The organism is Aeromonas piscicola (genome assembly GCF_000820005.1).
GTDB lineage: Bacteria > Pseudomonadota > Gammaproteobacteria > Enterobacterales > Aeromonadaceae > Aeromonas > Aeromonas piscicola.
Map to the genome: position 1 here is coordinate 113446 of NZ_CDBL01000052.1, position 55111 is coordinate 168556.

The window sequence follows — 55111 nt, forward strand, 5'->3', positions numbered from 1 at the left end:
TGACCATAGCCGACCATGAATTTTCGTCCCGCCTCTTTACCGGCACCGGCAAGTTTGCCCGCCCGGATCTGATGGCGGCCGCCATCGAAGCAAGCGGCTCCCGGCTGGTGACCATGGCCATCAAGCGCCTCGACCCCGGCAAGCGCCACGACGATATCCTCACCCCGCTGCTGGCACTCGGGGTCAAGCTGCTGCCCAACACCTCGGGCGCCAAGACGGCCGCCGAGGCGGTGTTTGCCGCCCATCTGGCCCGGGAGGCGCTCGGCACAAACTGGCTGAAACTCGAGATCCACCCCGATCCCAAATACCTGCTGCCCGATCCCATAGAGACGCTCAAGGCGGCCGAGCAGCTGGTGAAAGAGGGTTTCGTGGTGCTGCCCTACTGCGGGGCCGATCCCGTGCTCTGCAAGCGGCTCGAAGAGGTGGGCTGCGCCGCCGTCATGCCGCTCGGCGCGCCGATTGGCTCGAATCAGGGGCTGGTGACCCGGGATTTCCTCGCCATCATCATCGAACAGGCGCGGGTGCCCGTGGTGGTGGATGCGGGGATAGGTGCGCCGAGCCACGCCGCCGCGGCCTTTGAGCTGGGTGCCGACGCCGTGCTGGTGAACACAGCCATCGCCGTGAGCCGGGATCCGGTCGCCATGGGCCGCGCCTTCGCGCTGGCCTGTGAGGCTGGCCGCAGCGCCTATGAGGCGGGCCTCGGCGCGCGCGGGCTGCAAGCCAGCGCCTCCAGCCCGCTCACCGACTTTCTGGAGGCCTTATGAGCCTGAGCACAGGGCAAGACTCGGTGGCGATGGCCTCTCTCGTCCCAATTCCCGAGATGGATGGGGTCCGCTCCCCTCTCCCTCTGGGAGAGGGGCTGGGGGTGAGGGCATCAGAGGCGAGGGCTGGGGCCGCGTCTTTCGTAGACCGCTGGCGCGAGCTGGAGTGGGACGATATCGGCATGCAGATCCGCGCCAAGACGACCCGGGATGTGGAGCTGGCGCTGGCCAGTCCACGCCGCACCCTGGCCGACTTTATGGCGCTGATCTCCCCGGCCGCCGAGGCATACCTGCCTCAGATAGCGGCCGAGGCCGAGCGCCTCACCCGCCAGCGTTTCGGCAATACGGTGGGCTTCTATGTGCCCCTCTATCTGTCGAACCTTTGCGCTAACGACTGCTCCTACTGCGGCTTTTCCATGAGCAATCGCTTGAAGCGCAAGACGCTGGATGCAGAGGAAATTGAGCGCGAATGTCTGGCTATCAAGGCGCGCGGTTTCGACAGCGTGTTGCTGGTGACCGGCGAGCACGAGAGCAAGGTGGGCATGGCCTATTTTCGTGAGCACCTGCCGCAGATCCGCCGCCATTTCAGCGCCTTGGCGATGGAGGTGCAGCCACTGTCGCAGGCCGATTACGCCGAGCTTAAAACCCTGGGACTGGATGCCGTCATGGTCTATCAGGAGACCTATCACGCCCCCAGTTACGCTCGCCATCACCTGCGCGGCAACAAGCAGGATATCGACTGGCGGCTCGCCACCCCGGAGCGGTTGGGGCGGGCCGGCATCGACAAGATAGGGCTGGGGGCGCTGATTGGCCTCTCTTCGGATTGGCGCGCCGACAGCTATTTCGTAGCCGAGCACCTGAGCTGGCTCGAGCGCCATCACTGGCAGAGCCGCTATTCGCTCTCCTTCCCGCGCCTGCGTCCCTGCACCGGCGGCCTGCAGCCTTCCGTGGTCATGTCGGACAGGCAGCTGGTGCAGCTCATCTGCGCCTGGCGCCTCTTCTCGCCGACCCTGGAGTTGTCGCTCTCCACCCGGGAATCCCCTGTGTTTCGCAACGGCGCCCTGCGCCTCGGCATCACCCAGATGTCGGCGGAATCGCGCACCCAGCCGGGCGGCTATGCCGAAGGGGACAAGGAGGAGCTGGAGCAGTTTGCCATCCATGACGCTCGCCCGCTGGGTGAGGTCGCCGATGTCGTCAGGCAGGCGGGGTTGCAGCCGGTGTTCAAGGACTGGGAATCGTTTTTGGGCCGATAGGGGCGGCCACGCCCCCTTTGCCGGTGGCATCCGGGCGTCCAGCCAGACGCTGTGCCTGTGGCAAGCAGGCACGGCTGCGCCGTGCAATCGTAGGGTCGATTGGCCGTCAGGCGTAATCGTCCGTTCTATGTGATGGGAGGAATGGCACGGCCTTGCCGTGCAGGACACGAGGCCGCTGGCCTCGAAGGGGTTTCGCCCGCCCTTCGGGCCGGGGCGAGTGACTTTGGAAAGACCCAAAGTCACCAAAGGTCTTCTCCCCCACTTATTCGCCCGACTTCGTCGGGTGCCTTCGGCTCACCCGCTTGTCCGACGGCACGCGCCGCTCGCTCGACATCCTGTCTCGCGGCCTGGACAAGCGGGTTCGCTTCAGCGAATAAGAGGGGGAACCAAGAGCGTGTCCGCCCCTTAGATCGTGGTGGGTGCAGTTGATATGCGAGATGGTTCTTAGGGTAATTGCTTGAGGTAATTGGTTAGCGAGAAGGGGTGAGCAAATTCCTTCATGCCTGCCAACCTGTCCAGCTCTGCCTGCCCAATCTGCTGCAACTGGTTTTTTTGGGCAGGAGTTAGGGTGGTGGCGCTGGCCTTGATTAATACGTTGAGAAAGGAACTGTCTCCCTCTACTGCTTGATGGAACGCCTTGAGCGCCAGTGCATCAACCTCTGCTGCGGTGCAGCGCTCCATGCTTTTTTCATGCAGATAGATAAGCACGGTCGCCTGTTGTTCCCTCCCCAGTGACCAGAAGTGGTCGCCTTTCGCTGGCAGCGTGGGTGTGTGCTGCGACTTGATCGCCTCACACCGCTCAAACGCTGGATCCAGATCATGCAGTGACAGGGCCATGGTGCCCTGACAGACAAAGAGCAGCAGGAACGTGAGTTTACTTGTTATATGAGGCATGGACGCACTTCCAGAATTGAGATTCTTTACCTGTTGAGGACCATGCCATGGGTTCGACAACCTGATTCAATTTATGGCGAAGCATATTGGGGATACCTTCCATTGCTTGGCCATACAACTCCCAGTCGTGGTCATGGATGTTGTAGACCACATCTTTGGCACTTCTTGGGTCACTGAAAATGGTATATAGCGGCGTGGCGGAAACGGCGAAGGCCAATTGATTCGCACTATCCACAAGTTGGTCGATCTGCTCAAGAGCATCTATTGAGCGAGAACTCAGAGTCAACTCCTTGATCGGACAAGTGGCTATCCCCATGATACTCTCCTGTTGCTATCAGACATGAATGAGGCCAAATGGATATCATTTATCCCGCTGACGGTCAAATTAAAGGGTTTGAAAATGGAAGATGTATCGTACTGTTCTGAGGTGAGCAGGAATCCGAGAGGTAGATATTTATTATGATGTTGCTGGTCGTTTTTCTCATCGCGGGAATCTACCTTTTTTCGGGTTTTGGTCGGCTTGAAGATAAACGGTTTTTATCCGGTTCATTCTTGATGTTGTTCTATCTTGCCCTTTATTACTTCTTTCCTGTCACCACATCTGGCGCTTCCATTTATATTGGGCGGTTAACCCAATATCTGCCCATATTCTCATATGGTGTGATATTATTTGGTCATGCCATTCTCCCATCCCATAAAGAGACATATGTTAATTGGGCCGGATTTTTGGGATTGGCATTTGCCATCATCTCTCATTCTGCAATGTAATACTCATTAATTTCATTGTTAGCATCAAAGTGGGCTTGGCAAGCAAAGTTGCAATCGTAGGGTGCAATTCACTTCGTTCATTGCACCCAACGGTATTGATTGTATCGTATAGGATCCTGTATCTAGGCTTCCATCTCTGCAGTCAGAATTTCTGCCTCTACATTAACCGGTAAAGTTTCTAAAATATGTTCAAGCTTCGCTTGATCTAGGATGGGTGCCGATCTCATCTTTTCTTTTGAATTAGCATCGGCAACATCAATTTCGTTAAATCGGCCCTCCAGTTTTCTTAAGTTTGCATAGCATCCTATATCAACGGCGAAAGCTTGGAATGTACCTTCTGATGACTTATGAGTGAGCGCTGAAGCACAACTATGAATGATTCGATAATCAAGTAGTCTATATATGAGAGCTCGTAAAGCATCATTTTGCTGAAGGAGTTTTTCCTCAATAACGAAGATGTTTACTTTCTTGTCTAGACAAAAGCGCTTAATAATATAAATGCCTTTTATGAGATCTCCTTGCTCATCATCTTTTGAATCCTGCTTAAGTTCTTCAATTTTTCTTTCAAAGTTGTTTCTTGAAAGAAGTCTAACCTCATCTTTACCTATTCTTCCGCCTGAATCTTGTACGCAATCGCTAAGAAGGTGCAAAAACAGAGATAATATGTCACGTGGAACACCACCACCAGCCATGACTAATCTCTCAAACCCTTCTCCTTTGAATAGGCTCATCACTTCACTTTCAGTCATGCCAACTTGTTTGCCAAATTGAACTAAGATAGCTCTGTTTTGTTGAAGTGTTTTTGTAAAGTTGCTGAATGTATAATCTATATCTATAGGTTGATAGTCATGCCGCTCTTGTGCACCTATGGGTTGACCATCTCTATCAACATACAGTGTCGAAGAATGTCGAAGAATGTCGAAGCGTGGCTATCTTGAAATAAATAGGAATGTCTTTGCAAAGACGGTGTACATAATCAACGACAAAAGCTTGATCAGTTCGTTTTAAGTGATAAAGGTCATCAATTTGTAGAATAATACCTTTCACTGTACTGGATGCCTCAAATAAATCGCGTAGGTTCTCTTTCAACCTTGGAAGCCATAGATCAAGTTCCTGCAATTTTTCACGATGGATTTTAAAGGATCGTTCAATCTCTTGACTATTTTTTCCTGATGATCTGTGTGAAAGTGAGATTTGGTCTATTTTTAACCCGACATCATACCCAGTAAGTGTTTCAGCAGATTTTTTACTTTTAATATCCTCATCGCGAAGATCTGCTTCAACATGAAGAGTCTCAAGTTTCCCCAAGATATCCTTGAGTATTATTTTTAGCTTTCGTTTCTTCCCAAACCATCCTGATATATTTTTATCAAGCTCGCGAAATATAGAAGATAGTATTTCCACTAAGACGTTAGGGAATGAGTGTCTTTTGAAATCTTCACAGTTTAGATAGATACTTTTCAGTTCAGGCCTTAAGTGTCGAGAAGAATGATGTAGCAGTAGGGTTTTTCCACATCCACGGCGAGCAAAGATAGCATGATTCTGTTTTGCTTTGGCATCCTGCAGGGCCGTACCAACACTTATGTAATCTACAGGGTCACTATCTCTTTGGACTCGTAGATTCTCAGAGATAACTTCCCTAAGTTTTTCTAATTTCATTGCATCAGCCATTTTCTCTTGCCTTCCCCTTTTGAACCACAATGTTCGATGCTATATGAATCCCACCTGGCTTGCTAGGTCTTAATACTACGGTGTAATTTTGGGGGCCCCACTATTTTGGCCGATGTGTGACGGCGGATTGATTAAGGTAGTGCAGAGAGAAGGTGCCACAACCATTACTAGTTCACGTCTGAATAAGCCCGCGGGACGTACCTTGCTACAGAAATCAGTCTGTTGGAACAAGAGCGTAGATATGCGCATCAAGAGGCTGGTCATGAAGGAAGATGCGATTTCTTGCCCGACACTCAAAGGTGGCTCCTGTGGCGATGGCGACGGCTTCGCTGGCGGTGTTGCCAACTCCCATCACGATTTCCAGCCGAAATAGACCTAGCTGCTCAAAACCGAAGTCACGCAGCAGGGCGACTGCCTGACCGGCTATGCCTTGGCCTTGTCGGGATTGCCGCACCCAATAGCCGATATTGCCGTAGCGATGATGAGCTGCCAGCTGGTTGATACCGGCGCCACCCAATAGCTGGCCGGTAGCGGCGCAAAAGAGGCCCATATCATAGGCACGCCCCGCTTCACGATCCTGATCGCAGGTGGCAAACCACCCCAGCGCCTTGTCCCGATTGAATGAGGGAGTGCACCAGCTCATCCATTTGCCGACCCTCTCGATTGATTCGTGCGCCGCGCGGACAAACTCATCGGCATCAGCCGGTTGGAAGGGGCGAATAACGAGATTGGCATTGGCAAGTGGTTGGAATGTCATGGGTTGTCCTGCGTTTTCATTTGGATGAATGGTTAGGCCTTTTCGACGGCAACCCGCTTAAGCCCCATGCCAACACTAGCAGGAGCCGTGAGCGAGAAACCGAATTGTTGATAGAGTCGCTGAGCCTGCCCATCTGCCAGCAAGCTGACATAGCCTGACTCCGGCACTTCGCGGGCAATATAGTCCGCGATCTCCGCCATGATCTTTTTGCCTACACCTTGACCCTGATATTCAGGCAGGACTGCAATATCAACGACTTGATAAAATGTCCCGCCATCTCCGATAACGCGGCCCATGCCGATTGTGGTCTGACCGCAAAATATCTGGACGGCAAACAGCGTATTGGGCAGGCCACGTTCTGCGGCCTCAATAGTCTTCGAGCTAAGTCCCGCTGCTGTTCGAAGATAGCGATAGGTTTCGACGGGCGGCGTTGAGTGGACGACAGTGAAAGCGGGTGTTGGTAAGGTCATTCGGGTAACTCCATGTAGAGCCTGAATTAAGTTCGCATATATCACAATGGTCTGGGGGATTGATGTGTTCTCCCCAAGGTTGTATTGCGATCGGATGGGGAGGCTCTCCTCGACGCCTCCAGATGGACTGCTATAAACCCACCTTCTCCAATTCCGTAATATCGCCGGCGCTGATCAACGGCAAATTCCGGCTGATTTGCTCCACCGGCCAGTTCCACCAGGCGATGGCATTGAGGCGGGCTATGGTGTCATCGTCAAAGCGGTAGCGGATCACCCGGGCTGGGTTGCCGCCGACCACGGCGTAGGCGGGCACGTCGCCGGTGACCACGGAGCGGGCGGCGATAATGGCGCCGTTGCCGACATTCACGCCCGGCATGAGCAGAGCTTCATAGCCAATCCAGACGTCGTTGCCAATCACCGTATCCCCCTTGTAAGGCAGCGTGCCCGGTGCGGGGACGGCGCTCTCCCAGCCATTGCCGAAGATAAAGAAGGGGTAGGTGGAGAAGCCGGAGCTCTGGTGGTTGGCACCGTTCATGATGAACTTGACCCCGCGGGCGATGGCGCAGAACTTGCCGATGATGAGCCGGTCGCCGATGAAGGGGAAGTGATAGAGGACGTTGCGCTCAAAGCCTGCCGAGTCTTCCGGGTCGTCGTAGTAGCTATAGTCGCCCACCTCGATATTGGGCCCCTTGATGGTGTTCTTGATAAAGCACACCTGGGGGAAGCCCTTCATGGGATGGGGATTGGCGGGATCGGGTCCGTGCAAGGTGCTCTCCTTTCGAATCTGTCAGCACACTACCGTAAAGGAAGTTGATGACGGTCTGCCACCTTTTTGTGGTGCAGCACCGGCCGGGTGCGGGTTGGCCAGGCTCTGTCGTCCCGTGTCATCTGGCGTATCGACCCGGGGCGGGTTTGTCTCTAGCATTGAGCAGATGCGGGGCAAGGGCTCCGCCACGGGCTTTTGGCAAGGTCCGTCCTACGGACTTTTGGCGGAGAGAACAAGATGAAGATGCGTCACCTGCTTATGCTGAGCGCCCTGCTGCTGGGCGGCTGTGCGGTCAATCCCTATGGCGGCAACCAGGCCCCGGTCAGTGAACCGGACCAGCCTGTGATTCAGCCAGAAAAACCGGTGACCAAGCCGGATGCCGGGGCGCCCCTGCCCAAGCCGGTGGCCCCAACCGGGCTGGCGCTTTCCATGGCAGATGCCTTCGTGCAGGCCCCCGAGGTGCGGGAGCTGGTGAAGAGCGGCAATGCCGTGCTGTTGCTCACCCCGCCCCGAGACGGCACCAATGACGAGCTCGATACTCGCACCATGGCGGCGGCCATGAGCAAGCGGATCCAGTCCAAGAGCGGTTTTCGCTTCGTTGATCCCGGTCAGGTGGCCGCCATCACGGGGCAGCTCGAGTATCAGCAGGGGGGCATGAACCCGGCATCCCTGGTGCGGCTTGGCCGCCAGACAGGGGCCGGTTACATGCTCTATGGGGATCTGGTGTCTGAGGGGAGTCGCTATCGGCTCACCATGAGCCTGATGGAGCTACGCAGTGGCGAGCTGCTCTGGAACGGCAGCCGCTCCGCCAGCCACTAAACATGTCAAGGAGGGTTGATTGCCATTGCATTCAACCCTCTTGTTACCATGACTGCGACTGTTACTGCCCCATCTTCTTCAGAAAATAGGTGATATGCCCCGGCGGCATATCCGGCAGTTCGCCAAAGACGGTGTAGCCCTGTTTCTGGTAGAAGGGCAGCGCCTGGAAGCTGGTGGTTTCCAGATGAAAGTGGGTGATGCCCTGGTCGCGGGCATATTGCTCCATGGCGCCGAGCAGGCGGGCGCCCCAGCCATCCTGGCGGATGCGCTCGTCGATCCAGAGCCAGTCCACGTGCAGCCAGCCCCACTTGATATCGGCGACTATGCCGCCGAGCACCTTGCCTTGTGCATCCTTGATAAAGCTGGCGATCCGCTCGCGCGGATGTGTGCCCGCCTTGTCCGTGTTGTAGCCAGACAGGCCGATCCGCAGGGCATCGAGCTCCTCATCCTGCGGCGGTAGGGGTGGGGTCAGTCGCATATTGGCTCCAAATAAAGGGCTTCCATCAATAACGGCATTGCGGCCGGCGAATCGGAGATCCTCTCTTTCCCGATTATCCGCTTCGACGATTGGGCAAGCGCCTTGCCATCGGGCATGGCCTCAAATCTCTGGAAAATAGCAGGCGGCGATATCGACGGGCTGATCGGGGCAACCGGGCAGGTAGAATTGCCAGCCGGCGTCGGCGAAGGCTCGCAGCTCATTTTCGACGAATTTCAGGGCCAGGCTCAGGGCCTGCAGGGCATCGACACCATAGATGAAGGTCTTGTCGCTCAGCCCCTCCAGTTTTACCTTGCAGCGCCAGTCGCCACTGGCGGATTTGGGATCCGGCTCCGGCGCCTTGATCGCAATTTTCAGGGTCACTTGCTCGCCTTCGATGCTCACGGCCTCGAACTTGGCGGTCACTATGCTCTTCTTCATCTGGATATCCTTTCTCTGCTTGCCCACAATCCCGTTTCGCCAAGGCGATGAGCATGAAATGGTGAGTCTGGACAGACAGCAAAGACCGACTCAGGAAGGCCAGCCTAATGGAACCCGCCTGGGGAGACAATGGCTGGCTGGTACGCAGTGTGAGCGGGATCGGCTTATCCGATCACAGGATCCACGGGGGCCGGTTCTGACGGGGCGGGTGAGCGGGGCTCGACAGAATAATGAAGGGGGCTGGCGGTATCCATATCCGGCGATGCCGCCTATTGGCGAGCGAGTCAATTAGCCGACATTATGACCCGCTGATTCCGCTGATATTCCCGGCTTGATGGTGTTAATATTATCGGCCTGATTGCTAATTTTATTCATGTTGTTGGACAACGGGCAGAGGTTTTGTCTTATGTTATCAGCCGGGAATGAACTGGTCATATTGAGACCAAAATGATACATCTCATTGTCTTTTGAAACAATTCTATTCAAACAGTCATGAATTATTAACCTTGACCTTTATGGCGATTTCAACGATGGTAGCGTGACATTCCCGTTTCATATTGGCTGTCTTATTGACCGCTGGCGGGTTTGCTTTTTCTACAATCTGGTTGATGTGCACAGACATATCACCCGCCTATTACACGGGCTAATAAAATAACAAAGATGACAGACAAATAAGGTGTATATCGCAATGAGTATTGCTATTGCTGAAAAGAAGAACCCAGCTTCAAAGTTGAAATGGGAGAAAAGTGATTCGGTATGGACCATGGGCTTATATGCCACTGCAGTCGGTGCCGGTACACTCTTTCTCCCTATTACTGTGGGCAGTAATTCCCCGGTTATTTTGCTGTTTATATTATTGATGGCATTCCCACTCTCTTATTATTCCCACCGAGCGCTGAGTCGCCTGGTATTATCCAGCTCCCATCGGGAAGGGGATATTACCCATGTGGTGGAGGAGCACTTCGGTGCCAAGGCGGGCAAGCTGCTGATGCTGGTCTATCTGATGGCCTTCTACCCCATCATTCTGGTCTACAGCATCTCCATCACCAATGCCATCGAGAGCTTCATGGTGCATCAGTTGGGGGGCACAGTGCTGAGCCGTGGTTGGCTGGTGCTGGCGGTGATGCTGGGTCTGCATCTGATCCTGCTGACCGGCAAACAGGTGGTGGTGTCGGCCATCAGCGTGCTGGCGCTGCCGATGGTCGCCTTCCTGCTCGGCATCTCCGTTTATCTGCTGCCCCAGTGGAGCCTCTCCTATTTCACCGAGAGTCAGGCGGTGGAGTGGCGCGATCCCGCCTTCTGGAAATCCCTCTGGCTGATAGTGCCCGTGATGGTTTTCTCGTTCAGCCATGCCCCCATCATCTCCTCCTTTACTGCCGCCCAGAAGAAGCGCTGCCATGTGAGCGCCGACGTGCGCAGCAAGCGCATCATCAAGTGCAGCAGTCTGCTGATCTGCGGCAGCGTGCTGTTTTTTGTCATCAGCTGCGTGATGAGCCTGAGTCAGGCGGAAATGGCGCTGGCCCGCACCGACAATATTTCCGTGCTGTCGGCGCTGGCGAACAAGTTTTCCAATCCGCTGATCGCCTATGTGGGTCCGCTCATCGCCATTCTGGCCATGTCCAAATCCTTCCTCGGCACCTCCATGGGGGTGAGCGAGGGAACTGTGAGCATGGTGAGCGGCGCCTGTCAGGGGCTGGGGCTCTCCCTCAGGGAGGTCACCATAGCCCGGGTCTCATCCGTCATCCTGTTTGTCGTGACCGGGATCATCACCTATCTGAACCCCAATGTGCTGGACATCATAGAGAAGGTGAGCGGACCCCTGATCGCAGTGATCCTGTTCCTGCTGCCGGCCTACTCCATCTATCGCCTGCCGGCGCTCGCGCGCTATCGCGGGCCCAGCACACTGTTCGTGATGGTGGTGGGGCTGCTCGCCATCTCGGCCCTCATCTACGATCTGCTCTGACGAGCGAGAGACGGCGCAAAACAACAGGGGCGACCATTTGGTCGCCCCTTTTTCATGCCTGCGCCGTCAGCTCAGCAGGGTCGAGACGCTCTGCCCCGCCATCAGCAGGCCTATGGCCAGCGCGCTGAACCAGACCAGGGTCGCACTGACCAGCAGGTAGCCGCTGGCGACGAACAGGCCATCCCGCTGCAGCATGCCGATGGCCAGCAGCAAGATGGCCCAGGCGGGCATGGCATTGGTGAAGGGAATGGCCCCGAGCGGCAGCATCAGCAGCAGAGCCGCCAGCATGAGCAGCAGGCCGTTGCAGCGGTTGATGGTGCCGCTGCCGGTCAGCAGCAGGAGGCGCGGGCGAATGAAGCGATCGATGCGGGCCAGCAGGTCGGCGCCCTTGTGCAGGGTCGGCTTGAGCTGATCGGCGGCGAAGCGGCGCTCCATCAGGATGGCGGGCAGCCAGGGCACCCGGTTGAGGGTGATGCCGATGCCGATAAACAGGATCAGCAGGCCAAACGGGGTACTGACGCCCGGGATGGAAACAGGCAGCAGGAAGGGCACAGTGAGCAGCACGCAAAACAGCAGCATGCCCTGCTCACCCACCAGGGCCAGCATCTGGCGTAGGCTGATATGGCTCTCCTCGATGGCGTGGGCGGTCGCCCGCAGGGTATCGGAGAGCTTGTGTTGTGGGTCTTTGAGTTGCGCGGCAACCATTCCCGTATGTCCTTCTGGTGAGTTGAACCGGCTCACCATGAGCCGGTTGCGCGCCAGCATACGTGGCAGAGGTTAATCCCTGATGAATAACGGCGGCGGCGATGAGTGGCGTGGTGGCGGGATATGGTCAGCGGCAGCTGAGTGTGATCCTCCCGGCGAAAATGGGCTGATACAGGCCTGGTTTAGGATGGGGGTCAGGGGGCTCTGATATGCTTGGTGGGCACTGGTGCACAAGCAGAGGAACTGTGATGAAACGAGCAGGGATCATGATGATGGGGCTCTTGCTGCCGCTGGGGCAGGCCTGGAGCGCCGACGGCGAGGCAGGACTTGGCTGGCAGGTGACGCCGTTTTTTGGCTACAGCTCGTCCATCGACTTCGAGGCGAACGATGACCCGCAACCCGCGCCTGTCTCCACCAAGCTGGAGTCATTGCAGGGGGATAGTTCCGGCAGCTGGGGCCTGTTCATCAGCAAGGAGGTGGATGACCCCGGCATGATAGAGCTGCTCTACAGCCACCAATCCACCCGCCTCTCCCCGGATCAGTCGGAGCGGCTGACGGTGGATACCCTGCACTTCGCCGGAGCCCTCACCCTGTCGGACAACCTGATGGCTCCCTACATAGGCGCCGGCATAGGGGCGACGCGCTTCGCCGCCTACGACAGCGAGGTGGCCCCTTCCATGTCGCTGGCACTCGGAGTGCAGCCGCGCCTGACCGAGCATCTGGCGCTGCGGGCCGAGGTACGCGGCTACGGCACCCTGGTCAACGACAACAGCCAGTTCCTCTGCAACCCGGATGACTGCGTGTTCAAGGTGCGCGGCGAGCTGGTGACCCAGTGGCAGGCCAATATCGGCCTGACCCTGAGGTTTTGATACCAGCCCTGTGACGTGCCATCTCAGGCAATGCCGCGGGTGATCCGGCTAAGGGACTCGTTGACGTCGAACAGCTTGTGTTGCACCGCGCTGGCGCCCATGGCGAGCACCCGCTGCTCGTGCATTTTCGCGTAGGCGAGGGCGCTCGGTTCAGATCTTGGAGGTAAAGCCAGGCTCCCGGCTGATGGACTCGGCCAGCGGCACGGCGCTGCTGCCCCTGCTCCAGCAGATGCACGAGTGACCTCTTGGTGCGGGCCTGGGATGGCCCGGCGAGCGAGCCACACTCAGCCGCCATCGAACGGCGTTAGTCTTGCGCCGACCAGACCATCACCCACTCGGCGCAGCCGGTGTGGGGATCCTGCTGTTCATCCTCGATCTGAAAGCCCTGAGATAGATAGAAGTCGCAGCTGGCCAGGTTCTGCCGGTACACCTGCAGGCGCAGCGCTGGCCGTTGCCGTTTGGCGTGGGCCAGCAGGGCCTTGCCATAGCCGCGTCCCTGCTGCGCTGGGGTAACAAAGATGGCGGCCAGGGTCTCTTCATACAGGGAATAAAACCCCAGCGCAGTGCCATCTTGCCAGAGCACATAAGAGTCGGCGGCGGGCAGGTAGGTCTCCCGCATCGGCGCCAGGTTGGCGTGCCAGTAGGCCGGGTCGATGAAGTGGTGGGCCTGCAGGGAGGCTTCCAGCCAGATGGTGAGGACGGCCTCGGTGTCGGCCGGGGTGAAGGGGAGGATCTGCATAGGTGTCTCGTCTGGATTCGTCACAAGAAGGGCATGGTAACAGCGCCAGCCTGGCCGTCACCCGGCGGCTGGCCAAAGTGGCGCCCCCATAACAAAAAAGGCGACCTGCGGGTCGCCTGTTGCCGCTTAACCGGCGTAGGGGAGGGAGGAGTGGTGCAGCACTATGCGCACCTTGCCGTCGTCCCCCTTCTTGAAGCCCCAGGTCTTGTCGACCGTGGTCTCCTTGTTGTCCCTGTCTATCAGGTGAACCTTGCCCATGGTGAGGGCCATGTCGCCGTTGATATAGACGGCGGCGTTGTCGTAGTTGTAACTTTTCCAGTTCTTGAGAGCGAAGCCGGTGTCGGCGGGATAGGCCTGATTGTTGCCGACGAAGTAGGCCAGCGCCCCTTCCTGATTGAGGCGGAAGGTCTGTTCGCCCCCGGCCAGAGTGGGCTTGAACAGGACCGGGCCGTTGTTGTAGCCGTAGGCGCCGTCGAGCACGGCAGTGGCCGTCGTTTTGGCCTTCTCGATACCACCGCTGCGGTAGTCATCGCTGATCTGGATCAGGGCCTTGCCCCAGGCATCCTGCGCGGCCTTGATTTCGGCCTCTGTGATGTTGTTGTTGGCGATCTCGGCGGCGCTGAGAGAACCGCTGGCGGTGAGCAGAACGAGAACAATGCCGGATTTCTTGGTGAACAGCGTTTTGGTGAACAACGTCATGGGATGATGACTCCTGGGTTCGCGTTTAAGGAGACCCGGAGTTTATCTATCCGTGATGAATAAAAATTGAACCAGCCGTTCAGTCGCGAGTGGGGAGGGATAGGCATTGCTCCCGTCTCCTCTTCCTCCGTCTCACATCTCTCTCGTCAGCGGGCGCGCAGCAAGCTGCGGTTGGCCGGTGTTGCCGCCAGCAGCCGGTAGGCGAGCAGGGAGAGGGCGAACAAGGCCGGTACCTTCAGCAATTCCCACCAGAGCAACTGCCCCTGCGGGCCAAAGATCATCAGCCACACCACCAGCATCATGTGCAGGCAGTAGAGACCCAGCACCTTGGGAGCCTGGCGTTCCAGCCAGCTGCCTTGGCCCCAGCCCGGGTTGGCCAGCAGCAGGCCGAACAGGCCCAGGCCGAACAGGCCCAGGCCCCAGAGCAGCGAGCCGAGCAGGAAGTCGTGGCGACTGAGGGGCACCGAGGCCCAGTGCAGCAGGCCCCGGGCCTCCAGGGAGTAGAGTGCCATCCCCACGATCAGCAGCAGGGCGCTGCGCCGGGCATCTGGCTGCCAGGCGCGAAAGCGCAGCTCGGTGCCCAGCGCCACGAACAGCAGCGAGAAGAAGGGGCCGTTGCGGGTCAGCAGGGCCCACTCGCCCCCCAGAAGCGGCTGGCCATAGGAGCCGCCGAGCAGGGCCAGCAGGTAGAGCAGCACGCCGAGCACCAGCGCCAGCCGGGGCAGCCCAATTCGATGACACAGTGCCTGCAGCAAGACGGCCAGCATCAGGGCCGGCAGGAACCAGAGATGGATCATGCCACCCACCCACCAGGCGTTGAGCGGATCCCCCAGCTGCATCTGCCACTGGCTCGCCATGGCCGGCAGATAGCCATCGTTCAGTGCCGCCTGCGGGTTGAAGGGGATCAGCAGATAGAGCAGGCTCCACACCAGCCAGAGCCCCAGCAGGGGGCGACAGTAGCGCAGCGCCACCGCCATGGGGTTGCCTGCGGCGAGGGCGGGTTGCAGAAAGTAGCCGGCGCACAGGAAGAAGAGTGGCACCGCGAAACGGCACAGCTGGTTGATGACGCCCCCCAGCCAGAAGTAGAGGGTGCCGTCCCACAGGGCGGGATCGAACGGATTGCTGAAGGGGGAGAGGTGAATGGTCATCACGGCCATGATGGCCACTACTCGCCCGCACTCTATGCTGGAGATGCGCATGATACCTCTTGGCGCCAGGAATTCTGGCCGCACCCTAACAGCCGCAAGCGGCCCCCATCCAGTCATGGCACCGACAAGTGTGACCCCCATCGGCACCCGCTTACCTTTTGTTACCTCGGGTGCGGCCTGGGTTACCGCCCGTGGGCGCAGGATCCCGTTTTGGTGTCGGTAAACGCGCTAGAGCAGGGCAATCAGCACAGTGGCGACGGCGCCTGTCAGCAGCAGGGCTATGCCCCTGCCGGCCGGGCCGTGCAGTTTGTTCCACATCAGCAAACTGGTGAGAGCCAGCAGCAACATGGCCAGCGCCGCCAGATCGCCAAACAGCTGCCAGGAGAGGCCTGTACCCATGCCGCGATGCAGCCGGTTCAGGCTGGCGGCAAAGTTGGCTTGCTGCCGCTCGGTGCGCACCAGCAGGGTGCCCGCCACATAGCTGGCGGCCACGCTCTGGCTGAGGGTGACGCCGCGCATCTCCCAGCGGGCCGGCAGTGTGAGGGGACCCGCCGGGGTGGGCAAGGTTTGCGCCGGGGTGATCATGGCGCGGCCTTCCTCGAAACTGTCCGGATAGTGCCGTTGCAATAGGGTTTTCAGCTCGTCCGGGCTGGCCAGCGGCGCGGTCAGGGCTATCTCCTCACTCGACTTGTCGGTGTGGGGGCCGGGAATGGGCAACACGGCCCTGTGTTGCAGCCACAGGCCGGTGATGCCGTAGAGCAGCATCAGGGTGAGGGTGGCAAAGCCGGCCCAGGCGTGGATGCGGCGCACCCACTTGTTGTTGTGAAGGGGGAGTCTTCTGCGTTTCATTGGTTGCGCTTCATAAAAATCTGGCCAGCGAGGGCTGGCCAGAGAGATCAGGGAAGAGGGTGGGATCAGAAGCGGTAGGCGGCGCTCAGATTCAGCTGACGGGGCGTGCCCGGCATGATCTGGGAGGCGCTGGTGGCGCTGACGAAGTAGTTGTGATCGGTCAGGTTCTCCACGCTCAACTGGGTTTCCCACTGTTGCCAGCGGTAGCCGGCGCGGGCATCGAAACGGGCATAGCCGGGCAGTGTGGTGGTGTTGGCGTTGTCGGCGAAGCGATCGCCCACCGCCGTGACCCCGGTCTCGCCGAACCAGCCCTGCGTGCCGCTCTGGTAGCCGGCGAACAGCTGGCCGTTCTGGCGGGAGACGTTCATCGGCCGCTTGCCCTGCAGATCCGCATCCGCCTTGACCTGCTCGGCATCCTGAATGGCGATGCCGCCGCGCAGGTAGAGCTCGTCGGTCAGCTGGGCGCGGGCGCTCAGCTCTATGCCCTCGGTGCGCTGCAGGCCGGTGAGGATCACCTTGGTGGGATCCAGCGGATCCTTGCTGCGCTTGTTGTACATCTCCAGCCGGTAGACGGAGAGGGTGGTCGCCAGCCTGCCATCCATCCAGTCGCTCTTCACGCCGCCCTCATACAGCCGGGTGTGCTGGGGATCCAGACTGTTGTTCTTGTCACCTGGAGTGATGCCGATCAGCTCCCCGCCCACCGGGGTGAAGGTCTTGCTGTAGGAGGTGTAGAAGGCGTGCTTCTCAAGCGGATTCCACACCAGCCCCAGCCGCGGGCTCAGGCTGGTGACCGAGACGGTCTCTTCTTTGTTGAGGTCGTTGCGGCGGCTGGTGACGGTGAAGTCGTCGCGGCGCAGGCCGCCCAGCAGATGCCAGTCGCCCAGGCTGAGCTGATCCTGCAGATAGAGGCCGTAGCCGCGCACCTTGTGGTTGGCGTCACTGGAGAGCTTCATGGCGCCATCATAGGTGGGCAGTGAGCCCGGATCATAAAGGTTGCCGGCCGGGATAGGGCTGGCGTTCTGGTAGAGCTTGGGGGTGCGCTCCTGCCAGTTCTGCTCGAAGCCGACCAGCAGGCGGTGCTCGATGGGGCCCGTCTGCAACTGGCCTTCGGCCTCCGTGTTGCTGATCAGGCTGTTGGCCTTGAGATCCTGCTGCCAGCGGGAGCGGGTCACCTGATCCCCTTTGACGCTGGTGACATAGGTGTTGTCGAACTGGCTGTCGAGGCTGGTGTAGCCCAGCTGCTGGCGCAGTTGCCACTGATCGTTGATGTCCCAGCTGAGGCGGGAGCGGGTGGACTGCGCCACGTCGTCGATAAAGTCGCGGCGGGTGTCGCTGTAGACATATTCCTTCGGCACGTCGGCCGGGCGGCCATTGACGCCGGGGATGCCGCGATCCGGGGTGCGGTCGTGCTCGTTGCGCTCGTATTGCACCAGCCAGTTCAGCCTGTCGCTGATCTCCCAGTTGACGGAGGGGGCCAGCAGGGTGCGCTTGCTGGTCACGCCGTCGCGGAAACTGTCCTTGTCTTCCTGAGCCAGGTTGAGGCGCAGCTGCACCCGTTCACTCGCCTCGCCGTTGAGGTCGGCGGCCAGCCGCCGGTTGTCGAAGCTGCCGACCAGGGCGCTGACGCTGGACTCCTGCCCCTTCTGCGGCTTCTTGCTGACCCGGTTGATGATGCCACCCGTGCTGCCACGGCCGTAGAGCACGGCGGCCGGGCCCTTGAGCACCTCGACCCTTTCTATGTTGCCAAGGTCGCGGGTGTACTGCATGTCATCGCGAAAACCGTCGAGATAGAAGTCGTTGCTGGCGCTGAAGCCGCGGATGTTGACGCCATCGAAGCGGGTGTCGCCGCTGGCGTTGACGCCCGGGATGCCGGTCAGGGCCTCGCTCAGGGTGGGCTGGCCGAAGGCGGTCAGTTCGCTGGCCTTGACGCTGTCGATGGCCTGCGGCACCAGTTTGGCCGGGGTGTTGGTGCGGGTCGCGGTGGCGACCTCTTCATGCTGGCTGCGTTTGCCGACGACCGTCATGGTCTCGTCTTCGGCGCGGGCGCCGGCGCTCAGGGCCAGCAGAGCCACGCCCAGCAGGGCGCGTGGGTGATTCGGTGTGTACATATTGCGAGTTGACTCTTGAGGAAGCGACCTGATGGCCTGAACTTATTGATTTATTTATAATTATTGGTTTCTCTCCTGTGAGAGGATGCTAATGATATTGATTTTCATTAGCTCTGCAACATAAAGATGTGATGAGCATTGGCAAGGGGATCGGATGGAACGCAGCGGCCGGCAGGGTCGTGCCACTGGGTGCCAGGGGCGGTTTGGGGCCCATGGGGGAGGCCGCGTGGTCACCGGCTCTGGGTGCCCTGTTTGCCGGTGGATGTCAGCTGCTTGCCCAGCACCAGCCGAGGGGCCGGATCCGTCTGCAGCGGAATGTCTTGCAACGGCGTGCCCAGCAGGTTGCGGTGGATGATGTTGGCCGCCATCCGGCCGAGGGCCTGATAATTGCTGATGGTACCGACGGTACAGCCGTGCTCGACAAACAGCTCGGCGCTGCAGATGGTGGGGATGCCTGCCTCGTTGAGGGCGGCCAGCAGCTCGGGGGCGATGGAGAGCAGATAGCTGTCGGCGGCGAGGAAGACGATGCGCTGGCGGGCATCCTGTTGCAGGCGTTTGAGCTCGCTGGCCAGTCGCCGCTTGTCAGGCGCTATGCGCCAGGTGGTGAGATCCCATTGATAGCGCTTGGCTTCGCGCAGCAGCAGTTCACCGGTCAGCAGAGTGTTCTGCTCGCGGGGGTTGAAGGGTAGCAGCAACCCCTTGTCGGTGGGCAGGTGCTGGCGGGCGTTGGCGAGCTGGAGCGCCATCGGCACCATGTTGCTGGTGCCGGCCACCATCCGGTTTTTCGCCTTGTCATCTGACAGGAAACCGGCCCCTACGGGATCGGACACAATACTGAAAATCAACGGCTTGCGATTGCCCACCAGGCTCTTGACCATGGCCGTGGCCGTGGTCCCGAAGCTGTAGATGTAGTCGTAGCGGGCGAGGGAGGGCAGCAGCTGCTGGCGCAGCAGGGGGGCGAGGACGGTTCTGTCCTGGTTGGCATTGAAGGTGACGAAGGTGGGTTGATGGCCTAGCCGGATCAATTCGGCGCGAAAGCCGCGCTCGGCATCCGTTTCGCCGCGCCACAGCACCATGGCGATGGTCAGCGCCTGGGCGGGAAGAGCGAGCAGCAGGCAGCAGCAGATGAGCAGGCGTAACGGCATGATGATCTCCTCTTCGTGGTTCTGTTGAGCCTAGATCATGAGCCGGACGGCGGCTGGCCTGCTCCTCCTCACGGGCCAACAAAAAAACGCGCCGGCATAAGCCGGCGCGCTCTGTTTCTGGCTGAGAGCCGAGATTAAAAGTCGTAACGGGCCGCCAGCTGGAAGTCATCCTTGACGTTGAGCTTGCCGCTCTCCTTGCTGTCCAGGTTGTTGATGCGGTAATCGCCGATGACGCGCAAGTTCTTGTTGAACTTGTACTGGGCGCCCAGGGTGTAGTAGTCGATGGAGTCGTAATCGCTCTTGCCGTCCTGCTCCACCTTCTGCTTGTTCCACAGCGCCATCAGGCCGAAGCCGTTCTCGAAGTTGTAACCGAGCGCCCCTTCCCAGCCCGTGTGATCCTTGCCGGTAGCCAGGAAGTCGGTACCGTCGGCATAGCTCAGGGCAGCATAGACGGCCTTGTTGTCGTACTTGGCGGAGAGCAGCCACAACTTGGCATCCTCTTCCCCGTTCTTGTCGCGGATACCCACGTTGTAGGCGGTACCCAATGCCAGGTTGAACGGGAAGGTGTAGGCCACGGCGGCGCCGTAGGCAGCATCGCTGTCCTTGCTGGTGGTCTCTTCGGTGTCACCGCCATCGAACTTGTAGCTGGTGTCTACCTGGAAGCCGTTGAACAGACCCGAGTATTTCAGCACTGAACCGGCGCGGTTGGTGGCGAAGGTGTCAGTCTTGGCGCCGAGGGCGTCGTTGCCGTAGCCATCGGAGAGGGAGACATCAGTCCAGTCGGCCAGGAAGCCGGGGGCCCCTTTCTGGCGACCGAAGGTGATGTTGCCCCAGTCGGCACCGACACCGGCGAACGCCAGACGGGTGCGCAGGTTGTCGGAGTTCTCGCTGATGGTCTTCTCGCTGTCGTTGATGTACATCTGCACTTCGTACTGGGCCAGCGCCTTCAGTTTGCTGTTGATCTGGCTATCCACCTTGGCGCCGAAGCGGACAAACTGGTTGGCACCCTGCTTGTCGCTGTACTCCTGAGTGCCGTTCGGATGGGTAGTGTCGACCCCTTCCTTCTTGTCACCGAAGAACTGGCCGGCATAGATGCGGCCGTACAGATCCAGGGTGGTGGTGTCATTTTTGTAAACTTCAACGGCTTGCGCCTGGAAGGCCGCGGTGAGAGCCAGTGCCACTACAGTCAGCTTTTTCATCTTAATCCCTTGTGTTGCAAGCTTTTGTTTTAAAGACGGGGCCATGCTAGGTGAGGGGGATGACAGCGGGGTGACACTCAAGTGACGTGTCAGTGGCGATTTGATGTCAGTTTGGTGAAGGGCCGTGATTTGTGTGGCGATCCGCCACTTTTGCGCGCAAAGGTTTGCCCTTGTGATAGAATGCCGCCCGTTTTCGAGCTCCAAAGGTTGGATATGCGATGAGACGTGAACTGGCAATCGAGTTTTCCCGAGTGACGGAAGCGGCTGCACTGGCTGGCTACAAGTGGCTCGGACGTGGTGACAAGAATATCGCCGATGGGGCAGCCGTAGCGGCCATGCGCCATATCCTTAATCAGATCCAGATCGATGGTGAGATTGTGATCGGCGAAGGTGAAATTGACGAAGCCCCCATGCTCTACATAGGCGAGAAGGTGGGCACGGGTCTGGGCGATGCCGTGGATATCGCGGTCGATCCGATCGAAGGTACTCGCATGACCGCCATGGGCCAGGCCAACGCCTTGGCCGTGCTGGCCGTCGGCGACAAGGGCTCCTTCCTCAAGGCGCCCGACATGTACATGGAAAAACTGATCGTGGGTCCCAAGGCCAAGGGTGCCATCGACCTGGATCAGGCCCTCGAGCTGAACCTCAAGGCCGTGGCCAAGGCGCTGGGCAAGCCGCTCTCCCGCCTGACCGTGATCACCCTGGCCAAGCCGCGTCACGACAAGGCTATCAAGGAGATGCAGGGACTGGGCGTGCGGGTGTTTGCCATTCCCGATGGCGACGTGGCGGCCTCCATCCTCACCTGTCTGCCGGACAGCGAAGTCGACATGCTGTATGGCATCGGCGGCGCGCCGGAAGGGGTGATCTCGGCGGCGGTGATCCGTGCGCTGGATGGTGACATGCAGGCTCGCCTGATGCCCCGTCACAAGGTCAAGGGCGACAGCCCGGAAGTGCGTGCGTTGGGCGAACAGGAAATTGCCCGCTGCGAGGCGCTCGGCATAGACGTGAACAAGGTGCTTAAGCTGGAAGACCTGGCCAAGAATGACAACGTCATCTTCTCGGCCACCGGCATCACCAAGGGTGATCTGCTGGATGGCATCACCAGCGATGGCGTCATGGCGACCACGGAAACCCTGCTGATCCGTGGCAAGTCACGCACCATTCGTCGCATCAAGTCGATTCACTTCCTGGATCGCAAAGACAGCGTGGTGCGCGACATCATTCTGTGATGCGCTGACGCTGCTGTTGAAAAAGCCCGACGGCTGTTGCCGTCGGGCTTTTTGTTGTCTGCGGGCTGAGACTACACCCTGACTGGCCACTATTTCACGGGCGCGGGGGATAAGGCTAAGGGGAATCGCGGCCCTTTGATAGACTGGTTCGCCACGCACAGGAAAGCGTTACATGGAATGTCGTCAAGGTTGTGGAGCCTGTTGCATTGCCCCCAGTATCAGCAGTGCCATTCCGGGCATGCCCGCCGGCAAACCGGCCGGAGTGCCCTGCATCCAGCTCGATGTGCGGCTGGGCTGCAAGATCTTCGACCAGCCGGATCGCCCTCTGGTGTGCAGCGGTTTTAGACCCATGCCGGATGTGTGCGGCTATCACAGGGAGGAGGCAATCTGGCTCATAGGTGAGCTGGAGCGGCTGACGGCATAAGCTGGCTGCGGCGTAACATCAGAGCAGAACAGATAAAAGAGAGGCCGCAATTGCGGCCTCTCTTGTTGGTGCTTTTGGCGCAGGGGCCAGGATTAGACATCGGCCAGTTGCAGGGCCTGCCGATAGTACTCGTTGGCCTTGTTGGTGAGCCTGCGTTTGTCCATTACCTGGCCGAGGGCGTGGTAGACGGCGGCACTCGGTGCCTTCGCCACCGCCTGCTCCAGCAGTCGCTGGGCTTCGTCCAGCTGGCCGGCCAGCAGATAGGTCTGGGCCAGTGCGGCGTCGACACCCGGCTGATCCTGGATCTTCTGCAACAGGGTCAGCATGGGCTGGTAGTTGTCGAGCTTGAGCCTGGGCAGGCGGGCCAGCAACTGGGGGGAAACCTGCTTGCGCAGCGCATCCAGCCAGAGTTCGGCGGCTTCGTTGTCGGCGCCGAGCTGGCGCAGCCGATCGCCATAGCAGGCCAGCAGATCCGGATCCTGGCGCAGCTTGCGCGGCAGATCCTGCCAGACAGGGCGCAGGGTATCGAGGGCGCCGCTGGCGGCTTTGAGCCGGCCACGCCAGGCCTGATGCAGCAGATCCTCTTCCTGTTTGGGGGTCAGCTTGCCCACCTTGTGCAGGGCGGGGATGAGATCGATGAGGGCTGCCCAGTCCTCGCGCGCCAGGTGTACCTGACGCAGTTGATCCAGCACCATGGGGTGACGTGGATTGAGGGCATAGACGGATTCCAGCATGGCCAGCGCCGTGTCGTACTGGCCCTGCTCTATCTGCAGCTGGGTCTGGGTCAGGGTCAGCGCCAGTTCGGCCTTGGGGTTCTCCTCCTGCGCTTTTTGCAGGTATTGATCCCGGCGCACGTCATCGCCACGGGCCTGGGCGGCCTTGGCGGCGCTCAGGTAGTTGAGCAGCGGTGTGTCGCTGTTGCTGGCGCCCTTGAGCATCAGCTTCTCGGCCTGGCTGTAGTGACCTTCGGCCATGGCCAGGGTGGCGGCCACGGTCTGCTGGTTGGCCTTGCGGCGTCGACGTGAGCCGTACCAGCCCAGCGTCTTGCGACGCAGTCCGAACACCCGGCCCAGCACCCACTCGACAATGAGCAGGGCGCCATAGAAGAGCACGGCCAGGATCACGGCGCTGGTGACCGAGGACTCCACCGTGTAGTTACCCAGGGCGATCAGCACATACCCCTTGTTGCCGGAGGCTTGCGGGCCGAATATCAGCCCCGCCACCATCACGGCCACCAGAACAATCAGACGAATCATGGTGCCCTCCTCAGTTGCTGGCCAGAATGCGTTGCAGGCGCTCGGTCAGCACCTCTTCCAGCATGGCTTGGGTCTTGAAGCGATCCGGATAGTCGAACTGGATCTGCTCACCCTTGAGCTTGTCCAGTTCGGACTGCATGTAGTGGGTCGCGCTGTTGTCGGTATCGAAATACTGGGTCAGCCAGCGCTGTGCCTTCTCCAGACTGTCGTCATACAGGGCCTGCTGCTCGCGGTAGACGGCGAGCTGGGCTTGCAGCAGCTTGGTCTTGAGGTTCTCGCGCAGGAAGATCTCCTGTTGTGGGGAGAGCAGAGCTTCCACGGCGCCATCGCGGCGACGTATGGTGATGAAGTTCTCGGTGAACTTGACCCAGTTCTTCTTCAGGTTGCTTTCCCACTCGTCCGGGTTGGTGCTGACGGCCTGATCCGGTTCGATTTTCGCTTCCGGCATGCTGACGGTGGAGAGTGGCAGCAGCTCGATCTGATCGGAGAGGGCGGCCAGCTTCAGGGTCAGCCCTTCGCGATCGACTCTGGGCATCCCCTTGAGCTGGGCTATGTCTGCCGCCAGCGCCTTGCGAATGGGCATCAGGCTGGGGTCGTTGAGCGCCTTGATGCGCTCGTCGGCATTGCCGAGCAAGGTGATGGCGGAGATGAGGTCATGCTCCAGCCACAGCTTGCGGCCCGCCATGCGCACCAGATATTCGGATTCGGCCAGCATCCAGTCGTTGGGGCGCTTGTCGTTGAGATCCAGCACCCGGTTCTGCAGGCCCTTGAGCTCGTCTTGCAGCAGTTGCTGCTGCTTGCCGAAGGCGGCCAGCTGTTCACTCTCCTTGCTGTTGCTCTGATCCAGTTTGCTCATGGCCTCGGCCAACTGCAGCTTGAGCTGATTCAGTTCCCCCTGCTGGGCCACCGCACTCTTGTGGCCGTGCAGGTAGAGACCGCCGGTCAGGCCGAGGGCCAGCAATATGGCCACGCCGCCCAGCAGGGCGCCGGAACGGCTCTTGCCGCCGTTGACCACGGCGGTCGGCTGGGGCTTGACCTGGGTTTCTTGTTGTTCAGTCATTCCATCTTCCTCAGTTCCAGAGCGGCCGTCAGGGCCTGGTTGGATGCACCTTGGGCAATCGTGATTCGGGTAAAGCCCGCCGCCTCGGCCATCTCGGCCACGCGGGGGCTGGGCACCACCAACAGGCGGTCATAAAGCCAGGGGTGCTGCTGGCCGGGAACCAGTTCCAGCAACCGCTGCAACAATTCGCCACTGGTGATGAGCAGGCTGTCGAGCCCGGCAGTCTGCCAGTGGCGAGTCAATGCGTCCCCGTCTAATTCGGGGTAGTGGCGCTCATAGGCCGCACAATAGTGCACCAGAGCACCGCGTGAGGCCAGCGTCCGGGCGATGAGATCCCGACCGCCATTGCCGCGCAGGATCAGCACCCGCTTGCCGCTCACCTGTTGCAGGGTGGGCAGGGCCAGCAGCCCTTCGCTGCGCGGATCGTCCGGGCAGCTCGCCGCTATGCCTGCGTCGGCGAAGGCGTCTGCGCTGGCCTGACCGACCGCAAAGTAGTCAATATGTGGCCAGGTCTGACCAGTTTGCAACAGAAAATGATGAGTAAAATGAACTGCATGCATGCTGACGGCTATGACGATGTCAGCCTGGGGCAGCAGTTCGGGCAGGCGAGAGAGTTCGCTGCCCGCCACGGTTTCCAGCAGCGGACAGCAGAGCGGTGCGTGACCGTGCCGGCGCAACAGCTGCACCAGCTCAGCGGCCTGAGCGGCCGGGCGCACCACCAGCGGGACCATCAGGCAGCGCTCAATGGTTGTGGCCATGATCCGGCACGACCCGCACTCATGCCCGGTAGACCTCGGCCAGGATGATGTCGGCACCGGCCGCCAGCAGGCGCTGGGCCAGGGTGTGGCCCAGCGCCTCGCCGTCGGCCAGCGGGCCGCGGATCTCGTCGCGGACCACCTGACTGCCATCCGGACTGCCCACCAGGCCGCGCAACCAGACCTCATCCCCCTGCACCAGGGCATAGGCACCGATAGGCACCTGACAGCCCCCTTGCAGGGCGCGGTTCATGGCGCGCTCGGTCAGCACCCGGATCCGGGTCTCGGCGTGCTCCAGCGGTGCCAGCAGGGCATGCAGCTCGTGATCGTCGAGGCGGCATTCGATGCCGACCGCCCCCTGGCCGTTGGCGGGCAGGCTCTGCTCCGGCTCGATGAAGGCGGTGATGCGGTGTGCCATCTCCAGCCGTTTCAGGCCGGCGGCAGCGAGTATGATGGCGTCGTATTCACCGGCATCCAGCTTGGCGAGACGGGTATTGACGTTGCCGCGCAGGTCGCGGATCACCAGATCCGGGCGGGCGGCGCGCAACTGGCACTGACGGCGCAGGCTGGAGGTGCCGACCACGGCACCCTGCGGCAGTGCTTCTATCTGGCTGAAACGGTTGGACACGAAGGCATCGCGCGGATCTTCGCGCTCGCAGATGGTGTGCAGGCCCAGTCCCTCGGGGAACTCCACCGGCACATCTTTCATGGAGTGAACGGCGATGTCGGCGCGCCCCTCCAGCATGGCGGTCTCCAGCTCCTTGACGAACAACCCCTTGCCGCCCACCTTGGCGAGAGGGGTATCCAGGATCTTGTCACCCTGAGTGCTCATGGGTACCAGCTTGACCTGCAACTCTGGGTACAGGGCTTCCAGCCGGTCTTTGACGAAGTTGGCCTGCCACAGGGCCAATGGGCTCTTGCGAGTGGCAATTTTCAGGGTTCGGGCTGCCATATCAATCAGTTGTTTCATCTTTAGAAGGAAAACGATCTTACCACCCTTTGCAGGGGCTTTCATGGCGCAGCCAGCAAAAGCGGGGCCAAGCTCAAAAAGGGGGGCTGAAAATGATTTTCATTAAGTTGAATTAATTTATTAATTCATTGAATCTATTAATTTTTATTGCTTTCCATTGATACTGTTCAGCTGCCAGTCATAAATAATCCGGTGATTCAGTGCGGGCTTGTTTACCACCGCAGTTTGCATTGTTAACATGATCACACTTTTTTGACGTCTCCCCGTTTTGGTGCGTCATTTCTTACCTCGGTATAGGCAGGGCATTGCTGGTAAAACTCGATACGCTGGTGGCGCGCTACGACGAACTCAATCGTCTCAAGACGCAACGGGCGTTAGGTCTCATGAGTCGCTATGGGCAGCAGGTCTTCCAACTGCTGCCTGTCATGCTGCACTTCAATCATCCCCTGTTGCCCGGTTATGTAGCAGGTGATGTGCCACACGGCATCTGGAGTTTTACCGCCAACGAGGCCCAGCAGGCCTTCATCCAGGATCTGTGCCAGAACGCCAACTGCCAGAACGGCCTCGCTACCCATGACAAGTCGATCCAGGGGCTCTACTCCATGGGCAGCACTTCGTCCATCGGTCAGTGCTGCCACTCGGATCTCGACATCTGGGTCTGCCACGTGGCTGGTTTGTCGCAGGAGCGGCTCGAGCTGCTGGATCTCAAGTGCCAGCAACTCTCCAAGTGGGCCGAGCAGCGCGGCGTCGATCTCAACTTCTTCCTGATCCCCGAGGACAAGTTCCGCCAGCGCAACGATGCCCAGATGCAGGGGGAGAGCTGCGGCAGCGCCCAGCACCTGCTGCTGCTCGACGAGTTCTACCGCAGCGCCATGCTGATCGCCGGCAAGCGCCTGCTCTGGTATCTGGTGCCTGCCGAGTATGACGATCGCTACGACGAGTACGTGAACGGCCTGTTTGCCCACGGCAAACTGAGCCAGGACGACTGGCTCGATCTCGGCGGCTTCAACCGCATTCCCGCCGAGGAGTATTTTGGCTCCGCCTTGTGGCAGCTCTATAAGGGCATCGACTCCCCTTACAAAGCCGTACTCAAGTCGGTGCTGATGGAGGCTTACTCCCACGAGTATCCCAACACCCGCCTGCTGTCTGTCACCAGCCGCGACTGGTTCCAGCACAACGAGGGCATGCACTACCGGCTCGACAACTACTGCCTGATGCTGGACAAGGTGACCAACTACCTCAAGTCCATCGGCGACATGCAGCGGCTGGATCTGGTGCGACGCTGCTTCTATCTGAAAGTGTGTGACGGCCTCAGCCATCCGAAGGAGGATCACTCCCCGGCCTGGCGCCGCGAGCAGATGACCCAGTTGGTGGCCTACTGGGGCTGGAGCCCGGAGCGGCTGCATCATCTGGATCACCGCCAGGAGTGGAAGGTCGAGGACGTCAAGGTGGCCCACGCCGAGCTGCTGGAAGCCCTGATGCAGAGCTATCGCAACTTGATCCAGTTTGCCCGGCGCAACAACATCAGCGAGTCCATCAACCCGGAAGATATCGGCATACTGTCGCGCAAGCTCTATGCCGCCTTCGAGAGCCTGCCGGGCAAGGTGCAGCGCATCAACCTGACCATAGCGCCGGATTTGAGCGAACCGGATCTCAGCCTGGTGCAGGTGCCCCACGGCCGGCTGAATCGCGCCGGCTGGTATCTCTACAAGCACTCCCTCGAACCGGCGGACATCATAGGCCGGGCACCGCTAGAATATAACGGCTACATCAGCAAGCTGGTCTCCTGGGCCTACTTCAACGGCCTGCTGACGCCCCAGTCCCGGGTGCACCTGTTCAATCAGGGCTCGGATCTGCACATAGACAACCTGCACCAGTTCTGTCGTGACCTGTCCGGCACCTTCCCGGTCAAGTATCCCCGCGCCACCAACCTGGCCCTCAGCCGTCCGTGCGAGATCCGTCAGCTCTCCATCTTCCTCAACCTGGAGACGGATCCGACCAGCCACTGGGTGGGTCAGGTGATCGAATTCGACGCCAATGCCGCCGATGTGTTCTCGTTCGGCCGCAATCTGGAGTGTCTGGTGGGATCCGTGGACCTGGTCTATCGCAACTCCTGGAGCGAGATCCGCACCCTGCACTTCCAGGGGGATGAAGCGGTAGTCGATGCCCTCACCACCATACTCGGCAAGATGCACCAGGATGCCGCTGCCCCCGAGATGATAGAGGTGTTCTGCTACAGCCAGCATTTCCGCTCTCTGGTGCGGACCCGTTTCCAGCAGCTGGTGGCCGAGTGCATCGAGCTGCGCCTCGCCCGTGACAAGCAGCAGCTGGTCAAGACGCTGGCGCTGGGGAAAGAGAAGTACGGCATCTTCTTCGAGCGCCGTGGGGTGTCGGTCAAGAAGCTGGAAAACGCCATCGACTTCTACCGTCACATCTCCCACAACAAGCTGGATCACCTGCCGCTGCGGCTCGACAAGACCCACAGCCAGCACCTGCCCGGTATCGTAGACTCCTACGCCAGCGAAGGGCTGGTGCAGTTCTTCTTCGATACCCGGGATGCGGGGACCAACATCTATATCCTGGACGAGGCGAACCGGGTGGAGATCTACCAGCATTTCGCCGGCAACAAGGATGAGCTGGTGCAGGGGGTGAACCGTTTCTACACCTCCAGCCACGAGCGTTTCAGCGATGCGGGCCAGTTCAGCAACTTCAACCTGCCCCAGTACTACGAGATAGTGCAGGTCAACGGCGAGCTGGAGGTGATCCCCTACCGCAGCCAGGGGCCGCTGCGTGATGGCGCAGGCCAGACCCGCGAACTGGGCTCGGCGACGGGGTAGCGCCAGGGGCCGGGTATGGGGTGGCCGACAAGGCCCTCTTGCTGACGCGGATCCTCGAACTTGCCAAATAAAAACGGCCTGCAGATGCAGGCCGTTTGGCTATCCGGAGCTGGCTCAGTCCGCGAGGCGGGCCAGCAGCCAGCTGCGAATGTCGTCAAGCTGGGGGCGACAGATCTCATGGCGCATTGGGTACTCGTGCCATTCGAGCGTCAGCCCTGCCGCTTCCAGCCTGTTCTTGGCGTCCCAGCCCATGGAGAGGCTCACCACGTCGTCATAGATGCCGTGCATGTAGCAGATGGGCAGGTTGCGAGCGGCCTCGTTCATCTCCGCCAGCAGGGCGTCGGGCGCCGCCAGATAGGTGGACATGCAGAGCAGCCCGGCCAGCCGTGCCGGATGGCGCAGGGCGGTGAAGGAGGCGATGACGCCGCCCTGGGAAAAACCGGCCAGCAGGATGCGCTCGGGAGCAAAACCTTCGGCCACCAGCTGCTCCAGCAGGGCGGCGATGCGATCGGCGGATTCACGCACATGGGACTCCACGGCACGGTCCGCCGGATCGTCGAAGCTCTTGATGTCGTACCAGCCGCGCATCTTGTAGCCCATGTTGATGGTGATGGGCCGCTCCGGCGCATCGGGCAGCAGATGGCGCACCGGCAGGTCGGCAGGCAAGTCCAGCGCATCCACCAGCGGTGCCAGACCCGCGCCGGAATCCCCCAGCCCGTGCAGCCAGATCACGGCGTGGCGGGCGTCCTGCGGATGTAGGTCGATCATGGGAATACCACAGCCTCACCGGCCTGGGTGGTACAGGCCTTGGTCAGCAGGGCCTTGAGTTCATGGCCGAAGCGGTTGTCGATCCAGGTTTCCCCTTGCAGCTCGAAGTGGAAACCGTTCTCGCGGGTGGCGACCCAGATCTGGTGCAGGGGTTCCTGCTTGTTGATGATGACCTTGGTCTTGTTCTCGAACGACAGGGTCAAGACCCCGCCGGCGCGTTCACAATCAATATCCGGATATCCTGCATCGACGGTGTCTTCCACATATTGGAAAAAGGCGTCGGTCAGGGCGTGATACTCGTGATCCTTCATCGGTTTATCCTGTTGCTTTTAACAATGTGAGTGCGATTATAGAGGGCCAAAAATTTTTTCGCAGCGAACCATTATGATTACCCAGCTTACCAAGTGTCTGCTTGCCACTCTTCTGTCTCTTGGTTTGGCCGCGTGTGGCCTGACGGGGCCGCTTTACATGCCGCCCCCCGAGCAGCCCCAGACCCAGAGTACACCGCAAGCACAGACGCCTGCGACCGCCGAAGCCGCCCCAGAGGCCGCGCCGCAATAATTCAGGAAGGAACCGCCCCTTGGATCACTTTAACTACGACGCCGACGGCCAGCTTCAGGCCGAACACACCTCGCTGCAATACCTTGCCGAGCAGTACGGCACTCCGCTGTACGTATACTCCCGCGCTACCCTTGAACGCCACTGGCATGCCTTCGATCAGGCCGCAGGCGATATTCCCCATCTGATCTGCTATGCGGTCAAGGCCAACTCCAACCTGGCGCTGCTCAACCTGCTTGCCCGCCTGGGATCGGGGTTTGACATCGTCTCTGGCGGCGAGCTGTCGCGGGTACTGGCGGCGGGCGGCGATCCGGCCAAGGTGGTCTTCTCCGGCGTGGCCAAGAGCGAGGCCGAGATGCGCCTCGCGCTGGATAAAGAGATCCTCTGTTTCAACCTGGAGTCGGAAGCCGAACTGGAGCGTCTGAACCGGGTGGCGGGCAGCATGGGCAAGAAGGCCAGGGTCTCGGTGCGGGTCAACCCCGACATCGATGCCGGGACTCATCCCTACATCTCCACCGGCCTCAAGCAGAACAAATTCGGCATTCCCATCGAGCAGGCGCCCGCCATCTATCGCAAGGCGGCGGCCATGGCCAACATAGAGATCAAGGGGGTGGATTGCCATATCGGCTCCCAGCTCACTGAATTGACGCCCTTTATGGAGGCGGCCGACAAGCTGCTGCGGCTGATCGACGAGCTGGCGGCGGAAGACATTCATATCCATCACCTGGACGTGGGCGGCGGGCTCGGGGTCAACTATGGCGCCGAGCAGCCACCGCACCCCACTGAATATGCCGAGGCGCTCAAGCAGAAGCTGGCGGGCCGGGATCTGACCCTGCTGTTCGAACCGGGCCGTGCCATCGTCGCCAACGCCGGCGTGCTGCTGACCCGGGTGGAGTACCTGAAGCCGGGTGAAACCCGCAACTTCGCCCTGATCGATGCCGGCATGAACGATCTGCTGCGTCCCTCTCTCTACGGCGCCTGGATGAACATCATAGAGGTGGACAGCCGCACGGCCCATGAGCCGGCGCTGTACGACGTGGTCGGCCCCGTGTGCGAGACGGGTGATTTCCTCGGCAAGGAGCGTACTTTGGCCATAGGCGAGGGGTCCCTGCTGGCGGTTCGCTCCGCCGGTGCCTATGGCTTTACCATGTCATCCAACTACAACACCCGTCCACGCGCGGCCGAGGTGTTGGTGGATGGCACGCAATCCTTCCTCATCAGAGAGCGCGAGCAGTTGGCCGATCTCTGGCGCGGTGAGCATCTACTGCCCTGAAAACAGGAAGGCACCACGGCGATGGGATGGTCCAGACGCGTCTCTGTGTGCGTTGAACGCGCGAGCAGTTGACCGATCGCCGGTGTCGCGAGCATTTACTGCCTAAAGGGTACAGGAACGCACGATGTTGATAGATTTTTCCAAGATGCACGGGCTGGGCAATGACTTCATGGTGGTGGATGGCGTCACCCAGAAGGTGTTTTTCAGCAATGACGTCATCAAGAAGCTGGCGGATCGCCACTTCGGGATCGGCTTTGACCAGCTGTTGCTGGTGGAGCCGCCCTATGATCCTGAACTCGATTTTCACTACCGTATCTTCAATGCCGATGGCAGCGAGGTGGAGCAGTGCGGCAACGGTGCCCGCTGTTTCGCCCGTTTCGTGCGCCTCAAAGGGCTGATCAACCGGGATCGCATCGCGGTCAGCACGGCCCGCGGCCGCATTATCCTGCAGCTGGAAGGGGAGAATCAGGTCACGGTCAACATGGGTGTCCCCCAGTTTGAGCCGGGCAAGATCCCGTTTAGGGCCCAGAAGGCGGAAAAAACCTATCTGTTGCGGGCGCAAGAGCATACTGTGATGTGTGGTGTCGTCTCCATGGGCAACCCTCACTGCGTCATCGAAGTGCCGTCGGTGGCCGAGGCGCCGGTCGAGACACTGGGCGCCATCATGGAGCGGCACGAGCGTTTCCCCGAGCGGGTCAACGTCGGCTTCATGGAGATGGTCAACGCCACCGAGATCAAGCTGCGGGTGTTCGAGCGCGGGGTGGGCGAGACGCTTGCCTGCGGCACCGGCGCCTGTGCGGCGGCGGTGATCGGCATCAGTCAGGGCAAGCTCAAGGAGCGGGTCACCGTCAGTCTGCCGGGCGGCAAGCTGACCATCGCCTGGAAGGGACCGGGTCAGCCGGTCTATATGACGGGCCCGGCCGAGCATGTGTTCGACGGCCAGATAGAGTTGTAGGCATGGGGCGGAGATGACTCCGCTCTGCCAAGCGCTAATGTCGGGGCCTTGTGCCCCTTTTTCGGATGGACCAACCAAGTTATGAGCGAACTCAAACGGCAGGAATCACTGGTGGATGAAGCCACAGTGCTGGAGTACCTGGCCCGTTATCCCGAGTTTTTCCAGCGCCACGCGGCCATGCTGGATCGGATCCGTATTCCCCACGAGCGCAAAGGCTCGGTCTCGCTGGTCGAACGCCAGATGGACCGGCAGCGCGAGCGCATCGAGCAGCTGGAGCAGGAGATCACCGAGCTGATGGGGATCGCCAGCGAGAACGAGCGGATCTTCCGGGTCTACGCCGATCTCTACGGCGAGCTCTACGGCTGCCAGACCCTGTTCGAAGTGAGTGCCGTGATGGGCAAGGCCTTCGTGCAGCGACTGCGGCTGACCGGCCTGCGGCTCTGGCTCAGCCCGAAGAAATTCCAGTTGAGCGGCCCAGAGCTGCGCTTCATGGCGGAGGGCAAGCAGCTCGAGCAGCTGCTGGGCCAGCGGCTACCGGGGCAGGATTACTATTTTGGTCGCCTCAACCAGAGCGAGAAGCAGGCGCTGTTTGGCCACGATGTGCTGGTCAACTCCGTCGCCCTGATGCGGCTCGGCGATCTCGGCGTGCTGGCCTTCGCCAGCTCGGATCCCAGCCACTTCAGCCCCCACAACGACACCCTGCTGCTGGGTCAGTTGGGCCGCTTGCTGCAACTGCGCCTGCCCGAGCTGGTTCGTGGCTAAGGCACCGTCTCCTGCCGCCGAGCCCCTGCCGGCCAGCCTGGCTGATGAGTTGGCGGCCTTTATCGAATACCTGAGGGTCGAGCGCCAGCTCAGCCCTCATACCCGCAGCAACTACCGCTCTCACCTGGAGATCATGACCGCCGAGCTGGTCAGGCTTGGCCTGAGCGACTGGACCCGGCTCGAAGCGAGCCAGGTGCGCAGCCTGGTGACCCGGATGCACAAGGCCGGGCTGGTGCCCAGCTCTCTCGCCACCAAGCTCTCCGCCCTGCGCAGTTTTTGCGACTGGCAGGTGCGCCAGGGGCGGCTCACCGCCAACCCGGCCCGTGGCATAGCGACCCCCAAGCAGGGGCGACCCCTGCCCAAGAACCTGGACGTGGACGAGATGTACCAGCTGCTCAATATCACAGACGAGCAGGATCCGCTGGCGGTGCGGGATCGCGCCATCATGGAGCTGATGTACTCTTCCGGCCTACGCCTTGCCGAGCTGGTGGGGCTCAATCTGACGGACATCAAGCTCGATGATCGTCAGCTCAAGGTGACCGGCAAGGGCGCGCGGGAGCGGGTGCTGCCCATGGGGCGGATGGCGGTGGAGTGGCTGCACAAGTGGCTCAAGGTACGCCCCCTGCTGGCGGGGGACGAGGCCGACGCCCTGTTCGTTTCGCAGCGCAAGCGGCGACTGTCGGCCCGCTCGGTGCAGGAGCGGCTCGATGGCTGGGGCAACAAGCAGGAACTCAATGCCCACATCCATCCCCACAAGCTGCGCCACAGCTTCGCCACTCACATGCTGGAGTCGTCCGGCGATCTGCGGGCCGTGCAGGAGCTGCTGGGACACGCGGATCTCTCCACTACCCAGATCTATACCCATCTCGACTTTCAGCATCTGGCCAAGGTGTACGACAACGCCCATCCAAGGGCCAAACGGGATCCTGCCACGCCGGAAGATGAATAACGGGGTCTGGTTACCCCGCAGTGAAGGAGCATGAATGCATTTTTATCGCCGCTGGCAGCCGGTGGCCGCCATCTCGTTCGACCTCGATGACACCCTCTACGACAACGGCCCCGCCATTGAACGGGCCGAACAGTGGATGCTGGCCCATTTGCGCAGCGAATACCTGGCCACCGCCATGCTGGACAAGCCACGCTGGCTGGAACTCAAGCGCGCCATCCTGCTTGCCCATCCCGAGTTGCGCCAGGATGTCAGCCTGGCGCGTCAGCGCACCATTCATGAGGCCATGGTGCTGGGGGGCATGGCGGCCGCCACCGCCAGCCGGGAGGCCGAACAGGTATTCGCCGCCTTTCTCGCCGAGCGATCCAAGATAGCGGTGAGCGCCGCGACCCACGACTTGCTGGCGCGATTGGCCGGGCGCTACCCGCTGGTGGTCATCACCAACGGCAACCTGGATCTGGTACAGGCGGGGCTGGGGGATTATTTCACCCTGGTTTGCAAGGCGGGCATGGGCGCCAGGATGAAACCGGCGCCGGACATGTTTGTGCAGGCGCAGAGGGCCCTCAAGCTGGCACCCGGCCAGATCCTGCATGTGGGGGATCACTCGGAGACGGATGTACTGGGCGCCCGCCTGCACGGTTTTCGGGCCGCCTGGCTCAACGATCGCCAGCAGCCCTGGCAGGGGTTGCAACTGTTGCCGGATGTGGAGCTCAATGCCCTCGGCGAGCTGGCCGACCTACTGCTCTGACGGCTATTGCTGACCGCCCTTCACGGCGTTATTTGCGGCAAACCAGTCCGCGCAGATCGTAAGGGCCGCCCTGATTGACCCGGCAGTAGCTGATGCCGAGGGGCAGCGGCTGCTGCAGGGTGAGGGCGGTATCCTGATAGTGGCAGACCAGATAGAGGGGGCGCAGGCTGCTGCCGAGCTGGCTCCAGTAGTGGATCTCGTCGCTGTCGCCATTGTCCGGTTTGAGCTGAACCAGCTCACCCGGCTCACCATCAAACAGCGCCAGGTTTGCCAGCCGGTGGCTCAGGTTCTGACTCGGTTTTCCTTCCGGATCCCGGCTCAGACCCTGCCAGCCATCTGGTGTGGTCAACAGTTGCTGGCGGGTCTCGATTCCGGGTGGGCAGTCAAATTGCAGGGTGGCACTCAGGGCCAGGGCGGTCAGCAGCATGGAGTCGGTCTCTTGTCGAAAGCTTGGGCCTCCATGCTACGTCATAGGCCGCCAAACAGCGCCTTCAGTTTATCCAGTAGATCCCGCGGCGGCGTGACCTGCCTCAAGGATTCCGCCTCCCGTGTCAGCAGTGCCTGCTGCTCCTGCTGCCTGGCGCTAAGTACCCGGTAGAGCGGTTCGACCAGCGACTCGCGCTGCATGACCAGCTCCTGGAACATGGCCTGATTGATGCGATAGGTTTCGACGGTGCCGAGCGCCCGCACCGTGAATGGATTGGGCTCGCCGGTGAGCAGGCTCAGCTCGCCGAAGAAGTCGCCGGCGCTGAGGGTGCCGAGCAGCAGTTCACGCCCTTCCACCTCCACCAGCATCTCCGCATCCCCCTTCACCAGCACGAACAGCCAGCCCGAGATCTCGCCCTGGGTGAGCATGCGATCGCCGTTGACGAAAGGGGCGAACTTGACTTGATCCGCCAGTTGCAGCAGCTCTTCTTCCTGCAGCATGGCGAACAGCGGCAAGCGGCGCAGGGTGGCGGTGCGCTCGGCGGTATGGCGCTTGTGGCGCTGATCCTTGTGATCCTGATCCGTGGTCATGAAGACGTTGAAGATGGGTGGCGTGAGGCGGCGGTCGTTGCGGCGCAGGGCGGCATCGATCAGGGTACGCACCGCCGAGTCGGTGGGATCGTCCACCGCCAGATCGGTGAGCCAGTAGCGCACCGCATAGCGGGCGACGCCGTTCTCCACGTTCATCAGCAGGCAGTCGGGCATAGGGCTGGCGGAGACGTGGCGGAGGCGGGTCTCCCGCAGGGAGTGCTCCACCAGCGCTATGATCTGGGTTGGCAGCGTGTCCAGGGTGATGTCGAACCAGACCCAGCGCCGCCACTGCAGGGGGGCGTTCTGCCGCCGTCCCAGCACGGTGAAGCGCTGTTTGAGCAGGTGGCTGTTGGGGATCACCACGGTTTCCCAGTTGCGGGTCTCTATGGTGGTGGCGCGCCAGTTGATCTCCACCACCCTGCCCTGGGTGGTATCAACCTGCAGCCAGTCGCCGATGGCGATGGAGTTGTCGAGCTGGATTGAGACTCCGGCCAGCAGATTGCCCAGGGTGTCCTGCATGGAGAAGGCGATGACGGCCGTGATGACGGCCGAGGTGGTGACTATCTCGCCGAGCGCCATGCCGGAGGCGTAGAGCCGGAACAGGCACCAGCCAATATAGCCGACCGTGATGACGATGTCGGCTATGATGCGCGGGATGCGGATCTGGCACAGGGGCAGCAGAAACTGGAACAGCAGTATCCCCCAGACCTTCACCAGCACCAGGCCGGCCAGCAGGCTGGAGATCTCCACCAGCCAGTGATGGGGCAGGGGCAGGCGGAACCAGCCGCCCTCGAACTGGATCAACAGGATGGTGACAGTGCTCAGCATGGCGAAGCCGAGCTCGGCGACCAGCTCCCGCCGCCGGCCAGGGGAGCGCCAGAAATGGGTTGCGAGTAGAGACAGGGTCAGCAGGGTCCAGAACGGGTGCTCACCAATCCACAGCAGGGTAGGTAGCGCAGTGAGGTGATCGCTAAACATAACAGCCCCTTATCATTGGTTATTTCCAGCATAGTTGCTTTCGAACCGGTAAATGGGTGCGGGGTGAGGGCAATTTATTTATGCTTGGCGCCAATGTGACTGGGGAGTGGCGAGTGTGCGCAAGTTGAACAAGCTGGTTTGTATCGCGGGGGCCTGGTTGCTGGTGGGCTGCGAGCAGCTGGCCGACAAGTATCGGGTCGAGTTTCGCGATGGTTCCTGGCGCGAGATCGCCATTACCCCTTTATCCGACGAGGCCCGCTGGCGGGAGGGCTGCGCCACCGGCGAGGTGCTGAGCGACATGATGCTGCCGCTCAAGCGGGGCAAGACGGTCAATGGCCGCGAGCAGCTGCTCATAGGGGGCGAGCTGTTCGAGCTGGATGACGATGCCCTCTATCGCAGCAACGGCATGGTGTTCGGCCACACGCCGGATCATATCCAGCGCGGGCTCAAGGGGATGGAGATATGCCGCACCCTGCGCCCCGAGCGGGGTGGTTTACCCAAGCTCAAGGCGCGAGGGTTTGGCGACTAGTCAGCCTTTGCTGGCGCGGGCCCGGCAGGCGTCGCCGAAGGCCTCGAAAATCTTGATGGAGTGGGGATTCTCGCTCGCCTTCCACTCCGGGTGCCACTGCACCGCCAGCAGGAAGGAGGCGAGGGTGGGAGCATGGAGCGCCTCGATCAGCCCATCCTCGGCGTGAGCCAGCGGCTCAAGCCCCTTGGCCAGCGTCTTTATCCCCTGCCCATGCAGAGAATTGACCGGGATCGACGACTGCCCCATCAGCTCGGCAAACCAGCTGCCGGGCACCAGCTCGACCTGATGACTCTCTCCGTACTGCTCATCGACCGGATCGTCCGAATCTTCCCTGTGATCGTCGTAACCCGTCTCGTTGTAGACCTTCTGATGAATGTTGCCACCAAGGGCCACGTTGATCTCCTGCATGCCGCGGCAGATGCCGAGGATCGGCAGGTCGCGATCGAGGGCGGCGCGCACCAGCGGAATGTCGAACAGATCCCTGTCTCTGTCCTGCTGCTTCTCCGGGGTCAGGTTCTCCTGACCGTAGAGGGCGGGATCTATGTTGGAGCCGGCGCCGCTCAGATAGACGCCATCCGCCAGATCCAGATACTGCGCCAGATCCTCGGTGCCACAGCAGGTCGGCACCAGCAGCGGCACGCAGTCGCTGATCTCCACCAGCGGCATTATGTATTTGTGGGTCATCACCTGATAGGGGTGACCATTGCGGGGCTGGGCGCCCATGGTCATGAGTACGACGGGTTTACGCGGGGTGTGGGGGTTGCGAGCTGTCATGATTCACCTTGCTATCCTTTGCGGTCCTGCGCCTTGGGAAGGCCCTTGCTGCCGCTGAAAGGGCAAGGGCATGCCTCAAGGCATGGTCATGGGATCAGGGTCGTGCCGCAGTACCAGAATCGTCGGTCAGCCTGGGCAATGACAGCCTGGATCCTGATCCCAGTCTGCCAAGGCCGTTCAATATGTCAAACGAAATGATGCTGAAATGTTAACTGATTTAAGCGGAGATCTGCCTTGAGTCCATTTTTAAGGGGCCTGCGGGGATGTTGGTGAGAGGAGGGATATGGTCTGTGGTGGATATATTAAACATTTGATTCTGATAGCCGGATAACAAAAGGGGCCCGCAGGCCCCTTTGTCGACTCAGGCGTTCAGCACGAATCGCTCGATAACCTGGGCGACCCCGTCTTCATCGTTGCGCGCCGTGGTGTGCTGGGCCAGCGCCTTGATCTCGTCGGTGGAGTTGCCCATGGCGACTCCCAGCCCGGCGTATTCGATCATGTGGTGATCGTTGCCTGCATCCCCAACGGCGATCACCTGGGTGGCATCCAGCCCCAGATGCTCGGCCAGGGCGGCGACGCCGGTCCCCTTGTTGCTCTGCTTGTGCATGAATTCGAGGAAGTAGGGGGCGCTGCGCACCACTGTGTAGCGCTCATAAAGCTCGGCGGGCAGGCGTTCGATAGCGCGGGAGAGCTGGGGCTGCTCATCGATCATCATCACCTTCATGATCTGCTCGTCGGCAGGCAGGGTGGCGAAATCGATCAGATTGATGGGCATGCCGATGAGGCGGGATTCGTGCTCGGTATAGGTGCTGACCCTGGGGCTGATGAGGCCCCGGGTGACAGAGAAGCCGTGTACGTTCACCTCCAGCTCGTTTGCCAGCCTGGCGATGGCGCTGGCGTCGCTGCCGGTCAGCAGCTGGCTGCGGATGATGCGCTGATCGGCCACCTGTTGCACCAGAGCGCCGTTGTAGCAGATGACGTAGTCATCCTGACCGGTGAGGCCGAGCTCGACCAGGTAGCGGCTCATCCCCTCCAGCGGGCGGCCCGAGGCCAGTACCACAGTCACGCCCCTGGCGCGGGCGGCCTGAATGGCGGCGTGGGTGCGGGGTGAAATCTGGCCCTGGGAGTTCAACAGGGTGCCATCCATATCCAATGCGATCAGCTTGTACATCTCTCACTACCTGAAGTCTGGCTGGCCCGCCCTATGGGGCCAATGGGAGGCCGAGTGTAGCGAAATTCGCCGCCAGGATCACGGGTTGGCGGCGAGAGACGGCGTCAGCAGGGGGGATCTTGCCGGGGAGTCGCGAGTCGCAGGGCCCGCAGGCCGTCACTTGTGGGGTTCGTAGGGGGTCAGCTGCAACTGATCTTCGTGGATGGCGAAGTGGATGGGGCCGTGCTCTATGTCGACTCGGTAGTGGTGGTGGGCCATCTCTACCTCGACCCCGGGGAAGACGCGCTGGGTGGCTATGATATCCATCTCCGTCATCAGTTTTTGCAGCTCTTCCTGCGCCGCCTCCAGCTGTTCATCCAGCAGCTTGCTCTCGTCGATATGCTGGGTGCGGATCAATTTGATCTTCTGCACTGTCTGGGGATTGCGCTTCTCCCCTGGCAGCTGCAACAGCTTGAGCAGCAGATCCTGCAGCTTGTCCAACTGATCCCGGCACTCCTGCTTGCGCTGGCGCAGGGCCTGCTCCTGCTCCTTGTGGGTGAAGTAGCCGCCGAGGATCTGTAACCGGGTCTGGTTGTAGGCCGAGGCCCCCAGTATGGGAGCCATAATGAGGCGATTGGCGATGCTGATGCCTCCCAGCAGGTGACCCTTGCGCATGCCGCTGTCGCCCACCTTGATGTCTTGCCCGCTGCGGCTGTAACAGTGGCTGAGCTGACTCTGGATCTGGATGTCGCCCCCGGCCTCCAGCTTGGCGTACTGGGCATAGCTGGCGTGGATCTCGCCCTGGGCATTGAGGTGGCAGAGGTACTCGTCACTCTGCTCGCTCTTGCGGCCTATGATGCCGTTGCGCACCGTGATGGTGCCGCTCGATTCTATGTAGCCCCCCTCGACGAAGCCGCCGATCACCACGTCTCCGCTGGTCTTTATCTTCATGCCGGGGGTGACATCCCCCGCCACTATCAGGGCCCCCTCGAAGATGACGTGGCCGTGGCGGATGTCGACCTGTTTGACGCTCAGTACGTCGTCCACCTTCATGCCGTTCTTCTCCTGGCGGGGCAGGCCGGGGCGGCCAGCCAGCAGCAGATCCACATCGTCCGGCGAGGCGAAGGTGCCCTCACCGGCGACCATGGGGCTGTCCTTGCCGTGTTTGGCGGGCAGCTCCTGGCCGGTGACGGTAAAGCCCGGCACGCCCTGGGTGGCGGGGTGGCGGCGCATCAGCTGGGCGCCCGCCTTGACGGTGAGCAGGGTGCCGAGGTCGCGCATGTCGACCCTCCCATGATCCAGCTCCTGGGGCTTGAGGATCCGCTCGGCCGGCGTCTCCACCAGCCGCTCGAAACGGGTGTCCTGGCCGTTGACTGCGGCTTTGCCCAGCGCCACCGGCAGCTTGAGCAGGGCACCCGGCGTCGCCTCTTTGGCGGCCAGAATGGCTGCCGCTATGAGGGGCGCCTGTACTCCCTGGCTGATCTCGCTGGTCTGCACCGCCTGCTCCAGCTCTTCAGTGGTGAGATACTTGCCACCCCAGTCGGCGGTGATCTGGGCGACGGCGCTCATCTTGTCTTTCTCCACCACCAGGGTGACGCGAGCATCGTGGCGCTGGGCGATGGGGACTGGATTGCCGGGCAGGGGGGCGGCCGGGTTGCTCAACAGGGTGTTGAGCAAGCTGATGGCCTGCTTGATCCCCTCCGTCAGTGGCTGGTAGCGGCGACAGTTGGAAGCCAGCAGCAGCGTCTGGATATCGTTTTCCGAGACGGGTTTGGTCAGCCCGGGCACTATGCGCAGGCAGGCGTACTCCATATCGGCTGATAACAATAACCACTCTTTGCTTAACACCCGGTTCCCTTTCCTCGTCTGTACCCATATCGAGATCGCTTCTTACTTTCATTTAATCGTCTTTTTGTTAAAAACGCGAGTCATCAAGATGGCGCCGGTCTGCAGTATTCGGGTATTTCTCCTTTTTGGTCAACGAGGTAAGCACAAATGGGTGAGCTGGGACGAGGAAATCAAGGGTGACAGCGGGTATGCTGACGGCACGAGAAGCCCGCAGGTCTGCGAGAGACGTGCCGGCCCTGAACCCGGTGGTGGTTTGTACCAGGACAGACCGGCCAGCCGCGAGAGGAGTATCGATGTTGCGTCATTGTCTGCTGCCACTGGCCCTGACGGGCCTGCTCACCGCCTGCCAGCCGCAGGTGCCCACTATTGCACTCGGTACCCTGGAGCGAGATCGGGTGCTGCTGACCGCCACCGCCAGCGAGATCATTCGCGCCCTGCCTGTGGCGCAGGGGAGCCAGGTGGTGGAGGGTGCCCTGCTGGCCCGGCTCGACGATCGCCGCCAGCAGGCGGTGCTGGCCCGTGCCCGAGCCCAAGAGGCGCAAGCGCGCGCGGCCCTCGCCCGCATGACCAATGGCGAGCGGCCGGAAGACATAGCCGCCGCCCGTGCCAGCCTCGACAAGGCGCAGGCCAATGTCAGGGAGAGCGAACGCAATTTCGTGCGCATCGATCGACTGGTGCGCCAGAAGTTGGTGAGCCTGGCCGATCTCGACAAGGCCCGTGCCCTGCGTGACGGCGCCCTGGCCGAACAGGACGGGGCGCGCCAGCAGCTCGACAAGCTGACCCGGGGTGTGCGCAGTGAAGACATAGACGAAGCCGATGCGGCCCTGCAGGCCGCCAGGGCCGAGGTGGCGCTGGCCGAGCGGGAGCTGGCGGATCTCTCCATCGTCGCCACTCGCAGCGGTCGGCTCGACAGCCTGCCCTATCACCTCGGTGAACGGGTATCGGTCGGTGCCGTGCTGGCAGCCATTCAGGCGGATCAGGCCCCCTACGCCCGGGTCTATGTGCCCGAGCCTTCCCTCGCCAGCTACCGCCTCGGCGAGCCGGTGCGGGTGCGGGTGGACGGGGTGGCCGAGCCGCTCATGGGCCGGCTGCGCTGGATCTCGAAAGAGCCCGCCTTTACCCCCTACTATGCCCTCAATGAACAGGACAGAGCCCGGCTGGTCTACCTGGCCGAGATAGATCTGCCGAACGGGGCGCAGGATCTGCCGAGTGGTCTGCCGTTGCAGGCGGAGCCCGGCGATGAGAGGGCGGGCCATGAGTGAACTGGCGATCCGGGCGCAGGGGGTGAGTCGCCGCTTCGGCGATTTTCTGGCAGTGGACGGGTTGGATCTCTGCGTGCCGAGGGGGAAGATCCACGGCTTTCTCGGCCCCAATGGCTGCGGCAAATCCACCACACTGCGCATGCTGACCGGCCTGCTCACCCCTTCGGCGGGAGAGGTGGAGGTGCTGGGGCTCAGCATTCCCAAGCAGGCCGAGGCACTCAAACGCCGGATCGGTTACATGACCCAGAAGTTCTCCCTCTACGACGAGCTGACGAGCTGGGAAAATCTGGAATTCATGGGCCGCATTCACGGCATGGGTGGCGCCGCGCTCAGCGCCCGGCTGCACGAACTGCTGGCCACCTATGAGCTGACCGTGCTGGCCCGGCAGCGGGCCGGCGCCATGAGCGGCGGCCAGAAGCAGCGGCTGGCGCTGGCGGCGGCCGTGATCCACGGCCCGGCTCTGCTGCTGCTCGACGAGCCTACCTCGGCGGTGGATCCGCAAAATCGGCGCGATTTCTGGGAGAAGCTGTTCGATCTCAGCGAAGGGGGTACCACCATTCTGGTCACCACCCACTACATGGACGAGGCGGAGCGCTGTCATGCGCTGGCCATCATGGAGGCGGGCCGGGTGCGGGCCCAGGGCTCGCCCCAGGCGCTGATGGATGCCATGAGCACCCGGGTGGTGGAGGTGCAGGCCAGCGACTTGCGGCTGCTCAAGCAGCAGTTGCTGGCGCTGGCGCCGGTGCGCTCCGCTGCCCAGCTCGGTCAGCGCTTGCGGGTGCTGGTGGACAAGGAGCTGGCCGAGCCTGTGACCTGGTTGCAGCAGGCCTGCCCGGCGCTGGCCGGTGCCGCCATGGCGCTGGTCAGGCCCAGCCTGGAGGATGTGTTCGTCAGCTGCACCGGGCAGGAGCCAAGGGCATGAGCATGTTGAGGAGGCCGGGATGAACAGTCTGCGACGGCTCTGGGCCATTACCCAGAAAGAACTCAGGCAGCTGGCGCGGGACCGATTGACCTTTGGCATGGTGGTCATGATCCCCCTGATCCAGCTGCTGCTGTTCGGCTACGCCATCAACACGGATGTGCGCCATATCCCGGTGGGGCTGGTGGAGATGAGCCAGAGCGTGCCGGGACGGCTGCTGGTGGAGGCGGTGAAGGCGAGCCAGGTGGTGCGCATCGAACACCATTACGTGGGAGTGCAGCAGGCCGAAGCGGCGCTGACCCGGGGTGAGGTACGCGCCGTGCTGGTGCTGCCTCCCGACTTGAGCCGCCGGCTCAGCGCCGGCGAGACGGCGGGGCAGTGGCTGGTGGACGGTTCGGACACCATGATAGCTGGTGCCCTGCTGGGGCTGCGCAACATGCCGCTGTCGGATCTGAAACCTGGGCTTGAATCCGCACCGCCCACCTTCGAGACGGTACTCTACTTCAACCCGGCCCGCCGCTCGGCGGTCAACATAGTGCCCGGCCTGCTCGGGGTGATCCTCACCATGACCATGATCATGTTCACCTCGGCGGCCATAGTGCGCGAGCGCGAACGCGGCAATCTGGAGCTGCTCATCACTACCCCGGTCAGCTCGATGGAGCTGATGCTGGGCAAGATTCTGCCCTATATCGGGGTGGGGCTGGTCCAGGTGGCCATCATACTCGGCCTCGGCCACCTCATCTTCGATGTGCCCGTCAACGGCGCCCTGAGTCAGGTGCTGCTGGCGACCCTACTGTTCATCGCCGCCAGTCTGACTCTGGGGCTGCTCATCTCCACCCTGGCGCAGACCCAGCTGCAGGCGATGCAGATGACGGTGTTCATCCTGCTGCCATCCATCCTGTTATCGGGTTTCATGTTTCCCTACGAGGGGATGCCGGTGCCGGCCCAGTGGATTGCCGAGGTGCTGCCGGCCACTCACTTCATGCGGCTGATCCGGGGCATAGTGCTGCGGGGCGGCGAGCTGTCGGAGCTGCTGCCGGATGTACTCTGGCTGGCCGGTTTCACCCTGCTGGTGCTGACCCTGGCCGCCCACAGGTTCAAAAAGAGTCTGGATTGAGGCGTTTGCCGGTGTCCGATTCTGCGGGTACCGGCGTTTGATGCCTAGCTGCCGCGCTGCGCCGTTCTGGTCAGGGTGAGGTAGTTGCCGAGCACAGGCAAGCCTTGCAGGTGGCGGCGCAGCATGTCGAGGGCGGCGAAGGCGAGGATCTTGCGCCGGCTCTCGGGATCCCGGTGGCTGGCCTTCAGCGTCTGGCCGATCTGTTGCCCGTCGGCGCAGAGCAGCAGCGGCACGCCGTCCGGCCCCTCCCATCCCATGGTCAGGTTCAGCCCCTCACTCTTTGCCTCCAACTGCGCCAGCTCGCTGGCGACGTCGCCGCGAAAACCGGCCTCAAGCCGGGGATACTCGTGGCAGAGGGCGAGCAGCGCACCCCGGCTCTCCCCCTCCAGCAGAGTCAGCGGCCTCTCCCCCAGCAGAGCCAGGATCTGCTGCGCAGGCTCTTCATCTCCCCGTCCCACCAGCCAGGGCTGGATCGCCGCGAGCAGTCGTGCCTCGGCGGCATCCATGTCGGCGGCGCTGGCGCCGTGGCCTATGAGTTTCAGCTCGATCAACGGCATGGAAGAGCGGTAGCCCAGCTCGATACCGGTCGGCCAGGGGGCCGCATCCAGCATGTCGGAGAGGGCCGATTCCGAGACGCCAAAGCTGTAGAAGCGGCGCAGTTCGGTATCGGACTGCGCGCCAGCCAGCTGCTTGAGGCGCGGCAAGATCTGCTCGTGCACCATCTGCTTGAATTCGAACGGCACGCCCGGGGTGAAGAAGAGCTGGCTCTGGCCCTGATGGCCGGTGTGGGTGACCACAAAGCCACAGGCGGTGCCGACCGGGTTGTCCAGGATCTCGCAATCTTGCGGCAGCCAGGCCTGCTTGGCGTTGCTGGCGGGCATGATGCGGCCCCGGCTGGCGTAGCGCGCCGCTATGGTGGCGAGCCAGTCCGGGAACAGGGCCAAGGGTTGGTCGAACGCCTCGGCCGCCGCCTGGGCGGTGAGATCATCGGCGGTGGGGCCCAGGCCGCCGCACACCAGCACCACCTCGGCGCGGCTGGCGCTCTCCTGCAGCACGGTTCTCAGATCGGCGAGGTTGTCCCCCACGGTGACGCGGCGGCGCACCTGCCAGCCCTGCTCCAGCAGCAGGGCGCTGAGCCAGGCGGCATTGGTATCCACCACCAGACCCGTCACTATCTCGTCTCCGGTGCTGATGATCTCGATACGCATGGGGGCTCCTTGGGCTGGGGACGTGAACTGGGGCGGCCATGAACCATGGACGGGACAATCAGGGCTTGGCGTGTTCGAAGTAGTAGCTGATCCGGGTACGTGGATTGAGGTACTCGAACACTGCCGGGGGCAGTCGTTTGGGGTGGATCACCTTGGCGATCGACAGCTCGGCCTGTTGCAGATCTATGATGGCCGCCTCCTGGCGCGGGATGCGGGGATCGTACACCAGCACCGAGGGGTAGAGCAGGCGAGAGGCATTCACCGACATCACCAGACCTACCTGGCCGTTGGAGAGCTGCACCACGCTGCCCGGCGGGTATATGCCCATCAGCCGGATCAGCATGCTGAGGTATTCCGGGTTGAACTGGGCTTTGCGCTGCTTGTAGAGGCCGCTCAGGGCCGAGTAGGGCACCTTGGCCTGCAGGTGGCAGAGGTTGTCGTACTCGTTGATCAGCGACACCATCTGGGTAAGCGGGTCGAGCTGCCCCTTCTTGAGCCCCTCGGGCCCGCTGCCATCCAGGTATTCGTGGTGATGCAGCACGATTCCTTTGGCCTCGGCTGGAAAATCCTTGGCCAGATTGAGCAGGTCCAGCCCGTAGCGCGGGTGCTGAGCCATCAGGTTCTGCTCCGGTTTGGTCAGCGGCTCTGTCTTGCGCACTATCTGGCTCGGGATCTTCAGCTTGCCGATGTCGTGGAACAGGGCCCCCATGCCGACCTGGCGGATCTCGTCGGCCGACATGTTGCACTCCTTGGCCAGCAGCATGCTGAGCACGCTGACGTTGAGGGAGTGGAAGTAGAGGTTGTTGCCATCCTCGCTGTCGGAGACCAGATGCAGCACCATTTCGTCCACCGACAGCAGCTGCTCCGTCATGGCGTTGATCAGCTCCTGCGCCTCGCCGATGGCGTTGAGGGGGCGGGACTGGATCTTGCTCATCACGCTGCGCACCTGCGCTAGCGATTGCTGGAATTGTTTCTCGCACTGCTGCAGATCGCGGCGATACTGCTGCAACTGCTCGATGCGGCGCTCTTTTTCCAGCTGCATCTCGGTCTGGCGCTGGGAGGTGTCCGGCGCCTCGGCCGCTTGCGGCTGGATCTGGCTCAGCGGCTTGGGTGGGGCATCGCTCTTGTCGGGAATGATGGTGACGAGCTTGAGGCCGAGCCGGCGGATCAGCTCTATCTCCTCTTCATTCTTGAGCTTGAAGCTGGAAAACAGGAAGGGGTGTTCGCGCCAACCCAGTGGCAGAGAAACGAAATTGCCGACTTGCAGTCGGTCTACGGAAATCTTGATACCTGTCATTGTCTTGGCTGCGAGAGACACATGAGCCGTATGCTAGTCAAAGGCGGAGGTGAATACAAAAGGTATCTGATGACAGGGTTGGCGCTTTATTATAGGCTTCTGGATGTCCAGACATATTTACCGATGCAGTACAGGGAGTAAGCATGCCGATCAAGATCCCGGATCAGTTACCCGCCGCCGAAGTGCTGGGGCAGGAGAACATCTTCGTGATGACGGAATCCAGGGCCGTCACCCAGAACATACGCCCGTTGCGGGTGTTGATCCTCAACCTGATGCCCAAGAAGATTGAAACCGAGATCCAGCTGATGCGGATGCTCTCCAACTCGCCGTTGCAGGTGGACGTGGATCTGCTGCGCATCGACGATCGGGAGTCGAAGAACACGCCCCAGGCACATCTCGAGAACTTCTATCACGATTTCGAACAGGTGCGGGGCAACAACTACGACGGCATGATCATCACGGGAGCGCCGCTCGGGCTGGTGGAGTTCGAGGAGGTAGTCTACTGGCCACGCATCGTCGAGATCATCGAGTGGTCCCATCAGCACGTGACCTCGACTCTGTTCCTCTGCTGGGCAGTGCAGGCGGCGCTGAAAGCCTTGTATGGCATGGAAAAACAGACCCACGGCGAGAAGCTCTCTGGCATCTATCGCCACCACAGGCTCGATGAGCACGAGCCGCTGCTGCGCGGCTTCGATGATGAATTCGTGGCGCCCCACTCCCGCTATGCGGCATTCGACGGGGATCTCATCCGCGCCCACACCGACCTGCAGATCTTTGCCGAGTCCGAGGAGGCCGGAGTCTATCTGGCGGCGACCAAGGATTGTCGCCAGGTGTTCGTCACCGGTCACCCTGAATATGATGTTCTGACCCTTGATGGGGAGTACCGGCGGGATCTGGCGGCCGGGCTCGAGCCCGTCATCCCGGTCAACTATTACCCGAATAACGATCCCGGCCAGACCCCGCGCGCCAGCTGGCGCAGTCACGGTCACCTGCTGTTCTCCAACTGGCTCAACTACTACGTCTATCAGCTCACCAGCTATCGGGTGGAAGACATAGGCAAGGTGTTTACCTACCAGCAGCCCAAGTAAGGATCAGCGTGGCGGCTCAGTCGGCCTGCTCTCGTCGCGCGGTCAGGGCGTCGAGCCACTGGCGATGCACCGCCAGGGTGAAGGCCTTGGGCCTGTGGGCCCGGATGGCGGCCATGGCCTCCTGCTGTTGCTGGCCGAGGGAGACAAGCAGTGCTGCCGCGACCAGACCGGTGCGGCCGCTGCCCCCCTTGCAGTGGATGACCAGGTGTTTGCCCTCGTGCAGCAGGCCGGTCAGTTGCGGCAGAGCCTGTTGCCAGGCCTGTTCGAAAGTGGCATCGGGGGCCTGATCGTCTTCGATGGGCAGGTGGAACCAGCGCATGCCGCTTGCCTCGACCTGCGGGCCAAGCTGGCTCAGTGCGAGCCGGGCCAGTTCGGCCTCTGTCATCAGGGTCAGCACGCCATGGGCCCCCGCCAGCCTGAGCTGATCCAGTGCCAGTGGCAGCGCCACCTGCTGGGTGCCGGGGCAGGGGGTCAGCAGCAGCTGGCCATCGACGCGGGGCACTTCCTGGCTCCAGAAGGGGTGAGACGGGTGCATAAAGGTCCTTATGAGGCCAGCAAGGGCGAGGCGAGCCGGCATGGCCGGTTTCTGAGTGCGCCAAAGCATAGGGGGCGCGGCCCCGATGTCAATCTGCGTTGTGTTCGGCCCGGTTTACGGGCAGAGTCTAAAAAATTGATCGGTTCAAGGAGTTAAGATGAGAAACCTGGATCAACTGGATTTGGATATCCTGGCCCATCTGTTTCGTGATGCGGGCATGACCAACAAGGATCTGGCCGCCCTGGTCGGCGTGGCGCCGTCCACCTGCCTGGAGCGGGTGCGCAAGCTGCAACAGGATGGGGTGCTCAAGGGCGCCCATTGCGAAGTGGATCATCAGGCGCTCGGTGGCCATATCCAGGCCATGGTCTCGCTGCAACTGGCGCGTCACAGCCGCCAGATCATCGATGCCTTCCGCGATGCCATTCTGGCGCTGCCCGAAGTGATCAGCCTGTTTCACATGGGTGGCAAGGATGATTTCCTGGTGCACCTCTGCGTCGCCGATACCGAGCATCTGCGCAATTTCGTGTTCGATCACTTCACCTCCCGGGAGGAGGTGGTGCACCTCGAAACCTCGCTGGTGTTTGAACACAGGTTCAGCCGCTCGCTGCCCTGTTTCCTCAACACCTGACCCCGTGTTGCGCCCAACATAAAACCCGCCAATCGGCGGGTTTTATGTTATTGCGGCGGGGGTTCAGTTCAGCGCTGTCTGGGTATCCGGCGCCGTCTGGTAGAGCCCTTTCTGATAAGCCAGGCTGCCCCACAGCGCCAGCCCGAGCGCGGCATCCTTCATGGCATCCGGCTGCGCCGCCGGGGTGAGGGTTTCGGTGGCATCCTCATAGATGAAGCCTTCCGCCGGGCGCTCAGGTTGCAGTATCACCACGTCCTTGCCCCGCATCAGGGCGAAATTCTTGTCGTACTGCATGATGGCGCGCCCCGGCCAGTCGGCGGGCATCTGGGTCAGATCCTTGCCCAGCATGGGGTAGTCGGCGCTTATCCCCATCAGGGAGAGCAGGGTTGGCGCCATGTCGATCTGGCTGACGATACGCGGATCCTGCTTCGGGGCTATGCCGTCACCGACGATGACGCCGGGAATGTGGAAGCGGGGGATGGGCACCAGGCTGGCACCGCCGACCCGGCTGTCGTGATCGGCGATGACCAGAAACAGGGTGTCCTTCCAGTATGCTGACTGCTTAGCCTTCTTGAAGAATTCGCCGATGGCGTAGTCGGCGTACTTGGCCGCGTTGTTGCGGGTCTGCTTGGGCTGCTCATAGAGGGCGATACGGTCGTCCGGGAATTCGAACGGATCGTGGTTGCTGGAGCTGAACACCAGGCTGAAGAAGGGTTTTCCCTCCTTGTGCAGCGCCTTGAAGGTCTCGTCGGCCTTGGCCATCAGATCCTCGTCCGAGGCACCCCAGGATCCCTTGAACACGGGGTTCTTGAAGTCCTTCTGCTCGACTATGGTGGTGAAGCCGTTGCCGAGGAAGAAGCTGCGCATGTTGTCGAAGTGACTCTCGCCGCCGTAGATGAAGCTGGTGTCGTAGCCGCGCTGTTTGAGCAGATCCGCGATGGTAAAGAAGTTGGTCTGACTCTTGCCAAGCTTGACCACGGCCTGGGCCGGGGTGGGAGTGAAGCCGGTCAGCACGGCTTCTATACCGCGCACCGAGCGGGTGCCGGTGGCGTAGAGCTGCTCGAAGGCCCACCCCTCTTGCGACAAGGCATCGATGTTAGGGGTGAGTGGCAGGCCGCCGAGGGAGCCGACAAACTGGGCGCCCAGGCTCTCCTGCAGCAGGATCACCAGGTTCTTCGGTTTGCCGATATAGCTGGCCTCGTTGAAGGTCTGGCTGGGCAGGGTTGCCGAGCTGAATGCGTGGGGCTCGCGGCCACTCTCCTGGCGAATGAGCTCCAGAATGCGCGCCGGGGGCAGCTTGCCGTAGAACTGGCTGGCATCTTCTTCATCGTCCATCTGATTGATGGCGAAGAAGAGGGAGTAGGAGGAGTTGACGGTCAGCGCATTGATCAGGGGATCGCTGGTAAACGCCACCATGGCCGGGTTCAGGGCGCGATGGCCCAGGCTGGAACGGGCGCCGAGAAAGCCTATGGCCAGAATGAGCAGGGCGAAGGCGGGCCGCCAGTACCAGCGCGGGAAGGTGAGATCGCGCAGCAGGCGCCCGCTCAGCCACCAGCCACCGCCCAGGGTCAGCAGGCTGAACAGCACGGCGGCCAGCAGCTCTCCCTTGCGGCCGGCCCACAGCATGGAGAGCACCTCCTTCGGATAGATGAGGTACTCCACATAGAGGCGGTTGGGCCTGACCCCGTATTCGGTTACGAAGGAGGGGGTGGAGATCTCCAGGAAGAGCATCAGCCAGAGCCCCAGGGTCAGCCAGACCCGGATGATCTGCAGCCAGGCCCGACCGATCGGGTGGGGCCCCGCCAGCAGCAGGGTCAGCATGGCGGGCACACCCCACAGCCAGCAGAGGGTGGCGAAATCGACCCGCAGCCCTTGCAGCAGCATCTCCTGCCAACCGGCAACGGCATCGACCCGTTCCAGTTGCCAGAGGCCGAGGCCGAGTCGGCTGACGGAGAGAGAGACGAGTGCGATCAATGAAAAAACGGCGATGGGCCAAAACGGTCCCAGCCATTGTCTGATAGTGGTCATTGTTGTTCCTACAAGCCTGTTTGCACCCGTCCTCGGGCACATTGTTTTTATATTGCAGGGTTATGACAGCGGGTCTGGGGAAAGGTTGCGTGTAGGTGCCGTTTAAAAGGATGTTTTGGCACGATTTATGATTTTTATGTGAGGGCGATCAGAGATCCAAGACAGTATAAACGGCTGGGGAAACTGTGATCCCCTTTGCAAAGTCATGTAGGTCACTTCCCTATAATGACGCCGAATTTTCTCAATCGGAGCCGAAGGGATGCCGGTCTTTATCGATGTGGAGTATTTGCAGGGATGGTGCCTGTTCGTGGTGCTCTCCGATGGCACCACGGGGGCGCTGGACCTGACCCCCTGGCGCGCGTTGCCCCTGTTTGCAGCGCTGGATTCGGAGCGGCGTTGTGCCCGGGTCTTCATCAATCGTCACCACCAGCTGGAGTGGCCTGCCGGCTGCACCTTGTCGGCCCACGAGGTCTATCACCTGATCAGACCCATCAACGAGCGGGAGGCCTTCAACTAAGCCCCTATTTTTGTGAGCCATCCCCAGATTCCTGTAACTGGAATGTTTGTTCGTTTGCCTTCTCTACCCAATTTGGGTAAAACCTGCGCAACATTTTGCCAACCCCTCTCCCAGCTTTGCCCGTCAAGGCTTGCCGCCTCCCGCCGCAGGCCTTTTTTGCGGCCGGATGGCAAACCTTTCCCTAGCGGAAAGGTTTGTTGGGTGAGATGAGAAAAACAAAAAAAACAAACAAAGAGATAAGGAATAAACATGGCTTGTCATATGCGCACCCCGCTCGCCCTGCTGATGGGCGGTCTCGCCTGCCACGGCGCCGCCGGTCAGGAGCCGGTCCAGCAGCTGGAGCCCATGGTGGTGGTCGCCAGCCGCCCCGCCAGCACCCTGGAAGTGACCCTGGATCCCAAGAAACCGGGCTCTCCCATGCCTGCCGCCGACGGCGCCGGTTATCTGAAAAACGTCACCGGCATGAGCATGGTGCGCAAGGGCGGACTGGGGGGCGATCCCGTGTTGCGGGGGATGGGGATGTCCCGCCTCAACGTGCAGATGGATGGCGGCATGCTGGCCGGCGGCTGCGGCGGCCGCATGGATCCGCCCACCGCCTATGTGTTTCCCCAATCCTTCGACCGGATCCGGGTGCTGAAGGGGCCGCAATCCCTTGAACAGGGCGCAACCCTGGCGGGCACTGTGCTGTTCGAACGGGACAGGCCCGAGTTCACCGCCCCCGGCGTCAAGGCCGAGGCCTCGGCGCTCTATGGCAGCTTCGGGCGCGACGACCAGATGCTGGATGCCACCGTCGGTGCCCCCGAGGGTTATCTGCGCGGCCAGTTCACCCACTCCGACAGCGATGACTATCGCGATGGCCACGGCGACAGGGTGCGCTCCTTCTATCGCCGCGAGAACGGCACAGCCCAGCTGGGCTGGACGCCGGGGGAGCATACCTGGCTCGAACTTACCGCCGAGCGCAGCAACGCCCGTGCTGCCTATGCGGATCGCACCATGGACGGCCCCATGTTCGATCGGGAGTCCTTCGGCCTCAAGCTGAGGCAGGAGCAGATCAGCCGCCATTGGCAGCGCAGCGAGCTGACCCTGTGGGACAACGACATAGATCACATCATGGACAACTTCAGCCTGCGGCAAAGCAGCGGCATGAAGATGCTCTCCAACCCGGATCGGCGCAACACAGGCGGCCGCTGGGCCAACGACATAGCCCTGCCGGCCGACTGGCTGCTGACCGCCGGGCTCGATGCCAACCGGGATCAGCACAGGGCCCGTAGCGGGGTGGATTACGCCAGCCAGCCGCGCCAGCGCACCCTGCGTTTCGAACAGCAGGGGGGCTTCGCCGAGCTGGGCCGCCAGCAGGGGGCCCACGGCTACAAGGGGGGCTACCGGCAGGACAGGGTCGAGACCACCCGTTATGGCGCGGGGGATCAAACCCTCTATAGCGATACCCTGACCCTGGACAGCGGCTTTGGCCGCTACGAATATCAGTGGTCGCCAGCCTGGTCGAGCTATCTGGCCTAGGGCCAGGCCAAGCGGGCACCGGATTACTGGGAGCGCAGCAAGGACAGCGTCCCCTTCACCCTCAGCCCAGAGCGCAGCCGTCAGTGGGATGCGGGGCTGGCCCTGCGCAGTCGCGAGCTGGACTTGACCCTCTCCTTGTTCAGCGCCGACATCCAGGACTACCTGCTCTATAACAACAAGTCGAACAAGGTGCGCAACATAGATGCCCAGACCCGGGGCGGCGAGCTGGAAGGACGCTGGCAGTTTGCCGAGCTGTGGCGTCTCGATGGCGGCCTGGCGGTGGTCTATGGCGAAAACCAGAGCGATAACCAGCCGCTGGCCCAGATGCCGCCGCTCGATGGCAAGCTGGCGTTGGGCTGGCAGCCAGCCGAGGCGTGGAACTTTACCCTGCTTGGCCGCGCCGTCGCCGCGCAGGACAGGGTGGACGTGGGCGCGGGCACGGTTGCCGGTCAGGATCAGGGGGAGACCCCCGGCTTCTTCACCCTGAACCTGAGCGGTGCCTGGCAGTTTGCAGAGGGGTGGCAGCTGTCGGCCGGGGTGGACAACCTGTTCGACACCTTTTACTACGAACACCTCTCCAAGTCGGTGCACGCCAGTCAGGCGGGGCTGGGCTATGAACAGGTGGGTCGCATCCCGGAGCCGGGTCGCGCCGTCTGGCTCTCCCTCAACTACCGTTTCGCCTCCGCCGGCGTGCTCTAGGCAGACGCGCCAACCGACTGAACCGGGTAACGTTTTCAGTCACAGACCCGTGCTGGCGGGACCGCTATCATGGCCCCGGAGTGGCGCCTTGTGCGCCGATACCACCACAGCGGGAACATAACAATGAAACAAGGAACGTTGCGCTATGGCGGCCTGCTCGGGGCCGCCCTGTTACTGACGGCTTGCGGCAGCGGAGGCGGGGGATCCGGCAGCGAACCCCAACCCCCGGTGGTCAATCCGCCGCCTGCCACCGCCAGCCGCGCCTGCTACGGCAATGATCAGCCCGCCTGCAACCTGCGCACCTATCAGGTGATGGTGGAGTCCTTCGTCGATGGCGACAGCGCCGCCAACTACGGCGTCGGTTACGGCCCCTCCCGGCACAACGGCGATCTGCAGGGGATCATCGACAGCCTGGATCACATCAAGAGTCTCAACGTCAACGCCATCTGGCTGACCCCGGTATTCGACTCCTGCGCCGGTCAGGGCGGGGATGACAAGCTGGATGCCACCGGCTACTTCGCCTGCGACTTCTTCAGCGTGGATCCCAACTTCGGCAGCAATGCCCAGCTCAAAAAATTGGTGGATGCGGCGCACCAGCGCGGCCTCTACGTCTTCCTCGATGGCGTGTTCGGTCACGTCAACAAGGTGGGGGTGAGCAAGCCCTCGCCCGAGGGACGCCTGCCTGCCCTCAAGAGTGGCGGTGCCGGTTATCCGGGCCAGCTGGTGGATTACAGCCAGCCCCAGAGCCTGGCCTACTTCAAGGAGGTGGCGCGTTACTGGGTCGAGCAGTACGGCATCGATGGCTGGCGCCTCGATCAGGCCTACCAGCTGGGGCTGGATGAGTGGCGCGCCATTCGCGGCGAGGTCGAGCAGGCCAGTGCGACGCGCAAGGCCGCCGGTCAGCAGTGGGGCACGCTCGGCTACATGGTGGGCGAGGTGTGGAAGGGGGCTGATGACAT

Annotated in this window: 56 protein-coding genes and 2 pseudogenes (2 of these 58 running past the window's edge); 24 read left to right on the plus strand and 34 right to left on the minus strand. The window is 61.4% G+C overall.

The window, feature by feature from the left end; genetic code table 11:
• Both BN1128_RS11150 and thiH read left to right on the plus strand, forming a co-directional pair.
• Nucleotides 1-764 carry the 3' portion of a thiazole synthase gene (locus BN1128_RS11150; protein ID WP_042868688.1) on the plus strand. The gene continues 4 nt to the left of window position 1, outside the view, so 764 of the gene's 768 nt are visible here — the last part of the coding sequence; its start codon lies beyond the left edge, outside the window; it ends in the stop codon at nucleotides 762-764.
• 29 nt (nucleotides 765-793) lie between these two features.
• Nucleotides 794-2014, plus strand: coding sequence for a 2-iminoacetate synthase ThiH (thiH, locus tag BN1128_RS11155; protein WP_156140282.1), 1221 nt, complete (start codon nucleotides 794-796; stop codon nucleotides 2012-2014).
• 444 nt (nucleotides 2015-2458) lie between these two features.
• On the opposite strand, the gene BN1128_RS11160 is transcribed toward thiH, so the two are convergent.
• Entirely contained in the window at nucleotides 2459-2908 is a 450-nt protein-coding gene (locus tag BN1128_RS11160) for a hypothetical protein (RefSeq protein WP_042868690.1), read from the minus strand.
• Complete coding sequence (locus BN1128_RS11165) at nucleotides 2889-3224, minus strand: hypothetical protein (RefSeq protein ID WP_005316265.1); 336 nt, start codon at nucleotides 3222-3224, stop codon at nucleotides 2889-2891. The genes BN1128_RS11160 and BN1128_RS11165 overlap by 20 nt, the downstream gene beginning before the upstream one ends.
• 143 nt (nucleotides 3225-3367) lie before the next feature.
• Here BN1128_RS11165 and BN1128_RS11170 point away from each other — a divergent pair, with 143 nt between their 5' ends.
• Nucleotides 3368-3676 carry a hypothetical protein gene (locus BN1128_RS11170; protein ID WP_042868693.1) on the plus strand — a complete coding sequence of 103 codons (309 nt, stop codon included), beginning with the start codon at nucleotides 3368-3370 and terminating at the stop codon, nucleotides 3674-3676.
• A gap of 122 nt (nucleotides 3677-3798) precedes the next feature.
• On the opposite strand, the gene BN1128_RS26035 is transcribed toward BN1128_RS11170, so the two are convergent.
• The 5 genes from BN1128_RS26035 to BN1128_RS11190 form a co-directional block, all read right to left on the minus strand.
• The gene (locus BN1128_RS26035) at nucleotides 3799-4425 is read right to left on the minus strand and encodes a hypothetical protein (RefSeq protein ID WP_209428557.1); all 627 of its coding nucleotides are present in this window, start codon (nucleotides 4423-4425) and stop codon (nucleotides 3799-3801) included.
• A gap of 136 nt (nucleotides 4426-4561) precedes the next feature.
• Nucleotides 4562-5347, minus strand: a complete 786-nt coding sequence (locus BN1128_RS26040; RefSeq protein ID WP_209428558.1) for a P-loop NTPase family protein — start codon at nucleotides 5345-5347, stop codon at nucleotides 4562-4564.
• A 214-nt stretch (nucleotides 5348-5561) separates the two neighbouring features.
• Complete coding sequence (locus BN1128_RS11180) at nucleotides 5562-6104, minus strand: GNAT family N-acetyltransferase (protein WP_042868694.1); 543 nt, start codon at nucleotides 6102-6104, stop codon at nucleotides 5562-5564.
• Between the two features lie 32 nt (nucleotides 6105-6136).
• Nucleotides 6137-6574, minus strand: coding sequence for a GNAT family N-acetyltransferase (locus tag BN1128_RS11185; RefSeq protein WP_042868696.1), 438 nt, complete (start codon nucleotides 6572-6574; stop codon nucleotides 6137-6139).
• A 130-nt stretch (nucleotides 6575-6704) separates the two neighbouring features.
• Entirely contained in the window at nucleotides 6705-7340 is a 636-nt protein-coding gene (locus BN1128_RS11190) for a Vat family streptogramin A O-acetyltransferase (RefSeq protein ID WP_042868698.1), read from the minus strand.
• A gap of 237 nt (nucleotides 7341-7577) precedes the next feature.
• On the opposite strand from BN1128_RS11190, the gene BN1128_RS11195 reads away from it, so the two are divergent.
• Nucleotides 7578-8159: a hypothetical protein gene (locus BN1128_RS11195; RefSeq protein ID WP_042868700.1), complete on the plus strand. Its 582-nt coding sequence runs from the start codon at nucleotides 7578-7580 to the stop codon at nucleotides 8157-8159.
• Nucleotides 8160-8220: 61 nt separating this feature from the next.
• Here BN1128_RS11195 and BN1128_RS11200 read toward each other — a convergent pair whose 3' ends face one another.
• Both BN1128_RS11200 and BN1128_RS11205 read right to left on the minus strand, forming a co-directional pair.
• Nucleotides 8221-8637, minus strand: coding sequence for a GNAT family N-acetyltransferase (locus BN1128_RS11200; RefSeq protein ID WP_042868702.1), 417 nt, complete (start codon nucleotides 8635-8637; stop codon nucleotides 8221-8223).
• A gap of 120 nt (nucleotides 8638-8757) precedes the next feature.
• Complete coding sequence (locus tag BN1128_RS11205; protein WP_042868704.1) at nucleotides 8758-9075, minus strand: DUF6968 family protein; 318 nt, start codon at nucleotides 9073-9075, stop codon at nucleotides 8758-8760.
• A 946-nt stretch (nucleotides 9076-10021) separates the two neighbouring features.
• Between BN1128_RS11205 and BN1128_RS11210 the strand changes: the two genes are divergently transcribed.
• Entirely contained in the window at nucleotides 10022-11038 is a 1017-nt protein-coding gene (locus BN1128_RS11210; protein WP_244464581.1) for an amino acid permease, read from the plus strand.
• 66 nt (nucleotides 11039-11104) lie between these two features.
• Here BN1128_RS11210 and BN1128_RS11215 read toward each other — a convergent pair whose 3' ends face one another.
• Nucleotides 11105-11743 (minus strand): exopolysaccharide biosynthesis protein, encoded by a 639-nt coding sequence (locus BN1128_RS11215; RefSeq protein WP_042868709.1) that lies wholly within the window; start codon nucleotides 11741-11743, stop codon nucleotides 11105-11107.
• A gap of 248 nt (nucleotides 11744-11991) precedes the next feature.
• Here BN1128_RS11215 and BN1128_RS11220 point away from each other — a divergent pair, with 248 nt between their 5' ends.
• Entirely contained in the window at nucleotides 11992-12612 is a 621-nt protein-coding gene (locus BN1128_RS11220) for an outer membrane beta-barrel protein (protein ID WP_042868711.1), read from the plus strand.
• A gap of 23 nt (nucleotides 12613-12635) precedes the next feature.
• Here the strand turns inward: BN1128_RS11220 and BN1128_RS26510 are convergent.
• The 8 genes and pseudogenes from BN1128_RS26510 to BN1128_RS11260 form a co-directional block, all read right to left on the minus strand.
• A pseudogene (locus BN1128_RS26510) lies at nucleotides 12636-12843 on the minus strand (YdhR family protein).
• 73 nt (nucleotides 12844-12916) lie between these two features.
• Entirely contained in the window at nucleotides 12917-13351 is a 435-nt protein-coding gene (locus BN1128_RS11230) for an N-acetyltransferase (protein WP_042868713.1), read from the minus strand.
• Between the two features lie 126 nt (nucleotides 13352-13477).
• Nucleotides 13478-14050: a hypothetical protein gene (locus BN1128_RS11235; protein ID WP_042868715.1), complete on the minus strand. Its 573-nt coding sequence runs from the start codon at nucleotides 14048-14050 to the stop codon at nucleotides 13478-13480.
• 146 nt (nucleotides 14051-14196) lie between these two features.
• The gene (locus tag BN1128_RS11240; RefSeq protein WP_042868718.1) at nucleotides 14197-15249 is read right to left on the minus strand and encodes an acyltransferase; all 1053 of its coding nucleotides are present in this window, start codon (nucleotides 15247-15249) and stop codon (nucleotides 14197-14199) included.
• Nucleotides 15250-15426: 177 nt separating this feature from the next.
• Entirely contained in the window at nucleotides 15427-16047 is a 621-nt protein-coding gene (locus tag BN1128_RS11245) for a PepSY-associated TM helix domain-containing protein (RefSeq protein WP_042868720.1), read from the minus strand.
• Between the two features lie 65 nt (nucleotides 16048-16112).
• Nucleotides 16113-18155 (minus strand): TonB-dependent receptor, encoded by a 2043-nt coding sequence (locus BN1128_RS11250; RefSeq protein ID WP_042868722.1) that lies wholly within the window; start codon nucleotides 18153-18155, stop codon nucleotides 16113-16115.
• Nucleotides 18156-18385: 230 nt separating this feature from the next.
• Nucleotides 18386-19300, minus strand: coding sequence for an ABC transporter substrate-binding protein (locus BN1128_RS11255; protein ID WP_042868724.1), 915 nt, complete (start codon nucleotides 19298-19300; stop codon nucleotides 18386-18388).
• A gap of 134 nt (nucleotides 19301-19434) precedes the next feature.
• A complete protein-coding gene (locus tag BN1128_RS11260) occupies nucleotides 19435-20499 on the minus strand; it encodes a porin (RefSeq protein ID WP_042868726.1) in 1065 nt (354 codons plus the stop codon).
• A gap of 218 nt (nucleotides 20500-20717) precedes the next feature.
• On the opposite strand from BN1128_RS11260, the gene glpX reads away from it, so the two are divergent.
• Together glpX and BN1128_RS11270 are read left to right on the plus strand one after the other, a co-directional pair.
• Nucleotides 20718-21728 (plus strand): class II fructose-bisphosphatase, encoded by a 1011-nt coding sequence (gene glpX, locus BN1128_RS11265; RefSeq protein ID WP_042868728.1) that lies wholly within the window; start codon nucleotides 20718-20720, stop codon nucleotides 21726-21728.
• Nucleotides 21729-21900: 172 nt separating this feature from the next.
• Nucleotides 21901-22152 carry a YkgJ family cysteine cluster protein gene (locus BN1128_RS11270; protein ID WP_042868730.1) on the plus strand — a complete coding sequence of 84 codons (252 nt, stop codon included), beginning with the start codon at nucleotides 21901-21903 and terminating at the stop codon, nucleotides 22150-22152.
• Nucleotides 22153-22244: 92 nt separating this feature from the next.
• Here the strand turns inward: BN1128_RS11270 and BN1128_RS11275 are convergent, their stop codons facing one another.
• From BN1128_RS11275 to hemC, 4 genes are read right to left on the minus strand one after another with little or no spacing between them, the layout of a single operon-like run.
• Nucleotides 22245-23408 (minus strand): heme biosynthesis HemY N-terminal domain-containing protein, encoded by a 1164-nt coding sequence (locus BN1128_RS11275; RefSeq protein ID WP_042868732.1) that lies wholly within the window; start codon nucleotides 23406-23408, stop codon nucleotides 22245-22247.
• 10 nt (nucleotides 23409-23418) lie between these two features.
• Complete coding sequence (locus BN1128_RS11280; RefSeq protein WP_042868734.1) at nucleotides 23419-24468, minus strand: uroporphyrinogen-III C-methyltransferase; 1050 nt, start codon at nucleotides 24466-24468, stop codon at nucleotides 23419-23421.
• Nucleotides 24465-25199, minus strand: a complete 735-nt coding sequence (locus BN1128_RS11285; protein ID WP_042869344.1) for a uroporphyrinogen-III synthase — start codon at nucleotides 25197-25199, stop codon at nucleotides 24465-24467. The genes BN1128_RS11280 and BN1128_RS11285 overlap by 4 nt, the downstream gene beginning before the upstream one ends.
• A gap of 46 nt (nucleotides 25200-25245) precedes the next feature.
• Nucleotides 25246-26175 (minus strand): hydroxymethylbilane synthase, encoded by a 930-nt coding sequence (hemC, locus tag BN1128_RS11290; protein ID WP_156140214.1) that lies wholly within the window; start codon nucleotides 26173-26175, stop codon nucleotides 25246-25248.
• A 323-nt stretch (nucleotides 26176-26498) separates the two neighbouring features.
• Between hemC and BN1128_RS11295 the strand changes: the two genes are divergently transcribed.
• Complete coding sequence (locus BN1128_RS11295; RefSeq protein WP_042868739.1) at nucleotides 26499-29030, plus strand: class I adenylate cyclase; 2532 nt, start codon at nucleotides 26499-26501, stop codon at nucleotides 29028-29030.
• Between the two features lie 114 nt (nucleotides 29031-29144).
• Here BN1128_RS11295 and BN1128_RS11300 read toward each other — a convergent pair whose 3' ends face one another.
• Both BN1128_RS11300 and cyaY read right to left on the minus strand, forming a co-directional pair.
• The gene (locus BN1128_RS11300; RefSeq protein ID WP_042868741.1) at nucleotides 29145-29798 is read right to left on the minus strand and encodes an alpha/beta hydrolase; all 654 of its coding nucleotides are present in this window, start codon (nucleotides 29796-29798) and stop codon (nucleotides 29145-29147) included.
• The gene (cyaY, locus tag BN1128_RS11305; protein ID WP_042868743.1) at nucleotides 29795-30109 is read right to left on the minus strand and encodes an iron donor protein CyaY; all 315 of its coding nucleotides are present in this window, start codon (nucleotides 30107-30109) and stop codon (nucleotides 29795-29797) included. Before cyaY ends, BN1128_RS11300 begins: the two co-directional genes overlap by 4 nt.
• 73 nt (nucleotides 30110-30182) lie before the next feature.
• On the opposite strand from cyaY, the gene lptM reads away from it, so the two are divergent.
• From lptM to BN1128_RS11330, 6 genes are all read left to right on the plus strand, one after another.
• The gene (gene lptM / locus BN1128_RS25375) at nucleotides 30183-30359 is read left to right on the plus strand and encodes an LPS translocon maturation chaperone LptM (protein ID WP_017408874.1); all 177 of its coding nucleotides are present in this window, start codon (nucleotides 30183-30185) and stop codon (nucleotides 30357-30359) included.
• 19 nt (nucleotides 30360-30378) lie between these two features.
• Nucleotides 30379-31629 carry a diaminopimelate decarboxylase gene (lysA, locus tag BN1128_RS11310; protein ID WP_042868745.1) on the plus strand — a complete coding sequence of 417 codons (1251 nt, stop codon included), beginning with the start codon at nucleotides 30379-30381 and terminating at the stop codon, nucleotides 31627-31629.
• A 124-nt stretch (nucleotides 31630-31753) separates the two neighbouring features.
• Complete coding sequence (dapF, locus tag BN1128_RS11315) at nucleotides 31754-32584, plus strand: diaminopimelate epimerase (protein WP_042868747.1); 831 nt, start codon at nucleotides 31754-31756, stop codon at nucleotides 32582-32584.
• A gap of 81 nt (nucleotides 32585-32665) precedes the next feature.
• On the plus strand, nucleotides 32666-33346 hold the full coding sequence (locus BN1128_RS11320; protein WP_042868749.1) for a DUF484 family protein: 681 nt from the start codon (nucleotides 32666-32668) through the stop codon (nucleotides 33344-33346).
• Nucleotides 33339-34295 carry a tyrosine recombinase XerC gene (gene xerC, locus BN1128_RS11325; protein WP_042868751.1) on the plus strand — a complete coding sequence of 319 codons (957 nt, stop codon included), beginning with the start codon at nucleotides 33339-33341 and terminating at the stop codon, nucleotides 34293-34295. Before BN1128_RS11320 ends, xerC begins: the two co-directional genes overlap by 8 nt.
• 34 nt (nucleotides 34296-34329) lie before the next feature.
• Nucleotides 34330-35040 carry an HAD-IA family hydrolase gene (locus BN1128_RS11330; RefSeq protein WP_042868753.1) on the plus strand — a complete coding sequence of 237 codons (711 nt, stop codon included), beginning with the start codon at nucleotides 34330-34332 and terminating at the stop codon, nucleotides 35038-35040.
• Between the two features lie 28 nt (nucleotides 35041-35068).
• Here BN1128_RS11330 and BN1128_RS11335 read toward each other — a convergent pair whose 3' ends face one another.
• Nucleotides 35069-35467, minus strand: a complete 399-nt coding sequence (locus BN1128_RS11335) for an STY0301 family protein (protein WP_042868755.1) — start codon at nucleotides 35465-35467, stop codon at nucleotides 35069-35071.
• Nucleotides 35468-35508: 41 nt separating this feature from the next.
• Nucleotides 35509-37035 (minus strand): mechanosensitive ion channel family protein, encoded by a 1527-nt coding sequence (locus tag BN1128_RS11340; RefSeq protein ID WP_042868757.1) that lies wholly within the window; start codon nucleotides 37033-37035, stop codon nucleotides 35509-35511.
• 115 nt (nucleotides 37036-37150) lie between these two features.
• Here BN1128_RS11340 and BN1128_RS11345 point away from each other — a divergent pair, with 115 nt between their 5' ends.
• Nucleotides 37151-37564, plus strand: a complete 414-nt coding sequence (locus BN1128_RS11345) for a hypothetical protein (protein ID WP_042868760.1) — start codon at nucleotides 37151-37153, stop codon at nucleotides 37562-37564.
• On the opposite strand, the gene BN1128_RS11350 is transcribed toward BN1128_RS11345, so the two are convergent.
• From BN1128_RS11350 to BN1128_RS11360, 3 genes are all read right to left on the minus strand, one after another.
• Nucleotides 37565-38338, minus strand: a complete 774-nt coding sequence (locus tag BN1128_RS11350) for a gamma-glutamyl-gamma-aminobutyrate hydrolase family protein (protein ID WP_042868761.1) — start codon at nucleotides 38336-38338, stop codon at nucleotides 37565-37567.
• A gap of 361 nt (nucleotides 38339-38699) precedes the next feature.
• Nucleotides 38700-39509, minus strand: coding sequence for a sugar-phosphatase (gene yidA / locus BN1128_RS11355; RefSeq protein WP_042868764.1), 810 nt, complete (start codon nucleotides 39507-39509; stop codon nucleotides 38700-38702).
• 156 nt (nucleotides 39510-39665) lie between these two features.
• Nucleotides 39666-41336 carry a FapA family protein gene (locus BN1128_RS11360; RefSeq protein WP_042868766.1) on the minus strand — a complete coding sequence of 557 codons (1671 nt, stop codon included), beginning with the start codon at nucleotides 41334-41336 and terminating at the stop codon, nucleotides 39666-39668.
• Nucleotides 41337-41629: 293 nt separating this feature from the next.
• Between BN1128_RS11360 and BN1128_RS11365 the strand changes: the two genes are divergently transcribed.
• Genes BN1128_RS11365 through BN1128_RS11375 form a run of 3 tightly spaced genes read left to right on the plus strand, consistent with a single transcriptional unit; the run spans nucleotide 41630 to nucleotide 44634 of the window.
• The gene (locus BN1128_RS11365; RefSeq protein ID WP_042868768.1) at nucleotides 41630-42598 is read left to right on the plus strand and encodes an HlyD family secretion protein; all 969 of its coding nucleotides are present in this window, start codon (nucleotides 41630-41632) and stop codon (nucleotides 42596-42598) included.
• On the plus strand, nucleotides 42591-43520 hold the full coding sequence (locus tag BN1128_RS11370) for an ABC transporter ATP-binding protein (protein ID WP_042868770.1): 930 nt from the start codon (nucleotides 42591-42593) through the stop codon (nucleotides 43518-43520). The genes BN1128_RS11365 and BN1128_RS11370 overlap by 8 nt, the downstream gene beginning before the upstream one ends.
• Nucleotides 43521-43539: 19 nt before the next feature.
• On the plus strand, nucleotides 43540-44634 hold the full coding sequence (locus tag BN1128_RS11375) for an ABC transporter permease (RefSeq protein WP_042868772.1): 1095 nt from the start codon (nucleotides 43540-43542) through the stop codon (nucleotides 44632-44634).
• Nucleotides 44635-44678: 44 nt separating this feature from the next.
• Here BN1128_RS11375 and BN1128_RS11380 read toward each other — a convergent pair whose 3' ends face one another.
• Both BN1128_RS11380 and BN1128_RS11385 read right to left on the minus strand, forming a co-directional pair.
• Nucleotides 44679-45842 (minus strand): competence/damage-inducible protein A, encoded by a 1164-nt coding sequence (locus BN1128_RS11380; RefSeq protein WP_042868774.1) that lies wholly within the window; start codon nucleotides 45840-45842, stop codon nucleotides 44679-44681.
• 58 nt (nucleotides 45843-45900) lie between these two features.
• Nucleotides 45901-47139 (minus strand): cyclic di-GMP phosphodiesterase, encoded by a 1239-nt coding sequence (locus tag BN1128_RS11385; protein WP_042868776.1) that lies wholly within the window; start codon nucleotides 47137-47139, stop codon nucleotides 45901-45903.
• A 143-nt stretch (nucleotides 47140-47282) separates the two neighbouring features.
• Here BN1128_RS11385 and metA point away from each other — a divergent pair, with 143 nt between their 5' ends.
• Nucleotides 47283-48227, plus strand: a complete 945-nt coding sequence (metA, locus tag BN1128_RS11390) for a homoserine O-acetyltransferase MetA (RefSeq protein ID WP_042868778.1) — start codon at nucleotides 47283-47285, stop codon at nucleotides 48225-48227.
• Between the two features lie 16 nt (nucleotides 48228-48243).
• Here the strand turns inward: metA and BN1128_RS11395 are convergent, their stop codons facing one another.
• The gene (locus BN1128_RS11395; protein WP_042868780.1) at nucleotides 48244-48762 is read right to left on the minus strand and encodes a cyclin-dependent kinase inhibitor 3 family protein; all 519 of its coding nucleotides are present in this window, start codon (nucleotides 48760-48762) and stop codon (nucleotides 48244-48246) included.
• Nucleotides 48763-48919: 157 nt separating this feature from the next.
• Between BN1128_RS11395 and BN1128_RS11400 the strand changes: the two genes are divergently transcribed.
• The gene (locus BN1128_RS11400) at nucleotides 48920-49390 is read left to right on the plus strand and encodes an Lrp/AsnC family transcriptional regulator (RefSeq protein WP_042868783.1); all 471 of its coding nucleotides are present in this window, start codon (nucleotides 48920-48922) and stop codon (nucleotides 49388-49390) included.
• 63 nt (nucleotides 49391-49453) lie between these two features.
• On the opposite strand, the gene BN1128_RS11405 is transcribed toward BN1128_RS11400, so the two are convergent.
• The gene (locus BN1128_RS11405; protein ID WP_042868784.1) at nucleotides 49454-51418 is read right to left on the minus strand and encodes an LTA synthase family protein; all 1965 of its coding nucleotides are present in this window, start codon (nucleotides 51416-51418) and stop codon (nucleotides 49454-49456) included.
• A 259-nt stretch (nucleotides 51419-51677) separates the two neighbouring features.
• Here BN1128_RS11405 and BN1128_RS11410 point away from each other — a divergent pair, with 259 nt between their 5' ends.
• Nucleotides 51678-51935 (plus strand): DUF2442 domain-containing protein, encoded by a 258-nt coding sequence (locus BN1128_RS11410; protein WP_042868786.1) that lies wholly within the window; start codon nucleotides 51678-51680, stop codon nucleotides 51933-51935.
• On the opposite strand, the gene BN1128_RS25380 is transcribed toward BN1128_RS11410, so the two are convergent.
• Nucleotides 51932-52186 carry a hypothetical protein gene (locus BN1128_RS25380; protein ID WP_156140216.1) on the minus strand — a complete coding sequence of 85 codons (255 nt, stop codon included), beginning with the start codon at nucleotides 52184-52186 and terminating at the stop codon, nucleotides 51932-51934. The two genes, BN1128_RS11410 and BN1128_RS25380, sit on opposite strands and share 4 nt — an antisense overlap.
• Here BN1128_RS25380 and BN1128_RS11415 point away from each other — a divergent pair.
• A pseudogene (locus tag BN1128_RS11415) lies at nucleotides 52185-54152 on the plus strand (TonB-dependent copper receptor). The gene BN1128_RS25380 and the pseudogene BN1128_RS11415 sit on opposite strands and share 2 nt — an antisense overlap.
• 123 nt (nucleotides 54153-54275) lie before the next feature.
• Nucleotides 54276-55111: the 5' portion of an alpha-amylase family protein gene (locus BN1128_RS11420; protein WP_042868788.1), read on the plus strand. It continues 781 nt past the right edge of the window; 836 of the gene's 1617 nt are visible here — the first part of the coding sequence; the start codon lies at nucleotides 54276-54278; the stop codon falls past the right edge of the window.

Coding starts and splice junctions, on each gene's coding strand:
- thiH (WP_156140282.1), top strand. CDS start 794: ATGGCCTCTCTCGTCCCAATTCCCGAGATGGATGGGGTCCGCTCCCCT.
- BN1128_RS11160 (WP_042868690.1), bottom strand. CDS start 2,908: ATGCCTCATATAACAAGTAAACTCACGTTCCTGCTGCTCTTTGTCTGT.
- BN1128_RS11165 (WP_005316265.1), bottom strand. CDS start 3,224: ATGGGGATAGCCACTTGTCCGATCAAGGAGTTGACTCTGAGTTCTCGC.
- BN1128_RS11170 (WP_042868693.1), top strand. CDS start 3,368: ATGATGTTGCTGGTCGTTTTTCTCATCGCGGGAATCTACCTTTTTTCG.
- BN1128_RS26035 (WP_209428557.1), bottom strand. CDS start 4,425: ATGACTGAAAGTGAAGTGATGAGCCTATTCAAAGGAGAAGGGTTTGAG.
- BN1128_RS26040 (WP_209428558.1), bottom strand. CDS start 5,347: ATGGCTGATGCAATGAAATTAGAAAAACTTAGGGAAGTTATCTCTGAG.
- BN1128_RS11180 (WP_042868694.1), bottom strand. CDS start 6,104: ATGACATTCCAACCACTTGCCAATGCCAATCTCGTTATTCGCCCCTTC.
- BN1128_RS11185 (WP_042868696.1), bottom strand. CDS start 6,574: ATGACCTTACCAACACCCGCTTTCACTGTCGTCCACTCAACGCCGCCC.
- BN1128_RS11195 (WP_042868700.1), top strand. CDS start 7,578: ATGAAGATGCGTCACCTGCTTATGCTGAGCGCCCTGCTGCTGGGCGGC.
- BN1128_RS11200 (WP_042868702.1), bottom strand. CDS start 8,637: ATGCGACTGACCCCACCCCTACCGCCGCAGGATGAGGAGCTCGATGCC.
- BN1128_RS11205 (WP_042868704.1), bottom strand. CDS start 9,075: ATGAAGAAGAGCATAGTGACCGCCAAGTTCGAGGCCGTGAGCATCGAA.
- BN1128_RS11215 (WP_042868709.1), bottom strand. CDS start 11,743: ATGGTTGCCGCGCAACTCAAAGACCCACAACACAAGCTCTCCGATACC.
- BN1128_RS11220 (WP_042868711.1), top strand. CDS start 11,992: ATGAAACGAGCAGGGATCATGATGATGGGGCTCTTGCTGCCGCTGGGG.
- BN1128_RS11230 (WP_042868713.1), bottom strand. CDS start 13,351: ATGCAGATCCTCCCCTTCACCCCGGCCGACACCGAGGCCGTCCTCACC.
- BN1128_RS11235 (WP_042868715.1), bottom strand. CDS start 14,050: ATGACGTTGTTCACCAAAACGCTGTTCACCAAGAAATCCGGCATTGTT.
- BN1128_RS11240 (WP_042868718.1), bottom strand. CDS start 15,249: ATGCGCATCTCCAGCATAGAGTGCGGGCGAGTAGTGGCCATCATGGCC.
- BN1128_RS11245 (WP_042868720.1), bottom strand. CDS start 16,047: ATGAAACGCAGAAGACTCCCCCTTCACAACAACAAGTGGGTGCGCCGC.
- BN1128_RS11250 (WP_042868722.1), bottom strand. CDS start 18,155: ATGTACACACCGAATCACCCACGCGCCCTGCTGGGCGTGGCTCTGCTG.
- BN1128_RS11255 (WP_042868724.1), bottom strand. CDS start 19,300: ATGCCGTTACGCCTGCTCATCTGCTGCTGCCTGCTGCTCGCTCTTCCC.
- BN1128_RS11260 (WP_042868726.1), bottom strand. CDS start 20,499: ATGAAAAAGCTGACTGTAGTGGCACTGGCTCTCACCGCGGCCTTCCAG.
- glpX (WP_042868728.1), top strand. CDS start 20,718: ATGAGACGTGAACTGGCAATCGAGTTTTCCCGAGTGACGGAAGCGGCT.
- BN1128_RS11270 (WP_042868730.1), top strand. CDS start 21,901: ATGGAATGTCGTCAAGGTTGTGGAGCCTGTTGCATTGCCCCCAGTATC.
- BN1128_RS11275 (WP_042868732.1), bottom strand. CDS start 23,408: ATGATTCGTCTGATTGTTCTGGTGGCCGTGATGGTGGCGGGGCTGATA.
- BN1128_RS11280 (WP_042868734.1), bottom strand. CDS start 24,468: ATGACTGAACAACAAGAAACCCAGGTCAAGCCCCAGCCGACCGCCGTG.
- BN1128_RS11285 (WP_042869344.1), bottom strand. CDS start 25,199: ATGGTCCCGCTGGTGGTGCGCCCGGCCGCTCAGGCCGCTGAGCTGGTG.
- hemC (WP_156140214.1), bottom strand. CDS start 26,175: ATGGCAGCCCGAACCCTGAAAATTGCCACTCGCAAGAGCCCATTGGCC.
- BN1128_RS11300 (WP_042868741.1), bottom strand. CDS start 29,798: ATGATCGACCTACATCCGCAGGACGCCCGCCACGCCGTGATCTGGCTG.
- cyaY (WP_042868743.1), bottom strand. CDS start 30,109: ATGAAGGATCACGAGTATCACGCCCTGACCGACGCCTTTTTCCAATAT.
- lptM (WP_017408874.1), top strand. CDS start 30,183: ATGATTACCCAGCTTACCAAGTGTCTGCTTGCCACTCTTCTGTCTCTT.
- dapF (WP_042868747.1), top strand. CDS start 31,754: ATGTTGATAGATTTTTCCAAGATGCACGGGCTGGGCAATGACTTCATG.
- BN1128_RS11320 (WP_042868749.1), top strand. CDS start 32,666: ATGAGCGAACTCAAACGGCAGGAATCACTGGTGGATGAAGCCACAGTG.
- BN1128_RS11330 (WP_042868753.1), top strand. CDS start 34,330: ATGCATTTTTATCGCCGCTGGCAGCCGGTGGCCGCCATCTCGTTCGAC.
- BN1128_RS11335 (WP_042868755.1), bottom strand. CDS start 35,467: ATGCTGCTGACCGCCCTGGCCCTGAGTGCCACCCTGCAATTTGACTGC.
- BN1128_RS11340 (WP_042868757.1), bottom strand. CDS start 37,035: ATGTTTAGCGATCACCTCACTGCGCTACCTACCCTGCTGTGGATTGGT.
- BN1128_RS11350 (WP_042868761.1), bottom strand. CDS start 38,338: ATGACAGCTCGCAACCCCCACACCCCGCGTAAACCCGTCGTACTCATG.
- yidA (WP_042868764.1), bottom strand. CDS start 39,509: ATGTACAAGCTGATCGCATTGGATATGGATGGCACCCTGTTGAACTCC.
- BN1128_RS11365 (WP_042868768.1), top strand. CDS start 41,630: ATGTTGCGTCATTGTCTGCTGCCACTGGCCCTGACGGGCCTGCTCACC.
- BN1128_RS11370 (WP_042868770.1), top strand. CDS start 42,591: ATGAGTGAACTGGCGATCCGGGCGCAGGGGGTGAGTCGCCGCTTCGGC.
- BN1128_RS11375 (WP_042868772.1), top strand. CDS start 43,540: ATGAACAGTCTGCGACGGCTCTGGGCCATTACCCAGAAAGAACTCAGG.
- BN1128_RS11380 (WP_042868774.1), bottom strand. CDS start 45,842: ATGCGTATCGAGATCATCAGCACCGGAGACGAGATAGTGACGGGTCTG.
- BN1128_RS11385 (WP_042868776.1), bottom strand. CDS start 47,139: ATGACAGGTATCAAGATTTCCGTAGACCGACTGCAAGTCGGCAATTTC.
- metA (WP_042868778.1), top strand. CDS start 47,283: ATGCCGATCAAGATCCCGGATCAGTTACCCGCCGCCGAAGTGCTGGGG.
- BN1128_RS11395 (WP_042868780.1), bottom strand. CDS start 48,762: ATGCACCCGTCTCACCCCTTCTGGAGCCAGGAAGTGCCCCGCGTCGAT.
- BN1128_RS11400 (WP_042868783.1), top strand. CDS start 48,920: ATGAGAAACCTGGATCAACTGGATTTGGATATCCTGGCCCATCTGTTT.
- BN1128_RS11405 (WP_042868784.1), bottom strand. CDS start 51,418: ATGACCACTATCAGACAATGGCTGGGACCGTTTTGGCCCATCGCCGTT.
- BN1128_RS11410 (WP_042868786.1), top strand. CDS start 51,678: ATGCCGGTCTTTATCGATGTGGAGTATTTGCAGGGATGGTGCCTGTTC.
- BN1128_RS25380 (WP_156140216.1), bottom strand. CDS start 52,186: ATGTTTATTCCTTATCTCTTTGTTTGTTTTTTTTGTTTTTCTCATCTC.